The following is a 57,671-nucleotide window of genomic DNA, read 5'->3' on the forward strand; positions in this document are numbered from 1 at the left end:
TAGTCCAGCGCTTGATGAATAATCCGAGTCGAAGCCTGCTTGTCGGCCCGCTTGCCGAACGCATTTGTTCCTAATCCAAGCACAGACACCTTCAATCCACTATTGCCAAGACGACGATATTGCATGACGATCAACTCCTTGCTTTCCTTATTTAGCAGTAATTATATCACAAGCTATCCCCTTGATCTGAATCCGATCAAATATGTGTCTGCCTTATGATTCCACTTCCGCGCACAAAAAGAAAAACTCATGCAAGCATGAGTTCTCAACAACAATAAAGAATCCAGAATCTCTATGGATTACATGACATTTATACGAATGGAAAAATCGTCGGACATTGCAATGGAAGGCTGATGCTGCATGACTCCGGTATCGGGATTAATGCCCTAGGTTGACAGAATGTCGCTTCAACCATCAGCGGTATTGTAAATTTCACAATAAGCTCCAAACACCAATCCAATTGCAACTCAATCGTTAAGCTCTCAGTAATTCGTGCAGCACAATGGATATCGAATATTTGAGAAGTAATGTTGGATTCATCTAATGGGAGCGGTAAGCAGAGTGATACTTTCTCGTTATTCTTGACTAGTAGTGTAAACGTGCATGTTTCTCCTGTTCCACTATCTGTTAACGTAATCGTTACCTCTGCAGAGCACGTGGTCAGTACAATAGCTGCTTGCGATCCGATAATGGGCAGCGGCAGCCGCTTTACAACCGTGATGCTGCATTCTCCCGTAGCTGGCACTGCATTGCAGCTTACAAGCACTTGCCGACCGCCAGCAATTGCTTGTTCTACAAAAGCCCTGCAGGTTTCGGGAATAGTCTCTTCCACGATGAAATCACTCCGAGTAACAACCCAATCGAACAGTTTGCTGACAGAAATGCACTCTAAAGGACGAACAACTAGCGTCGTAATCGTAGCTGTAACAGGAGGCGTATTATCCGCCTGAGCGGTAGCCGTGTTGGTAACCACCCCTTCTAACAAAGGAATGACTGTGATGATAATCGTCTGTTCTTGTTGACCCTCCAATGTGCCCAAGAGACAAGTAACGGTCTGCCCGGATACAGAGCAAGTGCCTCCTTCAGATTGAACACTGACAAATTCAACCGTTGGAGGAATGACATCACGCACGATTACATTCGTTAGAGGAAGTTCTCCGAGATTTGCAACACTAATCGTATATTGCAACAGGCTGCCGACAAGCACAGGGTTGCTTGAAGCTTGCTTCGAAATGGCGAGCGGCTGTAATACCGTAATGCTTGCGGTTGCTGTTTCAGGGTCTTCAACATTATCAGCGGTCACCACTGCTGTGTTCGTTAATATTCCTGTTACAGTCGTAATTGCTTCGATCGTAATCGTAGCGCACGTTCCAGGGGCAATGACACCGAAAGATGCTGTGATCGTGTGCCCAACCTGCGTGAATGTGCCTTCAGAAACTTGGATACCAGTGACTTCAACGCCTGCAGGTAATGTGTCCACCGCAACCACATTTGTGGCCGCCGTTTCTCCCATGTTGCACACCGTCACTTGAAAGATGACTTCATTCCCAAGGGTTACAAGATCCGGCTCGGCAAGCTTCTCAATGGTTAAAAAAGCAGGAGGAAGCGCATTGACGGTTGTATCAATCGTGGATGATACAGGTTCTGTTTGATTAGATGTCGCTGTAGCTGTGTTCGTTACGATGCCTGGAGCTGTAGGAATAACGGTAATCGTGATAATTTCAGACTGACCAGGATCAAGATCGCCAATCAATGCTGTCACGGTGCCAGCCGCTTCGGTTACGGTTCCTTGCGTAGTTTCGGCAGATACGAAGACGAGACCAGGTGGCAGCACATCCACCACTTCCACGCCGGTTAATAATTCCGTCGTCTCGTTGGAGACAACGATCGTATAGATGAGTTCTTCTCCAACAGTTGCAGGATCCGGCCCTGCAAACTTCGATATCATTAACTCAAGTATCGGCTCTTCGATAACTAGAGTTTCGGTAGTAGAGGATTGTGGCGCAGTCTCATCTGAAAAAGTCGTTGCCGTGTTCAAGACTGTACCTGTGACCGTTGGGATGACGACGATAAAAATGACCACAGTCTCTCCCGGAGCAAGTGAACCAATGTCATTCGTAATTGTCGTGCCATCGAACGAAATCGTCCCTTGATCCGATTCAGCGGATACAAAGGTGGTTCCTGCCGGCAGCGGATCATTCATAACAACATTGGTCGCTGTGCTCCCTCCAATATTGGAGACAAAGATAATATAAACGAGTTCTGAATTTACGGCGACGATTGGGGGAAAGTCCAGCTTCTCAATTTCTAGAATTGGAGGCGGCAGAGGATTTACGGTATTGACTGCGGTTGAGGAGATGATGCCGGTCTGATTGGCTTGGGCTGAAGCAGTATTGGATATGAGACCAGCCGCTGTTGCCAGCACGGTAATATTGACGGTAACACTTTGACCAACCGGGATCGTCCCGATATCTACGGTAACCGTTCCAGCAGCAAACGATGCCGAACCTTGCGTAGTTTGAACCGATTGAAACGTAACACCAGCTGGTAGCGGGTCAGTAAGTACAGTGTTCACAAGCGGGGAGTCTCCATCGTTGCTGACGACAATGGTGTATACGATCTCTTCTCCAACGGTGACTGTATCAGGAAAAGAGGTCTTCTCCAGCAGCAGCGTCGGTGGAATATTGTCAATTTGAATCGCCAGCAGATTGACAGTATATCCGTCGCCATTCGTTCCAAATTGAATCGCTGCTGAAGTTTGCCCGTTCACGAGACTGTTGGAGATGCTTACGTTGGAAATATCCCATCCTTGGCGATTCCCCTCAATGATGTTGGATCCCGGCTGCCCAGGTATCGGATTGCGATCCCCAAACGTAGCAGTCGGGTTGATATTCCCGTTATCATCGTAAATTAGTGATTGGAAAAAGTTATTCGTAAATCCTGCGGGCTGCGGAAGTGTTGTAAGATTAGCCAGATTGGGTCCAAATCGTACGAAGTCACCCGTAATCCCAGCATCTCCTTCTTGTGCGCTAACAAGCAGTCGCCCGTTAATAGGCCCGAACGAAGGGGTTTGGAAGTTCCCAATCATTTCATTGACTGGCGGAGATGCGGCTTTGATCGGGACGTTCCCGACATATAAATTCATGCTGCGGAAAGGTAATGCAGGATTCACGTATACAACCCCGAGTGACCACCCGGCAAAGCTAGTCGTATTCGGATCCGGAACTAGTGTTCCAACGATTTTGCCAGCCCCATAAGTGCCCGCACCGCCTCCGGCAACAAGGGCTGTTACGTTCGCAGAGCGCACATAACCTAAATCGCCTTGAATATTAACGGCATAATTGAAGAACGTCTCTGGCTGAATATTGAACATCCCTGCTGGGGTACTGAATCTGACCGGGTCATTCAAACGGGCCGATAAATCCTCGCCGCCCGGTGTATTGATCAAATAAGTCCCGCCCCATACTAATTCAGCATACACAACTTTACTTCCAGGAGTGAGGACGAGCGAATTTGTTGAAAAATTTATCATATACATATTCGTCGTTCCGCCGCCAGTCGCAGGACTGGACGGAACCGTTCCGCACACCGAGTTCGGATCATTGATAATAAAGGAACCGATCGCATCAGCCGTACCCGGTGTACAAGCAGGAGAAAATCTAGAGGCGCGGCTAATACCGAGAGAATTCCCAGTGAACGTAATCGCACCTCTTGTTATCGTACTGAAGCGCAATATAAATGGCATTGTCTACACATCCTTACAGCATACATGATAGTGTGATCATTATATTCTGTACGTATGCTGATAGTTCATTGACCATATGTAGGCTTATCCACCCATCCAAGTCCTTAAATGAGAGGCAATCATTGATTGCAACGGCAAAATTGTTTACAAATGCAAATACATTTCATATTGCTCAAGCTCATTTCGATTGAAACCATGTTTAGCTACAAAACCTTCCAGATGATGATTATTCGCAAAAGAAACCGAAATCCGCTCAGGCTGCTTCTCCCTTATCATTGTCATCAGCATATCGGTTGCAATCCCCTTGTTCCGATATTCAACATCTACATAGAGAAAACTAACCTTCCCACCATCATTCATACATAAACTTCCAACGACCTTGTCGTCTTTATAAGCAGCAACATAGGTATTATTGTCAGACAGCCTCATGTAGTCCAAATCATTCTGCCAATTGATATGCGAAATGCGCCAATTGTGCACATGCCGCTCAAAACTTTCGAACGGAACTGGCTTTATGTCATACCCCTCAACATTTCTGCCCAACATATTTGCTGGATGATGCAATGTAAAATAGCTAAGATCGTATACTTTGGAGTAGCCTTTCTTTTTATAAAATTGGATCGCTCTATCATTCCCAACAATGACTTCAAGGAACAGCTGCCCACAACCGCACTCCACTGCTCTAGCCTTGTGCAGCTCGAACAATTTAGCGCTCACTCCGATTCCACGATAATCAGGATGGATTGCAAGAGCTCCACAGCGCATTGTTAGTATGCCTTCATATCTCTTCAATCCGCCTAGCATCAGCCCGACTGGTCGTTCCCCATCCATCGCAATATAGGAATTCTCTAACTGGTTGCCTTCAACGCCAAAGAAACGAGTCTTGAACATCTCTTCGGAGATGTCCATCTTCATGATATAATCAGAAAAGCCAACTGCAAACGCTTCATAAATGTTTGAAATATCGTCGACTTCTGAACATGCCAGATACTTTACCATTTGCCATCATCCTCCAGTTCATTCCTCTCGGGACATATCTTACTCCACTCTAAGAAAAGAAATCAACCAAAAGGTTGATTTGCAAGGTAGGTCAATCTAACTTACATGTAGGTTCAATGTAAAGTTGCCGGGGCAGACCTCTGCTGCTTCGCAGAGATGGAGGCAGGATTGGTATGCTTAAGTATGAAGGCAATTTGTCCGGCATGCAGACTGGTATGATACAACAGACGTCCCACCGCTTGCAGAGGTGTGATCGTTCCCATTGGCGACTTCACCGGAACATGCCATTCTTGTTCGGCCAACGCGCACATCGCTTGACGAATATGATGTTGCGAATGTTGAATCAACTCCAGCATGTCAAGTATGCTTGTATATCGATTCGGGTCGCCTGACGGCCCTCGACTCGTTCGAATTTCCACATCCGCAGGCAACTCTTGGCCAAAGTACCATTCTGCGAATAAATATTCCACCTCTGCATTGTGTCTGATCATGTAGCCAATTGTGGCACTGCCCACTCCATAACTCAATTCATCATCAGTCAGTTCCTGAATCATATTATAGAACCGTTCCTGGATGGTATCCCATATGACCGATACCGTATCGTATGTCATTTCTTCATCCCCCTCCTACGTTGTGCGAAATCGTTCAGACGGTTGATGTCCATCTCTGGCAACATGATCGAAGCGCAATGCTTCCAAATCAATATCGTAGGCTTGGCCAAACCCAGCAACATATCGTCCTTCTGTAGGTGTCAGTTCAAACAATGAGAAATCAAGTCCTCTTAGCATCTGAATTAGACTTGATCCAAACGACACTTCAAACTGAGCAAATATGTCCTCATTCGCCTCATTGTCCAGCTTCGCCGCTTGACATGCGAAGCGAGCACGTTGTCTAGCGAACATGTTTCCGGTCTTGGACTCATCTTCAATCATGAGAACATCTACACACGGATTATGCTCAAGATACCGATAATGCTGGGCAATTTTACTCAAATAAATATACAGCTTGCCATCCATCCGCACATAGGGAGCGTATGAGCCAAACGGAGAGCCATCTTCGGCAATTGTGCTGAGCACTACAGATTGAACACTATCAATAAAATTCATATATTTTTGTTTCATTTTGTCATTATCCTGTTGCTTCATTCCTATTCCTCGCTTCCTTATTCCATTTATTCAACACATGTATTCGTGGATGTTCTCGATCCGGTAAATACTGAATATCTGTATCTACTCCATATACACTGCGAATCAGCTCTGATGTAAATACCGTACCCGGGGTCCCACATATGCGGATTCCCCCGCTCTGGATGACACATACTCGGTCACTGTAGGCACTGGCATGGTTCAAGTCATGCAGCACCATAATAACGGTTAGATTCAGATCACGATTTAGTTTGCGAACCAATTCCAAAACCTCAAGCTGATGCGCGATATCGAGAAAAGTCGTTGGTTCATCCAACAACAGCACTTTTGGCCGCTGGGCCAGCGCCATTGCAATCCATGCGCGCTGAGCCTCTCCACCTGACAAGGATACAACCGTTCTCTCCTTATAGGAGGTCATCCCCGTTAGCTCCATTGCCCAGCAGATAATCTCCTTGTCCTCATCATTCATCCGTTCATACCATTTCTTATGGGGCATTCGCCCATATCCAACCAGTTCTTCTACGGTCATATCGGAAGGGCTTGAATTGGATTGGCGCAACATGCACATGATCTGCGACAACTGTTTCGAACTGAACTGCTGCAACTCCTCATTCGCAATACAAATTCGCCCACTATCACATGGAATTAATCGAGTGATTGCCTTCAGAACAGTAGATTTGCCCGATCCGTTAGGGCCGATGATCGTAAGCACCTCGCCTTCATTCACATGAAGCGAGAAGTCGTGCACAATCTGTTTGTTCCCATAACGAATGTTCAGTGATGACAGATGCAGCATCGATCAGGCATCCCCTTTCCGCATCAAATATAAGAAGTATGGCCCTCCTACCATGGCCATGACAATTCCTGCGGGAATCTCTACAGGACTAAAGATTGTCCGACCAATGGTATCAGCGATGAGGAGCACCATTGAACCAAGAACAAGACTAAGAGGAAGACGATAACGATAGTCAGAGCCGATTAGTATTCTCGCAATGTGCGGCACAAGCAGGCCTACAAACCCAACAAGTCCGACCGTGGACACGGATATCGCTGCTAGATAGACCGCAATAAAAGAAAGCAGGATTCGAATATGTGTCAGATTAAGGCCTAAATTGTGTGCCACCTGCTCGCCCAATCGCAAAATATTCGCATGTCGTATACATAGCAGTGCTGCTGTCCATCCTATCAACGAATACGGAAGGATGACAAGTACATCCGCCATGCTGGTACTGGATAAACTCCCGTTCAACCATTGCAGAGCAGCAGGAAGCCTGTCGCTATACAAGATGGAGAGCAGTCCAATCATTCCTCCAAATACTGCATTAACAGCTACCCCAGACAAAATGATGCGCACAGGTGTTAAACCGAAGTGCTTTTTCCATGCGAGTCCATAAACCATAAGCGCTGCAATACTGCCCCCCACAATTGCCGCGAGCGGAACCATCGAATAATACCCAGGAATAACAAGCATAATGAACAGTACCGTTACTGCCGCACCGCTCGATACTCCAGTGAGTCCTGGATCTGCAAGCGGATTGAGCACCACTGCCTGCATGAGTGCGCCTGAAGCGGCCAGATTAGCACCAATAAATAAGGCCATCAGCACCCTCGGAATGCGAATATCCCACAATATCGTATTGGAGACATCATTCCCGTATCCGAGTACAGCATCTAGCGTTTCCTTCATACTGAACTGCACGCTCCCAATCCCGATGGAGAGCAGCGTCAGAATGGCAAGCAGAGCAACAGCTAGAAGGAGTAGGATATATTTATGTCGTGACGTACTCTTCTTCACTCCGCAAGAACCCCTTATTCACCAAATAGAATGTATGCCATATCTTTATAGGCTGCAGGCGCCTTGACTATAGACGCAATACCGTACAATTTGGAATCAAGAGCCTTCAATTTTCCATTTTTAAAGGCATTCATTTTCTCCCAAGCGCCATTCTTCTTCACGTCATCCTCAAATTTCTTGGCAACCGCATTCGGATCGCCGTGCGCGACCAGCAAGATGGCATCAGGATTTGCAGCTATCACACTCTCCATATTGAGCGGTACATAGTCCTCTGACTTCTTCATGACGTCAGACAATACATTTGTAGCCCCCAAATTGCGAGCAATACTTCCGGCGAATGTATTGTCATTCATTAGCATCAAGGCTTCAGCTGAACCAAACAGAATCATTACCTTTGGTGCAGGCTTGCCCTTTACGGAATCAAGTACCGTCTGCTCCTCATGCTGAATCTTCTCCAGATAAGCATTTGCCCTGTCTTCTCGGCCGAACACACGTCCTAGTACAGTCATTGATAATTTCAACTGTTCTAACGAATCTGCCGGCAAATAAGCCGTAGGCAATGACGCTGGCTTCAACTTCTTCTCAATGCTGTCTTTAATAGACATTGGGCTTACGATTACATCTGGCTGCAGTTTAGTGATTTGCTCGAGATCAGGCTGGTGTGAAGAACCGACGCGGGGGACGTTATCAAATGCTTCTGGCAGTTTATTGCTTGACTTAGGAACACCGGCTGGCGTTACCCCGATTTCGTTCAAAATCTCCGTAATGGAGACTGATAATGTCACAATCTTCTCTGGCTGCTTCTTACTGAATTGCTTCAAGAGCTTCTCCACTTCAGGGTCTGCTCCCGCCTTCTTGTCAACCTGGCTTGACGGGTCTTGACCCGAAATTGTTGTCGACGTAGCCGCAGGTACCGAACCTGCCTCCTTCGACTCCCCCTTCGCATTCCCGCAAGCTGCAAGCACGACGATCATGAGTGCGATGACCCCATATTTGATAAATTTCATTGATTATGTATGCCTCCTTAATACTTATATATGAGAATAATTATCACTCATATGATAACGATTCTCATTATATAGATATTGATTCTCATTATCAACAATATTTTTAATCTGATTCTCATTTGATTATCATAAAGCTCGATATTTGCTGTAGTGGTGCGGGATATACGGATCGATGGGAGATTATGGAGGCAAAAAGATATGCTATGCTGATTGCGAGTCAACTAGTCGGCTATCACATTTGTTTATCCATAAGGAGGATTACAACATGAACAACATCATGGCAACACGAATTGGTAAAACTCTACTCAGTATCGGAATATGCGCAACGCTCGCCTTGTCGGGTAGCATTGTTAGTGACGCTGCAGTCATGAAGGTGGAAGCAGCCTCCTCTACTTCCGTAGCAAATAAAGTGATCCAAACAGGCAAGAAATTTATGGGGACGCCATATGTATTCGGTGCATCAACAGGAAGAACGAGTGCATTTGATTGCTCTTCCTTTACACAATATATTTTCAAAAAGAATGGCATTAACCTCCCTCGCTCTTCCAGAGAGCAATCGCGAGTGGGTACGAAAGTCTCTAAGAGCCAATTGAAGGCGGGAGACCTTATCTTCTCTGACACGAATCGTGATGGCATCATCAATCACGTATCGGTATACATGGGCAATAACAAAGTCATCCACACGTATAAGAAAGGTGTAGGAGTGACGATTTCCAACTTTAAAGGCAGCGCGTGGGACAAGACCTTTAAAACAGCACGTCGTGTGATTAAATAAGCGTGAAATTAATAGAGGAGCCCATATCATTCGGATATGAGCTCCTCTTCTTTTTATCCTTCCGAGGAATGAAGATGGATAACGAAGAATATATTGTCCCCTCCAACTTCTCCTCATAACCTACTTACGGCAGTTCCCATTCCTCATTATCGGTTCGATATATGTTCATATCCAACCGGCTCACACTGCAGCAGCAGCGCTTATGAACTAGTGGTGATATGTCGGTGCATAGAACGATTATTTATTGTACAATATAAGAAACTCTACCTGACGTATGGGCAAGAATAACGATGAACGAATGCTTCTGGATTTGTTCAATGCGGTTCGAACTCCTAGGCTCATGTGAACGCGTCAAGTTCTGTTTCTATTGTGACCTCATTCTTAGATACGTTGCGTATACAAAGTGTCGAGGTCATCCATCCCACACATAGGAAGGAGAAACATCAATGAACAAGGAACAAGTGGAACGAATTCATACGGGAGCGGGTTTTATTGCAGCATTGGATCAGAGCGGCGGAAGCACACCGAAGGCTCTGCTGCAATATGGGGTTACAGAAGATCGTTACTCCAATGACGAGGAGATGTTCGAGCAAGTTCACGAGATGCGCACACGCATAATTACGAGCTCAGCATTTGATTCGAAGTATATTTTGGGGGCCATCTTATTTGAGAATACGATGGATCGGACGATCGATGGACAATTTACCGCAGATTATTTGTGGGAAAAGAAAGGCATCGTCCCTTTTTTGAAGGTGGACAAAGGATTGGCTGATCTTGAACAGGGTGTTCAACTGATGAAGCCTATGCCTGACCTGAACGACCTACTGAAGCGTGCAGTCGAGAAACATATTTTCGGGACAAAGATGCGCTCAGTCATTAAGGAAGCGAACGCAGAAGGAATACGTAAAGTAGTCGAACAGCAATTCGAAGTCGGCAAGCAGATTTGGTCTATGGGTCTTGTCCCAATTATTGAACCTGAAGTCGACATCTATAGCAAGGACAAGCAGCAATCGGAACAAATATTGAAGGATGAGCTTCTGAAGCAATTGAATGCGCTTGGCGAAGACGTAAGAGTCATGCTGAAGCTGTCCATCCCTACTGTCGATGATTTCTATCGTGAATTGATTGAAGATCCGCATGTGCTCCGCGTTGTCGCCTTGTCAGGCGGATACGATCAAGATGAGGCGAATGAAAGACTGGCTCGCAATCATGGACTCATTGCCAGCTTCTCACGCGCCTTGTCGGTAGGATTAACAGCGCAGCAGACAGCTGAGGAATTCGATGAGACTCTGTCCCGCTCTATTCATTCCATCTACGAAGCTTCCATTAGCTAACATGAATGCTTGCATGACGGACATCTCAATTAGCAGTGGACAGTCATGTGTAAATAGGATAGCAACTCCCGCGAATGCAGCCATTCACGGGAGTTTTTTTGTTTACTGACACTTTAGCATCCGACCGAATTCAGATGTAGATCCGATATTAAGACCACGGATTATTCATATTCCGTTCACCCGCTTGGCTGATTAGAACACTCTCAGGAACGCAGCTGATTACTTGTCAGAAAGGCTTCAATCGTAGGACTCACCGTTCGATAGACCAGACTGATGGGACGACTTGTCGCCTGCTTCAATGGTCTGATCGCGATCTGCTCATTGGATTGAAACAACAGCTTTGGCCCAATGGTAACACCGATCTCTTGGGATACCATGTTCATAATCGTGTTACAATGCAGGACTTCCATCAGCACATTTGGCGTTACCCCATGATCAGACAGACACTCCATCACCTGTGAATGATAGGACGCCATAGGCATGATGAAATCGACACCCTCAAGCTGCGAGATATCGATTGTGTCCAGCTGTGCAAGTGGGTGCTTCGGCGACATACCGATGACAAGCTCATCTTCATGAATGAATACTTGATGCAGATCTTGGTTCTGTCCCGCATTCATCATAAATCCAATATCCACAGTTCCCTTTCGAATCCATTCTTGAACTTCTTCATACGTTCCCTCAAATAAAATCACTTTCACACGCGGATGATGTTTTTTGATTTGTGCAATCATCGGTGGCAGCAATTGTGACGCTGCACTTGTAAAAGCACCGATTCTAAGCAAACCTTCAAGCTGGTTGTTCTCTAGCGATACTTCCTCGCGAATAATTGCTTCGCTGCGCAGAATTTGCATCATATGCGGAATAAGACGATCTGCTAACACTGTCGTACTAATCTTAGCTTGCTTGCCTCGATTCAGCAGCGCATGACCAAGCTCCTTCTCCAAACTCGCAATCGCATGGCTAACCGCAGACTGAGTCATATTCAACTGCTCAGCAGCCTTCGTGAAATTCCCCTGCTCCACTACCTTCATGAACACTTCATAGCGCGCCAATGTCATGAGTTATCCTCATACCTTTCATGCCAAACATTAATTTCACTAATATAAGTATACTCGATACAATACATTCAGAACAGATGCTTGCTCTTACAGCGATCCATGTGTTTCATGCATATTATCATAAGGTTGGTGATCATCTTGAGAAACATTACTCTTCTACTATTCGGCATGTTCGCCCTAGGTGCTGATGCCTATGTGATGGCCGGAATACTCCCCCTTATCGCAGGAGACTTCAACATTTCTATTGGTGCGGCAGGACAATCGGTCAGTACGTTCACCCTCTGCTATGCCATCGCAGCTCCTTTCTTTGCAGCTGTCTTAAGTAGAGCGAATACGAAGCATATTTTACTTGCTGCATTATCGCTCTTTACTTTGGCCAATATCCTGACTGCGATTGCGCATCATTTTGCCGTATTGCTAATATCTAGGGGAATAGCAGGAATCGGAGCGGGATTATATTCGCCATTGGCATCCTCTGCGGCCGTTCATCTTGCTCCTGAAGGGCAGCGAGGTCGAGCCTTAAGTTTAATCTTGTTTGGCATGAGTGCTGGAACGGTAATCGGGGTGCCGTTAGGGATTTATATCTCTTCCTTGCAGAATTGGCGATTGACGATGTGGTTTATTGTATTGGTCAGTCTTCTGGGTATCATCACAATGGCAAGCCGGTTTCCTACAATTCACAGCAATAGCTTGCCTACGTTAAGCGATAGATTGTCGCTGTTTAAAAATAAGCAGATCACGCTCGTTATGCTTGTGACGGCGATTTTAAGCTTTTGCAGCCTAGGACTATATACGTATTTGGATCGAATCATCGCCGCATTCGAATATGAGCAATCAATTTGGTTCATTTGGATGTGGGGGCTAGGAGGAATCGCTGGCAGCTTCTTGATCGGCTCAATTATGGATCGATTTAAGCGCCCGCGTACGATTATGCTTATTCTGATCATCCTGCTAATGATGTCCATGATGCTCATGGGTAGTGTTCATCAAAACGCAGCAAGTCTCGCTTTCTTGCTCATGCTGTGGGGTTCGGCGGGTTGGGCGTCCATAGCTGCCCAGCAGAAAACACTTGTTGAAATCAGTCCAAGCCATGCAACAATCTCTATCGCACTGCTTAGCTCGATGAACTATTTGGCGGGATCTGTCGGTACAATGACCTTCGGTGCCTTGCTTGAGCGGAATGCGGATCCTGCCAATCTCCCCTATCTCGCAGGAATGGTTCTCGTCGCTGGATTCTTGCTTCAATGCTTATTCATGCACAAGGCCCGAACCAGAAGTCGCACATCGGCATAACGTGCCCACTACAAAGAAGGATGGACTTCATAATGAAGCCCATCCTTCTTTCTATCATTCCGATAAATTGCGTACATTCGCTTCGTGATGCGGTTTGTCCACAATACGGCTTTTGCTGTCCTTGTCCTGAACCGGAACAATGCCGAATGCAATCCATGACCATGAAGTAAGACGCGAAATCATATATACGATGAACCAAGAACCAATGAAGGCAAATATCCAGCCGCCTGCAATATACAGTGCATACTCGAGCATATTTCCCTTAATCCCTATTTTCCGATAGATAAAGAGCAGGAACGGATGCAGCAAATATATGCCGAATGAGCATGCTCCGATGGAAGTAACCCAGGAAGATATACGTCTGCCACAGCGGTAAAATAGAACAAATGCAATCTGGATCAAAATAATGCACGACAATAAGGAATGAATATACCAGACAAGCTCATACCACAAGGTGTTGACGAATATCTTGCCAACATTCGCACGATAAAACATGTATGCATGATAGATTCCAAGCCCAATCCACACACTCCATAAGACGACCCAGCCTACAATTTGCTTATATCCCTTCGACAAGTGAACAAGCCAATTCCGGATCGATTCATAATGCATAGCGATCCATGCCCCGAATATGAAGTATGACAGATAGGAGATTGCCAGATTCCCTCTTGGGATTTGCCAACCATACTTATTGACAATGATAAATCCCCATTGCAGCAGTGCAGCTGCCAGGAACATGAGCGGCACAGTCCGACGCATCTTTTGGAATACAGCCAGCAATAACGGAAACAATATATAAAACTGAACCATAATAATTATGTAATAGAGGTGCGTATACGCCCTGCCGCCGAACAGAGCTTTTATAAAGTCATATGCCACCGCCCACGATAGATCGAATAACATGTCGCTGCGATAGAGCTTCAATAAATAATAGAAGGCGGAAAAAACAAGGTATGGTACTAATATGTACAGTAATCGTTTCCGGTAAAACTGTCGTATCGTTCCTCCGCTTAACGGCTTGTCCGCATAATTATAAAACAATACGAACCCACTTAAAAAAATAAAAACGGGTACGGCAAATTTACTAAAGGTATTTATCAATAAGTAAAGCGGGTATGCCCGACTGCCGATTGTCGCTGCCAGCGCTTCCGATGTCGCATGGATCGCCAGCACCGCCATGATAGCAAGTGCCCGATAAGCATCGAGCTCTTGTATTCGTTCTCTCTTTGTCACGTATTTACAACTCCTCATTTGAGTTTTCTTATCATACGAAAAGTGCTCTTCACCATATCTAACAATCGAAAAGCCAAAAATGTGACATTGACAAAAAATTTTTTTATATAAAAATTGTAGCACAAAAAAAGACCGAGTGCGGGAACATTTCGTCCCTGCTCTCGATCTTCTTCTGAACATTTACTTTTGCTGCTTGGTTTCCCGCGACCTATCCAATATCTCTTGCCCCTTGATTTGAAGTTCAGCAACCGCCTCATCCAGTGTTTTCTCTTTTTCAATCACAGAATTCAATGCATCCGACAGTAAAGCATCAAATTCGGAATGGAATCCTGCCGGAATACTCTTTTTATCAGACACTCCACTGACTTGCATTGGCTTTAACAGATAGAACGCATCCGTTTCCCGCCCTCTAAAATCCTTGAAATAGTCTGACCGCGTGGGGAGTGTATCGTTCATTGCCTTGCCAGCAACCTGTGCCATTTCCGACCCGTTCACGAACTTGACGAATTCCCAAGCTGCCCGCTTGTTTGGAGAATCCGCAGATATGGCATAGATTTCCGACAATTTCACGTAAGCCGATTCATCGGGCATAGCAGGATTAACGGGCGCGGCCGCGATGCCCCAGTCGATCTCCGGTGTCTTCGAGTAGTATGGAATATCCCGCAAGAAGGAAGCAAACCACGGCGCTTGAATCGTCATTGCGGCATGACCCATGTAGAACATCTCGTTAGATCGGCTGTACTGCTTCAAGTAGTCTCTATGTTTCTCATAGTCGGCGTCATCGTATCCATCAAGCTGTTCGCCTTCCTTCATTGGAGGAGGAGCATAAGCCGCATGATTGCGGACGGCATCTGCCGTCATCTTCATCGCTTCTTTCCAGCCATCCGAATCGATCAACAGCTTGCCTGATTTCGCGTCAACTAGCTTAAGTGCCGATGCAGCAGCGATATCATACATCAAACTTGCTGGCCCTTTCGTTTGATACAAACCAAACACTTGCTTCTTTCCTGATTCAACGCTCGCAAATCTCTCTGCCAGATCAAGAAGCTCCTTCCACGTCATTTTCCCGTTTGGCAGCTCAATTTGATACTTCTTGAACAAATTGCGATTATAATAGATGACGTTTGTCTCAAAGGATGGAGTAAGCCCGTATAGCTTTCCGTTCCCTTTTGCCCGCAGCCTATCAATAAGTCCAGGCATGAATCCGTCCAGCTTGTATTGATCCTGGCTAATAGCCGGCTCAATGTCATACAGCTTTCCTTCTTAAGCGAAGGCCTCAAACATGCTTTCATTCAAAAACAGCACGTCCGGCTTGTATTTATCGAGCAGCTTTTTCTTTTCTTCTGTCAAATTGAATGCCTCGTTTTTTTCGGCTTCGTCAAATAGTTCTGCTTCACTGATAACCTCAATGTCGATATCAGGGTTCATCATTTTGAAGAAGTTCCCATAATCACTATAAAATCGATCTTCATCTTGATAGACGACCCTGATCTTCCCCTTGCCGTCCTTTAATGGCGCAAGCTCTGATCGTTCTCCGAAGCAGCCGCTTAAGAGTGATATCATTGTCAGCAGTACTATACAAATCTTCCACTTTTTTAGCACGTATTTCACACTCTCCCTATTTTGCTTTGTCCTTGTTTGCAGCTTCTCGTACTTTCATTAGCAATTCCTGTGCCTTCTCCTCAAGAGCAGCTGCTGCCTCATCAACTGTTTTCTCGTTCGCGACGACGGCATCCAGCTCCACACGCAGCGGCTTATCGAATAATACGAAGAACTTGAACGGGATACGCGCATCTCTCTGAATGTTGTTCTCCGTCCTGATCTTCGGCACATAGAACGGATCCGTACTTCTGCCCTTTATGTCCTTCAAATAACCGTTGCGTGAAGGAAGCCCGTCCCACAGTGCACGAGAACGGGCCTGCGCCATTTCCGGGCCGTTCACGAACTTGACGAATTCCCAGGCTGCACGCTTGTTGGCGGAGTCGGCTGCAACTGCATAGATGTATCCAAATTCGATACTTGAAGAATCCATTGCAGGATCGATTGGCGCTGTAACTACACCCCAATCTTTCTTACTATTTCTAAGCTCCTGAGCTGTGTTAGCATTGCTTATCATCATCGCAGCTTGATCATTACGAAAATAACTTTTTTGCGTATGAATTTGGCCTTCCGGATGGAAGAACACCGTTTTGCTGCGCATCGCATCTGTTGTCTGCTTGATCGCTCTTTTCCAGCCCTCTGTGTTCAGAAGCACCTTCTCTCCCTTCGGATCGAACAGTCTCAATCCAGAGGTATCGGCGATTTCGAACAAGAAGTAGCGTAAACTTCCTACCCATTCGTAGTATCCGTGCACCTTATTCTCGCCGCTTCCGATATTGGCAAATCTCGCAGACAAATCCAACACTTCCTGCCAGGTCATATTGTTCTTCGGCGGTTCGATTTGATGCTCCTTGAACAACGCTGCGTTATAGTATAAAACCTGTCTGTCGACAAAAGGAGCAAGCCCGTATAGCTTGCCGTTGCCTAAGCTTTTGATTCTGTCGATCAACCCCGGTAAAAAGCCCTTCATATCATAGTCATCCTGCCGGATTACTTCCTCTAACTCGTACAGCTTGCCATCTTTCGCAAATGATTGAAACGTTTCTCCATACATCCTTAATACGTCAGCACCGGAGTTCTCCAGCAGTTTCTTCTTTTCCGCATCCCAATCTTCCGCGCTAATCGTCTTCCCAAGATTTTTGAGCACCTGAATCTCCGAGATGACTTCGACTTCAATCTGCGGATATTTCATATGAAAATACTTCCCGTAATCGCGGTAGAATGCCTCCTCATCCTGATAGAGCACCTTGATTTTACTTGGCTGCAATGGCTCCAGCGCTTCCTTCTTGCCGAAGCAGCCGCCCATTAGGGAAATGATCGTCAACAGCAGAATTGCAACTTTCCATCTATGATGCATATTTTTCTAGCTCCTTCTTGATTAAACCTGTACGTAGTAGCGAACCCTTTGCTTCTTCTATTGTGGAATGTAATCATAGGCAGCTTGTGAAGCCTTTCAATGCTTCTTCTCCGGTGCTTCACGCACTTTTAGGAGTACCTCTCGCCCCTTGATCTCCAGCTCCGCTAACGCTTCGTCCACTGATTTCTTATTATCAATAACAGCTTGCATCTCTTCCTGCAACGGCTTATCGAACAGTTGGATGAAGCCAGCTGGAACATGTTCATTCATCCATACTGCATCCCTCTGCCTGACCTTCAGCAAATAAAATACTTCCATGCTCTTGCCGTCGATTTCCTTTGCATAGCCGGTACGTGTAGGGAGTGAACCGTTCATTGTTCTTGAACGAGATTGGGCCATTCCCTCTCCATTCGCGAACTTGACAAATTCCCAGGCAGCACGCTTATTCGGCGAATCGGCTGCAATTGCAACGATTTGGTTGAGAGAAATCGACTGTGACGGTTCCGCAGGATCGATTGGCACCGTGACGGCGCCCCAATCTATCGGCTTCCCTCCAAAACTAGTCCGATGCTTCAATTCCAACATCACGAAAGCATTTGCACGCATCATCGCAGCTTTTCCTTCGAAAAAGTAGCTTTTTTGTGTATACATTTGACCCTCTGGATGGAAAAACAACGATTTATTGCGTATCGCATCCCCTGTAAGCTTCATTGCTTGTTTCCATCCATCCGAATTCAGAAGCACCTTCTCTCCCTTTGGATCGAACAGCCTAAAACCGTACGTATCAGCGATTCGATACATCAGCCTGCCTGGATCTCCGAAGTATTCATACAAGCCGTACACCTTACTGTCGCCAGCACCGACATTAGAAAATCTCGCGGCCAAATGAAATAGTTCCTGCCAGGTCATGTTGTTCCTCGGCGGTTCGATTTGATGCTCCTTAAATAAGGCCTTGTTATAATAAAGAACCTCCCTGTCGAAGGATGGCGCCAGTCCGTACAGCTTGCCGTTGCCCATATTTTTGATATTGTCCAGCAATCCCGGCATAAAGCCATCGACATCATATTCATCCTGGCGGATCGCGCCCTCCAAATCATACAGCTTGCCATCTTGAGCAAATAGCTTGAATATATAATCATCCAGTAAAAATACATCCGCCCCCGAGTTCTCCAGCAGCTTCTTTTTTTCTACAAAATAGTCATCCGCATTAATGATTTTCCCAAGCTTTTTCAGCACCTGCGTCTCCGGAATGACCTCGACCTCAATTTGCGGATATTTCATATGAAAATATTTCCCGTAATCGTGGTAGAAGGCTTCCTCATCCTGATAGACCACCTTGATTTTGCTTGGCTGCAGCGGTTCCAGCACTTCCTTCTTGCCGAAGCAGCCGCTTATCAAAGAGAGGATCGTTAGCAGCGGGATTGCTATTTTCCATTTGTTATGCACGTTGTTTCCTCACCGTTCCTTTACTTATGAGCTTCCTTTGAGCTTCCTATTGCCTTCTTTTTCGACTCTTCTTGCAATTTAGACAATATCTCCTGCCCCTTTATCTCCAACGCGGCAGCCGCTTCATCTACTGACTTCTTGTTATCGATAACGGCCTGAAGCTCTCCCTCCAGCGTCTTATTGAAGAGCCTGTAAAATTCGGATTCGGATACATTCCCCCCTATACTGTCTCTGTTCTTGACATTCAACATATAGAATGCTTCCATGCTCTTTCCTTTAAATTCCTTCAAATAGCCCGTACGCGAAGGCATAGCGCCGCTCATCGTCCTTGAACGGGCATGAGCCATCTCCGGACCGCTTGTGAACTTAACGAATTCCCAGGCAGCTCGTTTATTTGGCGAGTTGGCTGAGACTGCAAAGAGCGAATAGAGAGAAACACCTATCGATTCGTACCCGGGTTCAATTGGAAAAGTAACAACTTCCCAATCCACCGGCACGTCGTTATTTCTGACGAATCCCGTTATTGGAGTGGTACCTATCGTCATAGCGGCCTGACCGTTATAGAAGTCGTTTTCTGATGGATAGATCTGCTCTTCTGGAGCGAAATATACCGCTTCGCTGCGCACGGCATCCGTCGCCAGTTTTATTGCTTTTTTCCAACTATCTGAATTGATTAGCACCTTCTCCCCTTTCGGATCGAATAGCTTCAATCCAGAACTATCGGCGATATCGAACATCACCGTGCCCGCATCGCCATAGGAATAGTACATGCCATGTACGGGATCGTTACCTTGTTTGACATTAGTGAATCTCGAAGCTAAATGAAGTACCTCCTGCCAAGTCATCTTGTTCGTAGGCGGGTCGATCTGATTTTCCTTGAACAATTTTGTATTGTAGTACAGCGCACGAACGCTTACTTGGGGAGTCAACCCATACAACTTGCCGTTGCCCAGGTTTTTGATCGAATCGATAAGCCCCGGCATAAACTCCTCGACATTATAGCCGTCCTGCCCGATGACTTCTCCAATATCATAAAGCTTCCCGTCGGCGGCGAATTGCTCGAACATTCCGCTGTCCAGCATATATACATCTACATCCGCCTTCTCGAGCAGCTTCTTTACTTCCGCCTCATATTCATCCGCACGAATCATCTTCCCGAGATTTTTGAGCACTTGAACCTCCGGAATGACTTCAACCTCAATCTGTGGATATTTCATACTGAAGTACTTTCCGTAATCATGGTAGAAGGCCTCCTCATCTTGATAGACCAGCTTGATCTTGCTTGGCTGCAGCGGTTCCAGCACTTCCTTCTTGCCCAAGCAGCCGCCTATGAATGACAAAATCAATACGAGTATCACTGCAAATCTTAATCTTTGTACATATTTCTTCTTCTCCATCTCCATTCTTTTCTCCGGGGAAGGAACCCGTTTTAGATTCACCCTCCCAAGAAGCTTTCCTAATATATAACAATCCGGATTATGTGAAATGTGACGCATTCCGAAATTTACTGAGTCAAAGAACAAGCACTGATTTCGGTTTGAGTCAAAATTGTGCACAAAAAAAGATCGAGAGCAGGAACATTTCGTCGTCCCTGCTCTCGATCTTTTTCTGAACCATTTACTATTACTGCTTGGTTTCCCGCGACCTATCCAATATCTCTTGTCCCTTGATTTGAAGCTCGGCAACTGCATCGTCCAGTGTTTTCTCTTTTTCAATCACAGAATTCAATGCATCCGACAGTAAAGCATCAAATTCGGAATGGAAACCCGCCGGAATACTCTTTTTATCAGACACTCCACTGACTTGCATTGGCTTTAACAGATAGAACGCATCCGTTTCCCGCCCTCTAAAATCCTTGAAATAGTCTGACCGCGTGGGGAGCGTATCGTTCATTGCCTTCCCCGCAACCTGTGCCATTTCCGGACCATTCACGAACTTGACAAATTCCCAAGCCGCCCGCTTATTCGGAGAATCCGCTGATATGGCATAGATTTCCGACAATTTCACGTAAGCCGATTCATCGGGCATAGCAGGATTAACAGGTGCGGCCGCGATGCCCCAGTCGATCTCCGGGGTCTTCGAATAGTAGGGAATATCCCGCAAGAAGGAAGCAAACCACGGCGCTTGAATCGTCATGGCTGCATGACCCATGTAGAACATCTCGTTAGATCGGCTGTACTGCTTCAAGTAGTCTCTATGTTTCTCATAGTCGGCGTCATCGTATCCATCAAGCTGTTCGCCTTCCTTCATTGGAGGAGGAGCATAAGCCGCATGATTGCGGACGGCATCTGCCGTCATCTTCATCGCTTCTTTCCAACCATCCGAATCGATCAACAGCTTGCCTGATTTCGCATCAACTAGCTTAAGTGCCGATGCAGCAGCGATATCATACAACAAACTTGCTGGACCTCTCGTTTGATACAAGCCAAACACTTGCTTCTTTCCCGATTCGACACTCGCAAATCTCTCTGCCAGATCAAGAAGCTCCTTCCACGTCATTTTCCCGTTTGGCGGCTCGATTTGATACTTCTTGAACAAATTGCGATTATAATAGATGACATTTGTCTCGAAGGATGGAGTAAGCCCGTACAACTTTCCGTTCCCTTTTGCCCGCAGCCTATCGATAAGTCCAGGCATGAATCCGTCCAGCTTGTATTGATCCTGGCTAATAGCCGGCTCTATGTCATACAACCTTCCTTCTTGAGCGAAGGCCTCAAACATGCTTTCATTCAAAAACAGTACGTCCGGCTTATATTTGTCGAGCAGCTTTTTCTTCTCCTCGGTCAAATTGAATGCCCCGTTTTTCTCCGCATCATCAAACAATTCCGCTTCACTGATAACCTCAATATCAATGTCAGGGTTCATCATTTTAAAGAAGTTCCCATAATCACTATAAAATCGATCTTCATCTTGATAGACGACCCTGATCTTCCCCTTGCCGTCCTTTAATGGCGCAAGCTCTGATCGTTCTCCGAAGCAGCCGCTTAAAAGAGACATGATCGTCAGCAGCATAATGATGCTCTTCCCATTTTTCAACACGTTCCACACGCTCCCTATTTTGCCTTGTCCTTGTTTGCTGATTCTCGTACTTTCATTAGCAATTCCTGTGCTTTCACCTCAAGAGCAGCTGCCGCCTCATCAACTGTTTTCTCGTTCGCGACGACGGCATCCAACTCCACACGCAGCAGCTTATCGAATGATGGGAAGAACCCGGATGGGATACGCTCATCTCTCTCAATGTTGTTCTCCGCCCTGATCTTTGGCATATAGTACGGGTCCGTACTTCTGCCCTTTATGTCCTTCATATAGCCGTTGCGCGAAGGAAGCTGGCCCTTAAGTGTACGAGAGCGGGCCTGCGCCATTTCCGGGCCATTCACGAACTTGACGAATTCCCAGGCTGCACGCTTGTTGGCTGAGTCGGCTGCAACTGCATAGATGAATTCAAAGTCGATACTTGAAGAATCCATTGCAGGATCTATTGGCGCTGTAACGACACCCCAATCTTTCTTGTTATTGATAAGCTCCAGGGATGTGTAAGCATTGCTAATCATCATCGCAGCTTGATCATTATAAAAATAACTTTTTTGCGAATAAATCTGGCCTTCCGGATGGAAAAATACCGTTTTGCTGCGCATCGCATCTGTTGTCTGCTTGATCGCTTTTTTCCAGCCCTCAGTGTTCAGAATCACCTTCTCTCCCTTCGGATCGAACAGCCTCAATCCAGAGGTATCGGCGATTCTGAACAAGAAGTAGCGTAAGCTTCCTATCCATTCGTAGTACCCGTGCACCTTACTTTCGCCGCTTCCAATATTGGCAAATCTTTCAGACAAATCAAACACTTCCTGCCAGGTCATATTGTTCTTTGGCGGTTCGATGTGATGCTCTTTGAACAATGCTGCGTTATAGTATAAAGCCTGTCGATCCACATAAGGAGCAAGCCCATACAGCTTGCCATTGCCTAAGCTTTTAATTCTGTCGATTACCCCTGGCAAAAAGCCCTGCATATCATAGTCGTCCTGCCGGATTACATCATCTAACTCATACAACATGCCATTTTTCGCAAATGATTGAAACATATTTGTCTCCATCCTTAATACGTCAGCACCGGAGTTTTTCAGCAGTTTCTTCATTTCCGCGTCCCAATCTTCTCCGCTAATCATAGGGCCGAGATTTTTGAGCACCTGAACCTGAGGGATGACTTCAACTTCAATCTGCGGATATTTCATATGAAAATACTTCCCGTAATCGCGGTAGAAGGCGTCCTCATCCTGGTAGACCACCTTGATTTTGCTTGGCTGCAATGGCTCAAGCACTTCCTTCTTGCCGAAGCAACCGCTCATTAGGGAAACGATCGTCAACAGCAGAATTGCAACTTTCCATCTATGATGCATATTTTTCTAGCTCCTTTTTTTGATTAAACCTGTACGAAGTAGCGAACCCTTTGCTTCTTCTATTGTGAAATATAAATACAGATTTCTTATGAAGCCTTTTAAGGCTTCTTCTCCGCTGCTTCGCGCGCTTTTAGGAGTACCTCTTGCCCCTTGATCTCCAGCTCGGCTAACGCTTCGTCCACTGATTTCTTATTATCAATAACAGCTTGCATCTCTTCCTGCAGCGGCTTATCGAACAATCGGAAGAAGACATCTGGAACATGCTCATTCATCCATATCGTGTTCCCCTGCTTGACCTTCAGCAGATAGAAGGCTTCCGTGCTCTTGCCGTCGATTTCCTTTGCATAGCCGGTACGTGAGGGGAGCGAGCCGTTTATTGTTCTTGAACGAGATTGGGCCATTTCCTCTCCATTCACGAACTTGACGAATTCCCAGGCTGCACGTTTATTCGGCGAGTCGGCTGCAATTGCAGCGATTTCGAAAAGAGAAATGGATTGCGATGGCTCCGCAGGATCAATCGGCACCGTGACCGCGCCCCAATCTATCGGCTTCTCCCCCTCCACATAAGTAGGCCGCTGCTTCAATTCCATCATCACGAAGGAATTCGCAATCATCATTGCGGCTTTCCCTTCGAAAAAGTAGCTTTTTTGTGTATACACTTGACTCTCAGGATGGAAATAGACCGATTTATTGCGTACCGCACCCACTGCCAGCTTCATTGCATCTTTCCAGCCCTCTGAATTTAGAAGCACCTTTTCTCCCTTTGGATCGAACAGTCTTAAGCCGGATGTATCAGCGATTTGATACATCAGCCTGCCTGGGTCTCCGAAGTATTCATACAAGCCGTACACCTTATTGTCGCCAGCACCAATATTAGAAAATCTCGCAGCCAAATCAAATAGTTCCTGCCAGGTCATGCTGTTCCTCGGTGGTTCGATTTGATGCTCCTTAAATAAGGCCTTGTTATAATATAGAACCTCCCTGTTGAAGGATGGAGCCAGTCCGTACAGCTTCCCGTTGCCCAAACTTTTGATATTGTCCAGCAATCCCGGCATAAAGCCATCCACATCATACTCATCCTGGCGGATCGCGTCCTCCAAATCATACAGCTTGCCATCTTGGGCAAAGAGCTTGAATATATAATCGTCCAGTAAAAATACATCCGCGCCCGAGCTCTCCAGCAGCTTCTTTTTTTCTACAAAATAGTCATCCGCATTAATGATTTTCCCAAGCTTTTTCAGCAGCTGCATCTCGGGAATAACCTCGACCTCAATTTGCGGATATTTCATTTGAAAATACTTCCCGTAATCGCGGTAGAAGGCGTCCTCATCCCGGTAGACCACCTTGATTTTGCTTGGCTGCAGCGGTTCCAGCACTTCCTTCTTGCCCAAGCAACCGCTCATTAAGAAAACGATCGTTAGCAGCAGGATCGTTATTTTCCATTTGTGATGCACGTTTCCCCACCCTTTACATTCCTTATGTGTTTCCTTATGTGTTTCCTTTTGTCTTCTGTTTTGCTTCTTCTTGCAATTTTGATAATAGCTCCTGCCCCTTTATCTCCAAGGCGGCAGCCGCTTCATCTACTGACTTCTTGTGATCGATAACGGCCTGAAGCTCTTCCTCCAGCGTCTTATAGAACTTCCCGAAGAAAGGAATTGGAACATAGTCATTCATCCAGACGCTGTTGTGCTGAGTCTTCAGCATATAGAACGGTTCCATGCTCTTGCCCTTGAATTCCTTCAAATAACCGGTACGTGAAGGTAAATTACCAGTCATCGTCCGTGATCGGGCATGAGCCATTTCCGATCCGCTTGTAAACTTGACGAATTCCCAAGCAGCGCGCTTGTTGGTCGAATTCGCAGAAACCGCAAAAAGCGGATAAAAGGAAACATTCGTCGATTCCACCCCAGGCTCAATTGGGACAGTGACGACCTCCCAATCTACCGGCTCACCATCGTTAAATCTAACGGCATATGTAGCAGGAGGGCCGGATATAGTCATCGCAGCCACACCATCATCAAAAAAGTCGCTTTTTGACGAATACATCTGATCTTCTGGACGGAAATAAACCGCATTGTTGCGAACGGCATCCACAGCCATTTTCATTGCTTTTTTCCAGCCATCCGAATTGATGAGCACCTTCTTCCCCTTCGGATCGAAAAGCTTTAAGCCTGAAGTATCGGCGATATCGAACATCAAATTGCCTGCATGGCCATTCGAAAAGTACAAGCCATGCACAGGACGGTTTCCATTTTTAACATTAGAAAATCTCGCTGCTAATTGCAGCACCTCTTCCCAGGTCATCTTGTTCGTCGGCGGATCAATTTGATTTTCCTTGAACAATTTTGTGTTATAGTACAGAGCTCCAATGCTTACTTGTGGAGCCAGCCCATACAGCTTCCCGTTGCCCAGATTTTTGATCGAATCGATAAGTCCCGGCATAAACTCCTCGATATTATAGCCGTCCTGCCGGATGGCTTCTTCAATGTCATAGAGTTTGCCGTCGGTGGCGAACTGCTTGAACATTCCGCTGTCCAGCATATATACATCTGCGTCCGTTTTTTCGAGCAGCTTCTTTACTTCCGCCTCGTATTCATCCGCGTGAATCATCTTCCCGAGATTTTTGAGCACCTGAACCTGCGGAATGACTTCAACCTCAATCTGCGGATATTTCATATTGAAGTACTTTCCGTAATCACGGTAAAATGCGTCCTCATCTTGATAGACCAGCTTGATCTTGCTTGGCTTAATCGGTTCCAATACTTCCTTCTTCCCCATGCAGCCGCCTATGAATGACATGACCAATACGAGTAGAACTGCAATTCTCCAACCTTTGTTCATGTTTCTTACTCCCCCTCTCCATCTCCGTTTTTCTCCATTTCTGTTCTTTTCCTCGGGGCAGGAAATCGTCTCAGTTTTACTCTTCCAAGAAGCTTTCCTAATATATAACAATCCGGATCATGTGAAATGTGACGCATTGCGAAATTTATTGGGACAGAGGGCGTCAGCTATCGGTGAACCGTACGCTTGAAGCAAGTCAGTGCAAGTCATTTGATGTCAATCTCAATAGGTCAGCAAATAAAAAAATCCGTCAAAGTGTGGACTTTAACGGATTTCAAGACATTCGGATCAGTCTATTTTATTTGTTATTTTTGCCGTGCATTTGTTTCTCTTGTTGTAGTTCATGCGCGACCCGCAGCGCTTCTTGGCCCTTCGTCTGCAGTTCATTCACCGCCTCATCCACCGATTTCTCATTGTCAATAATGGCCTGCAGCGCCTCATTCAGCATTGGCCGGAAAGAACTGCTATAGTCATCAGGAACGTTATTGTTGCCCCACAGCGCATCAAATACGGACAGTTCCTTCGGTTTCAATGTATAGAATGCTCCCGTGCTTCTGCCGTCCAATTCCTTGAAATATTCCGGCCGTGAAGGGATCGTGGGGATCATGCCAACAGTCGTTCGAGCTGCCACCTTGGCCATGTCCGCGCCGTTTATAAATTTAACGAGTTCCCACGCGGCCTCCTTATTGTCGGAATCAGCTGCAATCGCATAAATTTCGCGAATGATTATATTTCCGGTTTCATCGGGTGTCGCAGGATCGACTGGAGTTGTCACGACATCCCAATTGATTTTCTCAGCTTTCTTATCCCTTAGATGCTCCAAATCCCACGGTGTTCCCAGCTTCATTGCAGCCTGACCTGTGAAGAAGAGCCCTTTCCCCGGTTCAATGGGCTGAGGACCTTTCGTGGCCGGTGGAATATACAGCGCCTTGCTCCGCACTGCATCCGTCGCCTGCTGGATGGCCTCCTTCCAGCCCTCCGAGTTGATCAACAGCTGCTCTCCCTTGGCATCGAACATCCTCAAGCCAGTTGAGGAAGCAATCGAATACATCATGCTGTCTGCTCCGCCATATTCTTGGGCTAACGCATACAAAGGCTTATCTTTACTACTGGCATTCGCTACTCTCGCGGCCAGTTCGAAAAATTCCTTCCAGCTCATTTGATTTCGAGGAGGTTCAATATTGTGCTCCTTGAATAAATCACGATTGTAGTATAATACAGTGGTATCTATAGTGGGGGAGAGTCCGTACAGTGTCCCCTTGCCCATTGCTTTGAGCCTGTCGGTAAGACCTGGCATGAACCCTTCTACATCATAACGATCTCGCTTAATGACTCCATCAATCGCATACAGCTTGCCGCCTTGGGCAAATTCTTTGAACGATGTCTCATCCAGCAGCAATACATCGGGCTTATACTTGTCCAGCAGTTTCTGCGACTCTGTCTCAAAATCGAAATCAGGATCTCCGAACTTGGAGTACAACTCCGATTTACTCACCACTTCAACATCAATATCAGGCTGCTTCAGTTTGAACAGTTGTCCATAATCACGATTGAATGCACTTTCATCCTGATAGACGACTCTAATTGTACCTTTGACCTTATTGACGGACTCTCGTTCCGATTCTCTACCAAAACAACCACTTACCAATGACATCATAATGAGAAGCATTATCCCCATTTTCCAGTTTTTTTGCACTCGCAATTCTCTTCTCTCCCCTGTGAAATTTATGCATTTGGCTCCGCATGCACAGAACCAGATTATAAGATTGCCCTACGATTTCTTCGCTGCCGCTTCACGCGCTTTTATTAATGCTTGCTGCCCCTTCATTTCCAGCTCTGCGAGGGCTTCATCTATCGTTTTCTGTTTATCTATGATCGCTTGCATTGCTTCTGATAATAACGGGTCGAACAGGTCATTAAACCCGTGAGGAATGTTCTTATCTTCCAACAGCCTTACCCCTTCTTTTGGCTTTAGAAGATAGAATGGCTCCGTGCTTCTGCCTTCCAGATCTTTAAAATAGCCTGTGCGCGTCGGCAGCTTCCCGTTATTCCCCAGCGTGGCGACCTGAGCCATGTCCGTTCCATTTATGAATTGGATAAATTCCCATGCTGCCCGCTTATTTTCAGAATTTGCGGATATCGCATAAATTTCTGACAAATGCACATAGGCAGATTCATTCGGGTTGGCCGGATCGACTGGTGTCGTAACAATACCCCAATCGATCTTCGGCGTTTTTTCATACATCGGAACTTCTTTCAAACGAACAGTGAACCAGGACTCTTGAAATGTCATCGCGGCTTTTTCTTGATGAAAAGGCTCGTAAAAACGATCCCTGCGCTCATTGTTGGCGTCTTGCTCCGGAATGTACACGGACTTATTGCGGATCGCATCAGCAGTCATCGTTACAGCTTCCTTCCAGCCCTCGGATTGAATAAGCAGTTTCTCTCCTTTAGCGTCAACCAGTCGAAGCCCAGAGGCAGCCGCAATATTATACAACAGCTTTTCGGGCTTCTCCGTTTGATACAGGCCATATACCCCCTCGTTCCCGAATCGGCCAGCTAAGTTCAACAATTCTTTCCAACTCATTTTGTCTCGCGGCGGTTCGATATTGTATTCTTTGAACAGCCCGCGATTGTAATACAACACAGGAGTTTCGAAATAGGGCGCCAATCCGAATAGCTTTCCGTTCCCCTTCTCTTTCAACCTATCGATAAGCCCAGGCATGAATCCGTCAATATCATATTTATCCTGGTTGATGACCATATCGAGGTCATACAGCCTCCCATCCTGGGCAAAGGCTTCGAACATGCTCTCATTTAACAGCAATACATCAGGCTTATACTTCTCTATTACTCTCTTCTTTTCTTCATTTAATTCAAAGGAAGAATTCTGCTCGGATTGTTCAAATAACTCATCCTGAGCAATCACTTCAACTTCAATATCCGGATATTTCATTAGAAATAAATTCCCATAATCCCGATTGAATGATTCCTCATCCTGATACACGATCTTAAGCTTCCCTTTGCCGTCTTTCAGCGGCGCCATCTCTGAATTTCCGCCAAAGCATCCACCCAATAGTGACGTGATTGTCAGCAATAGAAGTACAAGTTTATATTTTCTATGCATAATTCGCTCGCTTCCCCTTTTATTGTCGTTCGTGACATGATGTATATGTGGAGTACATAGCTCATCGCTTCCTATCAACGATTCCTCTTTTTCCGGTTTCACTGCGTGCTTGCATCAGCACCGCTTGTCCTTTTTCCTCCAACACGGCGGCTGCTTCATCAACCGTTTTTCGATTCTCAATCACTGCCTGCATTTCTGCTCGCATCGGCTCCACGAACATGCGGAAAAAGGGCTCCGGAACATGAGCGTTCCCCCATTTTTTCGCTGTTTCCCTCACTTTTAGCATATAGAAGGCTTCTAGGCTTTTTCCGTCGTATTCCTTCAAAAATCCTGTCCGCGACGGCAATGTCCCGTTATATGTTTTGGAATTGGATTTCGCCATGTCTGCACCGTTTACGAACTTGACCAGCTCCCAAGCTGCCCTCTTATTGGAAGAAGCGGCTGATATGGCGAAGATTTCACGTGAAGATATATTCACGGACTCATCATTTGAATGGACGGGCATGGTTGCGATGCCCCAATTCATTTGGATACCGTTCTGCTTGAGCGACAGCATGAGATCTGGCGAACCAAATATCATGGCCGCTTCTTTGTTCATAAAATGTTTGTTGCTGCCATTCGAATTTAGAATCACCGACCCGCTGCGGACTCCATCCGTGACGAGCTTCATGACGCTTTTCCAGCCGTCCGTATTGATAAGCACATGATCTGCCTTCTCATCAAATAGCCTCAAGCCAGAATCGAAGCCGATATTCAGTACCTCGCGTCCGGGATCGGAATAGGTTTCCTCCAAGCCGTACACGTGCTGGCCGCTACTTCCTGAACCCGCAAATCTTGCTGCCAGTTCCATTAGTTCTTGCCAGGTCATTTTATTTCTCGGCGGTTCAACCTGATATTCCTTGAACAGATCCGCATTGTAGTACAGAGCATGTACGATGACGCGCGGCACAAGACCGTACAGATCACCCTTGCCTAACGCTTTGAGCTTGTCGATAAGTCCAGGCATAAACCCATCCACATCGAAGTTATCTTGATGAATGGCTGTCTCCAAGTTATATAGCTTACCCTCCTCAACGAAGGCTTTGAACATCTCCTCATCTAACAGCAATACATCAGGACTGTATGTATTCAGGAACTTCCTTGTCGCTTCCTTATAATCAGTAACATGATTGAATTCGGTGATGAGCTTCGATTTGCTGATCACTTCCACGTCGATTTGTGGAAATTGTAATTTGAAGTACTTCCCGTAATCCTCATAGAATGATTCCTCATCGAGATAGACGACCTTGATTGTTCCTGCCTGAAGTGGCTCGAGTTCTTCTTTTTGTTCAGCGCAACTGCTCAACAGGGATAAAATCGTCAGCATGAAAATTCCCGTTCTCCATACCCTTTTCATAGATATCCTCCTACTCTCCTTCTCACCTATTTATCGCAACAGACCCGACGCTTACCAATACGGGTGCTCATGTGTTTACTTAGCAGTTGGATCACTCGGATGCGTTTTGTTCTGTAATTGGCGTAATGCAGCTTGCCCCTTCTCCTTTAGTTCGGCAGCGGCTTGGTCTACTGTTTTCTTCCCGTCAATGACCGCTTGCAGTTCTTCCGACAAGATTGGTTCGAAAACGAGAAAGAAATCACGAGGTACATTCCGGTTGTCCCATATGCCGTCTTTCATCTGCGGTTTCAATTGATAGAACGGCTCTGTTACTGTTGAATCAAAATCATTCAGATTGCCCATGCGCGTCGGCGCGTAGTCATAAACAAAGCGTTGGAAGTATGTCCCCATTGTTTCCTTGCCATTGATGAATTTGACGAATTCCATCGCAGCCTGCTTGTTATCAGAATCTGCTGCTACTGCATACACATAGGGCAGCTTCATATTCGCCTCTGCCAACTTCGGATTGCCAGGCGGCGACAGGACGCCCCATTTTTTGTGTAATTTTCTCTTATCGTCCGGCTGCATCACATCTTTATGAATAAAGGATGGATCACCGATTAACATGGCAGAATCCCCATCTAAAAAAATCCCATCATGGGTCATGTTGCGCTCTTTGGGATGAACGAGCAGCGCACGGCTTCTCACTGCTTCTGTCATTTTCTTTATGACATGCTTCCATCCGTCTGTATCGATCAGCAGCTTCTCCCCCTTCTCGTCGAACAAGCTCAGTCCGGAAGAAGAACCGATCTGGTACATCATCGCCGGGGCGGCGGAGTACGTATGATAAATGCCGTGAAAATCCCGCTTCCCCGAACCGGGATCGGAGATTTGTCCAGCCAGCTCCAGCACCTCATCCCATGTCATATTGCTTCGTGGAGGAGATATATGATGCTTCTCGAACAGATCCTTATTGTAAAATAAGACTTGTCTGTAGAAAAAGGGCGCTATTCCATACAGCTTCCCGTCTCCTCTGCTCTTCATTCGGTCGATCAGTCCAGGCATAAATTCGTTTAGATGAAAGCTTTCATCTTGCAGATCGGCCTCCATGTCATAGAGTTTCCCTTCCCGGGCGGTATCCGCGAACAGGTTCTCATCAACAACAATGACATCCGCCTTGTGCTTGTCTAGGAACTTTTTCTGCCCCTCGTAAAACTCATCGAGAGATTTTCCATCCTTGAACTTGGCGAACTCGTTCGTCTGGACAATAAATTCGATTTGATCCACTGGATAGTTCATCATTTTTATTTTGCCGATATCGACATAGTACGCATCTTCATCCTGATACAGCACCTTGATTTTGCTTGTCTGTATGGACTCGTCATGCTCTAGCGTCTTGCCGGCACATCCACTTATCAATGCGATTATCATAAGGAGTGTGATTGTGACTCTCGATTTCCCCATACTTGCTGCCTCTCCTTCCTCGCTCCTAAGACGCTATTCCTTTTCTAGCTCTATGGTGAACTCTAGCTCTTTCATATAATGTTTTTCGATTTCCCGGGCTTCTAAAGACTCATAATCATACAAAAAAGGCTTGATCGTAATCGACTTCGGTTTTTGCCGGAATGGCTCGAACATCAAATCCAATCCATAATCATTCGACTCTTCGTACTTATTAGCTAATCCTCCAAGTCCCGCATCTATCAGTCCTTTCGCCTTGTTCCCCTGATCATCGAACACGTCTGCACTGAACAGCAGGTTATCGCGCAGTCCAAAGTCTTTTTTCGGACCTATAAATTTATCGGGAACATGCTGCATTTCTCCTCTTCCTCTCAGCATCACTCGTGTCGTGATTGGGGTTAACTCCAATTTCTCAAGCGACAGGCTAAGACCGTCATAGGATCTCGTGATATTCTCTGTAAAATTAATATTTTTCGTATTCTTCTTCACCGGAATATTGAACATGAACACCTCCCGAACTCCCGATAATGATACATTCATGCGGATATTGAACTCATCGGGTAGTGATTTCGGCTCGCTGCTGAGATTTCCATTTCTCGTTACGGAAGGTTCACTCCTACTTACTGAGAAACCAGAATCTGGGTCTCCAGGAGTTTGGTACATGCTTAAACTTAAGTCGTATGTTATCTCCTCAAGTGAAGAGTCTAAGAAACGAATTCGACGAATTACTCCCTTATCGTCCGTTAAAGAGGGACTGAATAGATAGGAAGATATGTTGTCTCCTTCACGCTCCCATGTAAAAGCCAAGCGGATGCCATCATAAACCATGTTTTTAATCCGAAGCGTTACCCCGTCATGGGTGATGGATTGATTGATTTTCGTAACCAGATTGTTATCAACCGCATAAGAAAGGCCAAAATCGCCGGTTTGCTGGAACACGACGCCAATAAAGGGCAGCTTGCTTAAAGCATGCGCCATCGTTGATGAGACGAACCCGCTTCCAACTACACCACCGCTAATAACGGCTGCTAAGGAGGTAGCGATCAATGCTGGCTTCCAGATTGATTTCTTCTTCGCTGCTTTTTCTTCCCGAATCCGATTCATGATCCGATGACTGTATGTATAGACCGGCATTTCGGTATCGTGAATGATTTGTTCAAGCTGATTTATTTCTTGATCGGTCAGCTTAGTTCGGTTGGACCATTTCGCCATTCGCAAAGACCTCCTTATCGTTATTTCGAAGCTTCGTACGCAGCCGCTCATATTTCTTGCGAATCGCAGCTGGATTACTGCCCATAATGTCCGCTATGTCAGTAAAGCTATATTGCTCAACTGCTCGAAGCAGCAGAATATGCCTTTCCTCCACTGTCAATAGTTCGAGCATATTCTCAATGATTGCTGCATGATTGATAGGAACAGGATTAGGTGCAATCTCTCTACTGCGCAAGAGCAGCCGATACCAGCGTTTTCTCTTCTTCAGTACATTCATGCTGTGGTTATATGCAATCTTATACAGCCAAGCCGAAAAGTTCGTGTTCTGTATGTATTGATTCAGATTGCGGTAGGCCTGTAGGAAAATCTCCTGCAAAGCATCTTCTGCTTCTTCTCGATTCGTTAATAGATAATAGCAATAGCTGTACATTTGCCTCTCGAAATGATGAATAAGGATTGCAAAAGCTTCATCATCTCCTTCCTGCACCTTCACAACAATTGCCTCAATAAATTGCTGCTTCTGTTGTCGTTCACCCGGGCTGGATAGTTCCACAGGTTCACCTCCCTTGATGCTCTCCAACCTCTATAACAACCGTAATCTCCGATTTGTGACACGTGGCCAAAAATAAAAAAACAGATAGCGCCAACCGAATAGTTGTTCTATCCGATTGGCGCATACTGCTTATCCATTCCGGTATTCAATTCAAAAGATTTGTTCATTAATAAGGTTAGTATGTAATCAGTTTCTTGCCTGCCTTGAAACTAAATGGAATGCTGGCCATTATGACAACACCAGCAATGATCGTACTGATAATAAGCTCACTTACTGAAATAACATTTGCAGTAAGCCCTGTCTTCATAATGAGGCTATCAATCGGAACGATGACCAATAGGCCCGTAAATAAACCTGGCGAATAGCAGCGTTCGATAATCGTCGATATCAAATGCGGGAAGATGATGTTAAAGATCATTCCACCCACATAGCCGAAATACGCATATTTGAACAATGCAACGTCTGGATAGATGATATATAGGGCTGTAATCAAATAAGCAAATCCGGTTACCCAAAATAAGCCAAACAAAAACTGATCCTGAGTAACGGCTTTATGCATCTTCACCTTCCCAGCTGCGGAAGATTGTCTGGTCAGCCATACCGCTTCTTCTAAGTTATGTATCGTAAATGCGAACAAAAACAAGATAATAATAGAACTATTCATATTGTATTCCTCCTTATTGGAACATTCAAGCAATACCAAGTATTCTTACAAAGAACATCTTATGTTTACTTCAACCCATTCAAGAGAAAATGAACGGTGCATTCAGCAATCTCGTCAACACTCTCTGCATTCTCTTCTTTGACTGTTGTCTCGAACAAGTCATCTAGCGCAGGTACATTTCGAGTGAAAATGAGTGCTCCTATGATAAAGTGCAGCGTCTGCTTCAAGGAAGTGAATTGGAAGCATCCCTTCGCTCTACCCGCCTCCAGTATGTCGCGAAGCTGCTTCCACAATGTATAGACATAGGCTTGCAATTTCTCCATACGCGGACTTTGCATAATGATCTCCTGCTGCAGCAAGTTAATGAGCTCAGGCTCTGTCTGACGCAGGCGAACAAATTCACGTATAAAATTCGCAAAGTCTGCCTCCGGATCTTGCAACGCATAGGTTGCCATTGCATAATTGGGAATCGACGACTCAAATAGCGCATAAAACACCTTTTCCTTGCCGCCAAAATGGTACGAGACAAGCGCAAGCGCTACTCCCGCCTCTTCGCAAATTTGCCTTACCGTTGTTCCTTCGAACCCATTGCGTGCAAACAGCTTCTTCGCCGCGCCAAGAATCTTTGCCTTCACGTCATTTGTGTCTTGAACCATCTTTGTTCTCCTCTCATGTTGTTATAGAAATAAGTTCTAGGTTGATATTGACACTAGCAGTGAACAAAAAATTGAACATTGAAATTGAGTATTGGAACTGCGAATATGCTGGCCCCATTTATTGAACATTTGTTTTGAACGATCGTTTTGAACAAGTGTTCAAATCTCTATATACCCATCCTACTCCTCTATAACAGCAGTGTCAACCCTAATATGTAATATGGAGTATCTAAGAATCTGAGCCTCGGAAATCGGACACGATAACGGTATATGCCAATTCAACAAATAGAAGGAGGTACTTCCGTGAGTGATGGTATCAGTATATGGGCACTCAAGAAAATGCCCCTGCAGCAAGTGATTCAATATATAACGCAGCATAGTTCGCCTGAATTTCAAGCGCGAATGATAAGTATGCAGGTAGCAGACTTTGAAGCTCTATCTCCTGAGCAAGCTGAGGATAGACTTCGTGATGCCATATCGGGAATGAGCGAGGAAAAGTATACGGATTATTTGCTGGAGTTAATTGACGAGTAATACCGGATGAAGCACAAGTGACGGCGCTTCAAACACAAAGAAGCATGCCCTCTATAACGAGAGACATGCTTCTTCTATTCATGATGCTAAGACATAGCCTGAACAACAACATGACTGTCAACGTATTGCTTGAATGCTGTAATTTTGCCATCATCAAGCTTCCATACATGTACGAAATCTGCACGAATGGATTTCCCTGTAGCCTTGTATGTTCCGGTATAAACGCCTTCTGTAATTACGATATTTTTCTTCGTAACCTCATGGAAGGTGTGCACAGTGGCGACAAAGCCGTCCCAGTCCGTTCCTAAGCGTTCAAAAACATTGCTCTTAATGCTAGCGGCTCCATGGAACGTGCCACCGTACGGATATCCTGCCGCTTCCGTCCATACCGTGCTGTCAGTTAATGCTGCAAGCAGAAATTCAGGCCCTTCATAGGTGCGGCGGATGATGTCTACATTTGCTTGCTGACTTTCCATATTCAGCCCCCCACTGTAACAATAGGATGCATAATCTTATTTATGGAACGTTACAACTTCTTCAAACGGCAGGAAGCTGCGCTCACCTGGTTGTTCATTCGGCTCACCGAATGGCATTTGCGCGATCAACGTCCACTCTTGCGGGATATCCCATGTACGCTTCACTTCTTCATCTACAATTGGGTTGTAGTGCTGAAGGGAAGCTCCGATACCCTCTGCTTCCAGTGCTGTCCATACTGCATATTGCAGCATTGCACTGCCTTGATGGGACCAGAACGGGAATTGCTCTTTATAGCTAGGAGCATTTTCTTGCATGCTCTGAATCGTTGCTTGGTTCTCGAAGAACAAGACTGTTCCTACACCGTCGCGGAAGCCTGCCAGTCTTTGAACGGTTGCATCAAAGTTCTCTGCCGGAACGCGAGCACGCAGCGTTTCTTTCACGATGTCCCAGAACTTCTCATGTTCACCGTCCAGCAATACGACCACACGGCCGCTTTGCATATTGAATGATGTTGGAGCATGCAAGGATGTTTTCAAAATTTCACGGATGCGATCTTCTGTAATCGCTGGATTTTTCGTTACTTTGCGAATGGAACGGCGGTTGATGATTGCGTCTTTGAATGTTGTCATTGAGGTTTCCTCCATTTATAAATAATGTGATTGATATACAAGAAAAACTTAGCAATTTCCATCGAGATCGCACTGCATACCTTCAATCGAGTCAAATGACTGCTTGGAAGCTGCGCGATCAATAGCTTGAGCCAAACGCTCCTTGCTAGCCAGACCTTGAATCACCTGATCACCGATAATGAATGTCGGTACAGCTGAGATGCGAGCCTCTTCATAAGCATGCTTGATCGCAGCTTGATGAGCTTCCCGATATGTGCGGGATTCAAGCGCCCCGCGGAACGCTGCTGCATCCAAGCCAAGCTCCTCTGCAACCTTCGTCAATACTTCAATCTCCCCGATATTCTGCTCTTCTTGGAAAAAGGCTGTAAACACGCGCTGAATATATTCGTTGCCCTTCCCTTGTTCCTTCGCATATTGATACCCTTCAAATGCCAGGTTGGTATATGGATGAGGAGATACATGCGGCAGACGCATATCGATGCCGAGCTTCTCTGCTGTTGGCTTAATAAATGCATCCCACGATGCAAGCTTATCAGGTTCATTCCATGGATCGATCTTCGGATATGGTTCGGGACGAAGCTCGAATGGCATCCATTCCACTTCAACGTCCTTCTCCTTTACGATTTCATCCAACGGGCCTTTGCCCAGAAAACAAAACGGACATACAAAATCAGAATAGGCTTTAATCTTCACAGTCATATTCAAGTCCTCGCCTTCCATATCTCAATATGATGTAACAACTGTAGTTACACCGATAACAAAAAAAATAATTCGTTCGATGTAACTATTATAGTTACAACCATAAAGAAAGTCAACTCTTCCTATTTATCTTCCTTCTCTATTTCGAAATAAAAGACAAAATTGTCTCTGAAAATGTTAATAAATTGAAACTTTACATGATAATTGCTTCCATACAAACAAACATTTTCATAGATTTCGTATATCTGCTCAATCAAATCAGCTTGGAAACGTATAAAATGTATCATATTTTATCGAAAAATGAAGAAATCAGGTGAGACGCTTATGTGGTTCAGAGCAAATGAGAAAGAGCTGCAAGCACTGCTCGAAGGAATTAGCAATATTGTCAAACAAGCAGTGCATGATTCACTGCTTAGCAATCCAAATGAGGATAATCCCATCATCAAAAGACTCAAAGTTGAAGTCAAACAGGAAATGGAAAAACTGAACACGCCACATCCTCCCTCCTCTCCACTTCAGGAAATGATTGAGAGGTATGTGAATCGGAATGTGTCCATAAATACACCGGCTGGAATCGTAGAAGGGATAATCACAGAAGTCGGAAACGATTATGTCGAAATTATGGAGTCTGAAGATTTGGTCGTTATTGTGCAGCTGGCCAATGCGATTTCTCTGCAAGCTGGTTAATCTCATGAGAGGAGGTGATGACCATGATGGACAAGCTTAGACCCCTAATCGGTTCTAATCTGCAAGTTGCTACTTCGCTGGAGACTACAACCGGTACGCTCATTTCTGTCGATGATACCAAGCTAACGCTGCGCACATCAAGCATATCTGGGTATGAGAATGGCCAATATGCTGTTTTCCCATTAAAATCTATCTCTTACATTCGTATTATTTAATTTCATATTGAATTCTGATATTGGAGTGGTATAAATATGACTTATTCTCGAATTAAAGGACTTGTCAGTGTGGTAATTCCCAATTACAACCGTGCAGCTTATTTGCAGGAATGCCTGAACGGCATCCTACAGCAGACGTATACAAATTGGGAGATCATCCTGATTGATGATGGCTCGACCGATGATTCCATCCAACAGACACAAGCTTGGCTTCTCGATAATCGTATAAACTTACCCAATCATAATTCGATATTTACAATGGCACTTCCCCGGAATATCGGGTATGCAGGAGCAATGACAATTGGATTCTATATGGCCAAGGGAGAGTACATTGCAATTCAAGACTCCGACGATATCTCCCATTTGCAGCGGCTGGAAAAGCAAATCAACTATCTTGACGCTCATCAAAATATTGAATTGCTAGGCACAAACTATCACGTGTTCGAACATGACCCGAACGAGGTCGTTACAATCCCGAAGTGGCTTCGCTATGGAGAGCATATCCGTACAACCTATCGCAAGGGAGGGCATTGTGTATGTCATGGCACAATCATGATGCGCGGCGCTCTGTTCGATCGTATAGGCGGTCACACAAGACGTGTAAAAGGCGCGGAAGATTATGATTTTATTGCCCGTTCTCTGGATCCTAACCATTTGAATATTGAAAACATCCCTGACGTTCTCTATTACTACCGCAGTCACCCAAAACAACGCTCTCGAAAATATTTTTCAAAAAAGCAGGATCCAACGAATGAATCCTAATCGTATTCGTGTGATGATGGTGATGGACAGCTTAGCCGTCGGGGGTACAGAGACGCATGTGCTTAGCATTGTTAAAGCCCTTAAAAAGCGTGGAATTCACTCGATATACGCCGGCGCCAGCGGCAATATGTATGAGGCTTATGCACGAGCAGGATGTCAAATTCACGCTGTTGATTTATCGCCAGGAACACTTCTTCATTTGCAGAACCAAATGCTGCCCAAAATCATCTCCTCATTAAAGCAAATCATGAAAACCCAGAAAATCAACGTCGTTCACGTTCACCAGTCACCGTCTGGCCTATACGCCGCAATGGCGGCAAAAGAGCTAGGAATTCCCGTTGTATTTACCGCTCATGGCACTTATTATCCTGAGGATCAATTGACTAGTATGAATCAATATAGTGACGCTGTTATTAGTGTAAGCCATCCAGTGAAGCAATTCTTGGAGAGCATGAATATTCAATCCGAGCTAATCCCAAATGGAGTAAATCCAGACGAGTTCATCGAAGTGGATTCCTCCTCTTTACGGAGCCGTCTCGGTATATCGGATCATGCAGACACCATCGTGTACGCCAGCAGGTTGTCATGGGACAAGGCTTATGTATGCACAATGCTCATCTGGGCCGCGAGAAGACTGCGCTTGGAAGGACGTTCTCAACTGAATATCGTCATCGTCGGAGATGGGCATCAATATCACGAAATTCGCGAATTGTCCAAAAGCATCGAATCTGAAATTGGACAACCGTTCATTCACATGGTAGGAAGTCAGAAAAAGGTACGCGATTTTCTAAGTCTCGCCGATATAGTCGTCGGCACAGGGAGAGTAGCACTGGAGGCAATGGCCTGCGGCAAGCCGGTAATCGCTATCGGCAACCACGGGTACTTCGGGCTTGTCACGCCATCCACGTATGAACAGGCATGGAAGCAATATTTCGGTGACCATGCTTCCGTATGTAAGCCGTCCGAAGAATTGATCGCGAATGAACTGCGCGAGGCATTGGCTAATAAAGCATCCTTGCGCAAGACCGGGTTACAGGGCCTTAAGTGGACGTTAGAGCATTTCGATATTCACAAAATCGTGATTCAGTTGGAAGATCTCTATCGACATGTCATCCTGCAAGCCGGCCAAGAGGAGGTGCAACACAAATGAGGAAAATACTATATCTGGGGTGGATTGGCTACAATAATTTCGGGGATGAATGGATGTGGACCATGTTCCAGCACATGTCACAGGAATATTTGGAACCGACTAAGTACGAAATTATCCCCTCATTGCCTGGTGTTGATGTGAACGATATCTCCCCTTATGATACCGTAGTGCTTGGCGGAGGCTCACTTCTTATACCAGGGTATGTAGATATTATGTATAACGCTGCCAAGAAGAACAAAACAACAATTATCTGGGGCAGCGGGCATGATCGACTCAGTCGGCTGATGATCAATGATGACCGCTCCTTAAGCCCTGAACCTGCAGCTGATAGTGCCGAATATCGCACAATGCTGCAAGAGGTTATCAGCAATGCGGCATATTGCGGCATTCGAGGTCCATGGACTTACGAATACTTGTCCAACAACGGTGTACAAATGGATCGTGTATCCATTAGCGGGGATCCCGCCATGTTGGCCCCGCTCCCTACTTCAGACCATGCAGGTGTGAGACAAACTGGTGAACGCTGGATCGGTCTGAACTGGGGAACGTCTTATAATCGCATCTATGGACGCAATGAATCCGTTGTAGAAGATGAACTTGCCTATGCGGCACAGCGCTGGATTCGAGAGGGATACAAAATCTACATTTATGTAGTGTGGGGACCAGACCGTGAAGCTGCCAAACGTTTGCAGCAAAAAATCGGATTCCCAGACCATGTCGTATTCGATCAAGAGATTCATTCCCTTGACTCCTATTTAAAACTAGTACAAAGATTCGATTTCACTGTCAACCTGAAACTACACGCCAACGTATTGTCCGCTGCTGCTGGAATCCCATTCATCTGCTTAGGCTACCGATTCAAGTCGTATGACTTTGTCCATTCGATGAGTCTCCCATCTATTATCATACCAACTCATGCCGCTCACATGGAGACAGCATTAATAGAAACAGCAGACTACATTCAAGAAAATCGCGCGTCCCTCGTTAGTCATATGCAGGAGCTTCGAGAACGCGTGAAATTACAGCTTGTTACTCCTTTCGCAGACAAACTGCTGTAAAAGCAAGACGCAACATGTGCATGCAAGAAAGCCCTATGACATCGTCTAGGGCTTTCTTATATGTTCCTGAAATCAGGGGAAACCGTTAGTTTGCAGCATTCCAACTTTCTGCGATCTGAATAAGTTCTTCCTTCGTTAATGGGCTTTGCTTATTCGTAGAAATCCGATATTCAAGCTTCTTCTCTTTAACTTGCCACATCAGTACATTCGAATAAAGTGCATTGCTCCCTGTCGTATAAACCGCATCTAATCCATTTACCTTAACCTTCTCCAGTTTTCCGCCAACAGGAGCCGCGGGTGATTTTTCAATAGTCAGAGGCTGCATTCTAGTCACTGTCAAGAAAATGAAGTCCGAACCCTTCGCATACATGACTCCTGCCTCCCCGGCTTCCTTCCAGTTCAGCTTCTTCTGATACTCTTTTTTCCCTTTTGCTTCCTTTTTCATTTGGTCTACAAGCACCCGATATGCCTCGCTGGAAAAATCGGGGTATGGAGGAGTGATTTCGCTTTTGATAAACTTATAACCTTCAGGCAAGAAAGCTAGTTCCGTAAACTTTGGAGCTTTATACTGAACAACTTGTTTGAGAAACTCCTCGTAAGTTTCACTGGCTATCGTTTTGAATCGAAATGAAATGGAGTTATCTTTGCTTGTATAAGTAGCATAAAGCTCTCCATCCTTGATGGTAAGCTCTCCATTTTGCTTGGCTTCTGCTTTTTTCTGTGACTCCTTTTTCTTCGTGGACGCTCCGTTAGCTGCAGAAGCTTCCTTTGCCGTCACCACTTGACTTATACTCATTGACATCGCAAGAACGGCGCACATGGTAATTAGAAATGATTTTGATTTCATAATTTGTCCATCCCTTTCTTCTCATTATTTTTGAAGCATGTCGTGGAACCAAATGAACTAACTCACCTGAGTCTCATTATGTATAACACTTGGCACACGTAAAAAGGGACGGGAAAGATCAGTTTTTTTTAATGGCTATGTTAAATTCTAATGTTGATTTGTGAACATAAGAAAACCGCCTTTGCGAAAAGGCGGGTAATTGAGCTATCGTTCCCCGACAGCTTAAAAACCAGCAATCTGTAAATCGGGGTAGTTAGCAACATTAATAACATTCCCCGTAGGGTCTGTGACATTGAATTCTGGAAAGCGGTCAATATTCCAAGTATAGGTTATTTCGGTTACTTCTTCACCGGCCTCTACGAATCTTCGGTAACATTCAAAAACATTTGAAGTTTTTATACAAAGAACTGCATAGGGTCTTCCTTGTGACACAATTTGAATCGGTGTCGGTTGTTCTACTCGTTTTAAAAACAAGTAGGGTCCTGGTTCAAGCTTCAAATCTGATTCTTCTTCAGTTTTCCAGCAATGTGCAAACCCGAAATATTTCTCATACCATGCTACGGATTCATCAATATCTCTAGCAGGTAGTCTCACCTGAACTACTGTATGAACAAGTGTTTTTGTTTCTGTTGTGTCATTCATTTTCATGTCCTCCTTCAGAAAAAGTTATTAACACCTATTCATAAGCAGAAAGTCGAAGCTTTGAGTTCGTGTCGGTCACAGTAAACAGGCACGATTTGACCAACATATTTTCTTATTCGATGAGGTGTTCTCATATTCCTAGCTGTCTACATAACGGAACCAAGCCAAATAATGTTGTAGATATTTGGTTGCAACACCATTGAAGCGATCCATCCAATTCTTCAAGCGGCTGTGATAGCTATTTACGTTTTGGATATGGTACACGCCTTTGACACGTTGTTTTCCGTCGGACTTGAATCTGTAATGAGCCAAGCCCTTTGAATTCGCATAGGAGCTGAATGCCCGCCAAGAATCAGTGCAAAGCACGTTTGAGTCCGATAGATGACCGCCAATCTCCTCATCCAATTTCGTTGTCCGAATTCGACCACGCCCAAGAACGCCAGAGTAAGTCATTTTCTGACGGTCACGGGCAACGAGGACACACACTTGGTCCTTGCTTATGCCACGATATTTGGCTTTTCCCCCACGTTTTCGTGGCTTACGTTCGACAATATTCCGCTTGCTCTTTTCCGAGTACAGATAGTAGGTTTCGTCCATTTAACAATTTCTTGAAATGCTTCGGTCTGAATTTGCTTTAAAGCGGACAGAATCTTATGTCGCCAGTAAAACAAGGTGACATGTGTGACTTCACCGGCCGCTTTCAAGCATGACTATTTTCCTACCATACTTCTCGCAAGCTCAATAAACTCGGTTTTAGACAGTTTGCTTTCCGCTTCATCGTACAACATATAATAGGTATTTTCACCCTCCCGCATCCATTCCACTTGATGCTTGAAGCTGGCATTTTTCCCTTTTACATTTTCTTTGTACAGAACTTCCATCCCGTTCAACTTTACTTTCGAAACGGCAATTTCTGAAGTATTCTGTGATACCACCCGTGATTGAGTATGGTAAAACCCGATAAATTTTAGTTGATTTCCATCGTAATTAAAGTTCGCGCGTGAGCTGCCTACTTCTTTCCAAGAAAGTGGTTTAATAAACAACTTTTGATTTTTTCCTTCTTGTATTGCCTGTTTCGCTTCTTTCTCAAATTGTTCTGCTAATCCTTTTATTTCGTTAAATGGATATACACTCGGAAATACCCATCCTGACTCAAACTTTAGCCCAGTTGGAGCATTTGCTATATCGACGGCAGGCACTCCAGCTTTATCCTTGATTTCCTGCTGCAAACGATCATAATTGGTATGAACGATCGGATTATATTCAAAATTCACTCTATTCAATAAAGTCAAATGAGTAAACTGTTTATCTTCAACGTAAAAAGCAGCCCATTCCCCCGGCTTTAATTGTGCTTTCACCATTTCCCCATATTGCTCTAGTGTCTTATGTATGCGAATATCGCCTGGATTGTATTTCATTTCTTTCGTCTCAACAACAACATCCCCTTTGGAATTGATAATTTGAATAATTTTAGATGCCGCATATCCCGAGATAGAGGTTAACGTGACAATGATGGAGGCAAGAACAATGATCGTCTTTCTGCGCAATCTTGCTTTTGAACGATTCATGGATTTCCTAACTCTGTGTAAACTTGCAATGCGCCGCATAACGGGTTCGCGAATATCGATCTTCAGTTCAGTATCAAATTCTCGCTCATATCGTCTTATTTCTTCATCTTCGATAATAGATCTGATTCGCTCCATCGAACCCGCCCCCCTTCTTCAGTCATGAACTGCTGCAATTTGATTCTAGTACGTCCAAACCGTTTCTTCACTGTCTCCGTGCTTTTATTCAGAATCTCACCGATCTCTGCAAAAGACTTTTCCTCAAATACGCGAAGAACTAATAAGTTCCGTTCCTCCACGCTAAGTTGCTTCAATGCGGAATGAAGCGGCTCATCAAATAATGACTTCCCGACGGTGTCTTCAGCACTCTCCGTTGTCGACTCTTGTGTAAACCACCATTTGAATTTTTGTTGGATGTTGCGCTTGCGAATTAGATTGAGGCAATAATGGTAAGCAATCTTATATAGCCAAGAAGAGAACAATACATTTGGCTTATACAAGTGAATTTTCTCGTAGGCTCTCACGAAGATGTCCTGAACAGCATCTTCTGCTTCATGCTTGTTTCCTAGCAGACGTGAGCAGTATCGAAATAACGGGTTTTGGTAGGTATTAATGATATGGATATACTCTTCGATTTGGCCTGCCTGCACCCGTTCAACAAACCCTTCAACAGACTCCATTCCAACTTTCCCCTCCTTCCCTCACCTATACAACACTTAAACTCACACAAAAAGGACATTGCCTAATAAAAAAGTTGCACCGCCTTCTGATCAGCAGTACAACTTTGATGGTAATATTATGAAGCTGTGTTCCTGTTATTTGCGAAGCAGTCCCTCCGTCACACATTCAAGCAGCAGTTCCTTGACCTGATCGAACTTACCTCCAATTTCCTCTCTGTGCAATGACAGCAGCATAACCGAGCGCAGTAAACCGATAATGACTTCTGGGTCTTTATCAATAATGACCTGCTTCTCCTGCCATTGCTTAATCAGCTCGGCACCAGCTCGATTGTCAGCTTGAATATGTTCTTCCAACTTATCTTTAGGCAATTTTCTGATCAGCAATTCGTATTCGTCTCGTTGTTGAACTCGTTTCAGGAACGGATTTGTCTCCAGCATCTCAAATGACAAGTCGAACAGGCCCTTCAGCAGTTCCTTCGGAGATCGTTCACTGTTCAGCATTTCTCGAATTTTCTGATCCTTAAACGATTCTTCTGCTTGCATGATGGTATAATACAGTTCTTCCTTCGACTGGAAAAAGGCATAAAATGATCCCTTCGCGATGCCGCATGCCTTTACAATTTCATCAACACTCGTTTTTTTCAGTCCATATTGAGTGAACAGTTCCTTGCCTGTGGACATTAGGCATGTACGAACCGCTTCTCTTTCCATCTCACTAAACTTCGGAATAATGACTCTCTCCTTTACTTCAGGCAGCGATATACCGCCTGGCGCACCGCATTCTCACGCGGATTATTGTCCATATACCCGCCTATCTCATTTAACCCGTAGGCATAACCCAGCTCATAGTCTGGGTCTGCATAGCAGAAGGAACCTCCGGCTCCCGGATGTCCGTATGCCCGGTGGCTGCTGCCGAACGTATGCCCTTCAATGGGCTTCCAGAATCCGACGGAATAAGCCAGCTTGGTCCGATTCACATGGTCATAAGTCCCTGATAATGGCAGCTCCGGTGGAGCCTCTAGCGTTCGAAGTACCGATTTGGACAACTTCAGCTTCTTGCCACCCGCAGCAAATTCACCATATATGGCAGCCATTGCGCGTACCTCGCCAATTCCATTGCCGGATGGAAATTCGATCGCCAGCATCTCACGACGGTTGAAGTTCTCATTCGCAACTAGCCGCTTCGGATCAACCATGCTCCGCGCTGTTAACGAGCGTGGGTTGAGGAAGCCGAGCAGCATGGAGAATGGAATCTCATGAATATGCTTTAATATCTGAGCTGGACTGTTAATTCCTCTTACCTGAGCGAGCCTTGCATTCGGTACTGATTTAGGCAATCCAATATAGAATTCCGCATCAAGCGAACTCGCAATCTCCTCGTGAAAAAAACGGCCCAAGCTTCTTCCTCTTGGGTCTACTCGGCGTATAAGCTCACCGATATACCACCCAACTGTCCAAGCATGGTAGCCCTGCTTCACGCCTGGTGTCCATTCCGGCCTTGCGTTCGCAAGCTTATTGGCGACTTGTGCAGTATCTAAATCTGCAAACTTCTCCAATTGTAATGTATCTACCGTGCACAGTCCAGCTTGATGCGACAACAGTTGCCTAACTGTGATGCGATCTTTGCCATGAACGGCGAATTCGGGCCAATAGGCACCGACTTGCTCATCATAATCGAGCAGCCCCCGAGATACCGCAAGTGCCCCTGCCAGAGCTGCAAAGCCCTTCGTGCTTGAAAATACCGGTACCATCGTATGCTCTTGCCATAATGTTCCGCTATAAGGATCTGATACTCCGCCCCATAAATCTACAACCTTCTTGCCCTGTATATATACAGCACATGCTGCACCCGTTTCTTTGCGCCTCGTAAAGTTCCGTACGAACTCTTCTTCCACTTCTTCAAATCCTGCTGCCACCCAACCTTGTACATGAACCTGTGTCATCTGCTTCACGCTCCTATGTATGCTAGCACTTCGTCAACAATTTATATGACTATTTTAGTGCAATTAGTCATATAAACAATAACGCATCTTACTCCATTTGTATATAGACAAAAAAATAGACAGCTATCAGAGTCGGCGAACTGCCCAACTTCCTACGCTGTCTATCCTTTTGTTCATCTGATATCCATAAGTCCAAACGTAAATGTTGTCTGTATTTGCTGGCATAACCGTCTTTACCGTTTTGCCAATCCAACCTTACTAGCTTTACTATCTTTAAAGCTTTCCTGTCCTTGCTGTCCGTCTGTATTATCGATGTCTATGTTGGGGCAAATCCCTTCCGGCTTATATGAAGTTGATCGGGAGCAAACACGCGGCTGAACCGATCATACACGAGCTGATATGCATCTGGCTCGTACCATTCCTGTAAACCGAGCTCCTCGTACAATCTGAATATTCCCAATTGTCTCGTTCTAGCTCCCCCGCTGCCATCACCCATAACGAAATCATCGATACATATTCGATTCGTCAGCCCTACCAGCTTCTGTGGAAACGATTCACTGCTTGGAAGAACAGGGGCAATCGTTGCCTGGGTCGGAACACCTGCCAGACGCAATTGTTCCAATGCTCTCAGTCTAGCTGCAATTGGCGGTGCTCCAGGCGAGAAATGCTTGCGAATCTCTTCCCTATCGGTCTCGACGGTCATACTTACGCGCACCTTGTCCTTCATCTGTTGCAGCAGATCGATATCCCGCTGAACAAGTGGGCTGCGTGTTTGTACCAATAGGAAATCAGGCTGCTCATCAGCCATAACCTCCAGCAGCGAGCGCGTTACCTGTTCCTTATATTCGATCGGCTGATAGGGATCAGTACTCGATGACATGAAGATGGTGACATTGCCCTTCGTCTTCGCTCTCCGCAGTTCTTTGCGCAGAACCTCTGCCGCCTGCTGTTTTATATCGATCCAGCTGCCCCATTCCGCCTTGCGGAACTTAGCCACTGGCATTTGTCGCACATAACAATAAGAGCAGGCGAATGAGCACCCGGTATATGGGTTCAGTGTATGGGAATAGTCGGCTAGGAATCCGGAACCTTTGTTCAGCAGCGTTTTCGGTGTAGTAAATTGCAAGTCAATCATTCGCCTCACTCCTCCCTTCGCCAGCGCTCAATCTTTATCAACCTTCTACGTCATGACTTGATCGCAGGCCGTTGTTCAACGTGCAGAAGACGCCTCTTCATCTCTAGACCGCCTCGATAACCAGTAATAGAGCCATCCTTCCCAATGACACGATGGCAGGGCACCGTAATCAGAATAGGATTCGCCCCGATAGCACTGCCAACGGCTCGCGCGGCCTTCGGTTTCTTAACCTGTTCCGCGATTTCGGAATAAGTTCGAGTTTCACCGTAGGGTATTGCACACAGTGCTTCCCATACTTCACATTGGAACCGAGTGCCTTGTATATCCAGCGGCACATCGAATTCCGTACGATGCCCTGTCAAATATTCCGCTACTTCCGTAACATATGGCTGCATACGTTCATCATCACGTACTAGACCAGCAGCAGGATAGTGCCGCTCAGCCCATTGACTAAGCTGTTCAAATGATTCATTCTGACCGCTAATATAACATAAACCGCGTTCAGAAGCAGCAATATGCAGATGCCATGCATTATGTTGCAACAATGCCCAATATATATTGAGGTTCTCAGTTCCCATGATTGTTCTCTCCTCCGCTTATCTCATCCTGATCGATATTCCATTCGCGCATCCGATAGGCTGCCGGTGTATGTCCGGTCATTTTTTTGAACAAGGTGATAAAATACGGGGTATTCGAAAGCCCTACTGTCTGTGCTATGTTCGCAACAGGATACTTGGAATGAATGAGTAGATGCTTGGCATGATGCATGCGCGTACGCTGAACATATTCCATCGGAGATACCCCCATTATCCGCTTAAATGTACGTTGTAAGTGATAAGGACTGCCGTGACAAAATTCAGCGAGTGCTTGAAGCGTCAATGACTCCGCGTAACGGCTGTGAATGCATTGAACGATCTGCTGGACCCATTCCTGATCCGGCATGCGCTCTCCTGATGGTTTGCACCGTTTGCACGGGCGAAATCCAGCCTTCTGTGCATGTTCCGCATTCTGAAATATACATATGTTCGCTCTAATTGGAGGTCTTGACTTGCATGAGGGTCTGCAGAAGATCCCTGTTGTCTTCACTGCATAGATGAAGTGGTGATCGTAGGATGAATCATTTCCTAAGATGGCCTGCCACTGTTCATCTGTCGCTATACCTAGCATGATGGTTTGCTTCCCCCCATCTTCAGACAAAACTGTGAACCGAATAGGTTCGTTCCTCTCTGGCATAGAACTTCACCTCCTCTTCCAGTATAACCTGATAGACGGGGCTATGTACGCGAATAGGAATGGAAACGCAATATTTCGAAATCCATGTGATTCGGAAGTATGATACAACTATAATAGGAGATATTTCTCGTGCAGGGAGGGATAACATGACGATGGAACACAAGGAAAATCGGACGCGGTTGGAGGTTCCTAAGGAATTCAATTTCAACGAGAATCTGAACTACTTATCTCGTACGACCAATGAATGTCTATATGAGATACAACAACACAAGGTATGTAAGGCAATTCCTCTTGAACATAGTTCGCCAATCGTAGAAATTAGCGCCAATGAAGATCAATCTCTGAACATTGTCTATCTTGGAAATACGGTTCCTCGTAATCCGGAGGAACATCGTGCTGTCGAACATTACGTTCGAGATTGGTTCGACCTAGACACTGACTTGGCACCCTTTTACGCTCTGGCCCAAAACGATCCCTTGCTTCAACATGCTGTCCAGTCATTCTCTGGATTGCGAATCATTGGCATCCCTGACCTATTTGAAGCGTTGAGCTGGGGAATTATTGGGCAACAGATTAATCTTGCGTTTGCGTATACGTTGAAGCGGAGACTAGTCGAACATTTTGGCAAGCCGATTACATGTGATGGGAACACCTACTGGATCTATCCTACTGCCCACGATATCGCTTCTCTAACCGTCCAAGATCTGCAGCAATTGCGCATGACCGAACGAAAATGCGAGTACCTGATCCATACTGCACAGCTAATTGCCGATAAGCGATTGTCAAAAGAAATGCTGCTCGCGGCCGGCGACTTCAAGCAAGCCGAACTGATGTTGACGCAAATACGTGGAATCGGACCATGGACGGCCAATTACGTACTCATGCGCTGCTTGCGAATGCCGTCTGCATTTCCGATTGATGATGTCGGACTTCATAATGCCATTCGCCATCGCCTCGGCTCCGACAGAAAGCCGACAAAGAGCGAATTGCGAGAGATGTCCGAGAAGTGGAGCGGCTGGGAAGCTTATGCGACATTTTACCTCTGGAGATATCTCTACTAATCCACAAACGATCTATACAGCGGCATGGATTATGGCATTAACACCAAATAGACCCGCCTTGCGTTCGAAGCAGGGCGGGTCTACCATTCCTTATTTCTTATATACAATTTTCTTGATGCTATCTGCAGATAGGCAATATTGTTCAGATAACTGATCAATCGATGCCCCTTCACGGAAATAGTGCCGAATCTTCTCATTTCTAACTTGGAGCTCTCTTCGAATCCCAGAGTTTTCGCCCCATTTTTTACGAGATCCTTGCGGTGCTGGAATGTATATGAATTCACCACAGACGTATTTCTGTATTTCTAATAGCAGATGTTCTGGCAAGCATTCATTCGCCTTCATATATTTCATGATCCCTTCGCTCCTTAAAAAATTGGTCTCTTTTAAGGGAGCAAAGCCTACATTATAAACGTATTTTCACCATGAAAGTCAAAATGAAAGTGAACGGTTAAGCGATGTAACTCCACACAAGCTACCGTTCATGTCCATAATATAGACTTTGCATGGAGTAGTTCTAAGTCGATACGCATGTATAACAAACGATCCCCTCATTTCGTTATCTAGTAAAGTTTGAATATAACCAATTGTACCAGTATATCCCTTTACAATCAATGGAATGGCATCGTTTCCCCCTTTCTTACCTCTAAAGTGTATGAGCTGATGAAATGAAATTTAAATTTTGAAATTTACATAGTATTACATTGACATTTCAAACCTTCTATCCTATTATTCATACTAATCCTATCAGATTTAATATTTAACAACCGGTTGATTACGATTTCGTTAGGAGATTTTATTTAATTTTAATTCCGATTTATTCAATGTGTATTATGTGATTTTAAATGAACAGGAGACAACAGAATAATGGCTGTGCTGAAACGCTTATTCGCCATGCTGGTCACACTATGGATCATTGTTACGCTGACCTTCGTGATCATGCACATGATCCCAGGTGATCCATTCGCTTCAGATTCGAAGACGCTGCCAGAGTCCGTATTGGATAACATGAGGGCAAGGTATAACCTGGATAAGCCTTTGCCTACACAGTACTTATTGTATTTGAAGAGTCTGCTCACCTTGGACTTAGGGCCATCGATCCAATCCAAGACAACGGATGTTAACACCTTGATAGCCCGCGGTTTTCTACCATCAGCGATTCTCGGCATTCAATCTATGCTGCTTGCAATCGTGGTCGGAATCGGATTAGGCACGGTTGCCGCCCTTCATCATAACCGCGCGCTGGATTTTGCAGCGATGATGATTGCGATGCTCGGTATCTCGATTCCCAGCTTCATCTTGGCACCATTGCTTATTAAGTACATGTCGGTGAAATGGGGGCTTCTACCCGTCGCTGCATGGGGAACTTGGAAGCATACGGTTCTTCCCTCACTCGCGCTTGCAGTTGCGCCGATCGCGATCATTGCCCGCTTCGTGCGAACGAGCATGTTGGAAGTACTGCAACAGGAATACATACATACAGCAGAAGCCAAGGGTCTGCCTACTTGGAAAATTGTGATTCGTCATGGATTGCGAAATTCCTTAATTCCTGTACTTTCCTTCATGGGCCCCCTGTTCGCATCCGTCCTCACAGGCACGTTTGTGGTGGAGAAGATCTTTGCGATCCCTGGTATCGGAAAATACTTCGTCGATAGTATTTTCAATCGGGACTATCCCGTCATTATGGGCACAACGATTTTTTACAGCGTCGTATTGGTCGTTACGTTATTTTTAATCGACATGTCTTACCGGATCGTTGATCCGCGAATTAAACTTGCTAGCAAAGGAGATTAGCATGAAAGCTTCATCAGCCGAATTGGATCATCTGTTCCATCCCATCGAACGCAGCCACCAAGCAGAGCATCAGCTCGCAACTCGCAGCGTTCCATTGTGGCAGGACAGATTGCGCAAGCTATCGCGCAACAAGCTCGCCGTACTCGGACTCGTGCTGCTGCTGGTCATTATTTTCCTCGCCGCTATTGGTCCATCGCTCGTTCCCTATTCTTCGAGCGCTCAATCGTTAACAGCTACGAACCTCCCTCCCTCCGGAGAACATTGGTTCGGAACAGATGATTTGGGACGCGATGTGTGGGCGCGAACTTGGGCAGGAGCACGCATCTCGCTTACGATCGGATTCGCAGCAGCGGCAATTGATCTTGTCGTCGGCATTGTAGTAGGTGGCATTTCAGGATATATGGCAGGTCGCGGCAGGCTCGGTGATCGCGTTGATAATGTGTTGATGCGCATTGTTGAAATTTTATACAGCATCCCTTACCTGCTCGTGATCATTTTGCTTCTTGTCGTTATGAAGCCAGGAATTTTCACCATGATTATCGCCCTATCAATAACAGGCTGGGTTGGAATGGCCCGTGTTGTACGTGGACAGATTCTACAGCTTAAGCAGCAAGAGTATGTACTTGCAGCGCATAAGCTTGGCACATCTCATGCTGGCATAATCATTAAGCATCTGCTCCCGAATGCTGCGGGCATCATTATCGTCAACTTAACGTTTACGATTCCGGCGGCAATTTTCTCTGAATCATTTCTAAGTTTTCTCGGTCTAGGTGTACAAGCACCTGATGCCAGCTGGGGCACAATGGCCAACGATTCACTTGGCGTCATATTAAGCGGCCAATGGTGGCGACTGTTCTTCCCAGGATTGATGATTTCGCTCACCATGTTCGCATTCAACGCATTTGGAGATGGATTGCAGGATGCCCTAGATCCACGATCACAACAATAAGGAGGTGCACTCATGAAGCATTTGCTCGAAGTTCAACAATTGCATGTAGTATTCCACTCAAGAAATAGAGAGCTTCAAGCCGTGCGAGACGTGTCCTTCCATATTGATGAACGGGAAACACTCGCAATCGTCGGCGAGAGCGGCAGCGGCAAAAGCATAACCGCTCGAACCATTATGGGAATGCTCCCTGCTCCACATGCGAAGTTGAAGGGTGGAGACATTCATTTTCAAGGCCAAGACATCACTTCACTCTCTCGCTCTCAAATGAGGAAACTGCGTGGTTCTGAGATTGGTATGGTCTTTCAAGATCCGATGTCCTCCTTGAATCCAACGATGAAGATCGGTACGCAGATCAGTGAAGGTTTGCGACAGCATCAGAAGCTTACCAGAACCGATGCACGAACGAGAACGATACAATTGCTGCAGCTCGTAGGCATTCCAGATGCGGAACGAAGATACAGTCAATACCCACATGAATTTAGTGGAGGAATGCGGCAGCGTGTAGCCATCGCTATTGCACTCGCCTGCAATCCCAAGCTGCTGATAGCGGACGAGCCTACGACCGCACTGGATGTCACGATTCAAGCCCAAATTCTTGACATGCTGACAACGCTGCAAGAACAGATGGGAAGCTCGATTCTGCTCATTACCCATGATCTCGGTGTCGTGGCTGAGGTCGCGCATCGCGTTGCAGTCATGTATGCCGGAATGATTGTGGAAACAGGCACAGTCGAAGATATCTTCGAGCGTCCGAAGCATCCATATACATGGGGCTTGCTTCAGTCCACGCCGAAGCTGGATACCTCCGAGGATGAACGGCTGACACCGATTGAAGGTTCTCCTCCAGAGTTATCCGAACCGATCACTGGCTGTCCCTTCGCGAAGAGATGTCCTTATACCATGCAGGTCTGCCTGCAGCATCTGCCTGACACCCATTCGTTCTCAGATCAGCATAGCGCTCGCTGCTGGCTGAATGACCCCCGAACACCAATCGGTCACGGGACAGGTCCTGCAAGGAGGAATGAACATGTCGAAGCCTATTCTTGAGCTCCATCAACTGCATAAGCATTTTCGGACAGGTTCGAATCACAGCGTGAAATCAGTTGACGGAATCAGCTTATCCATCCTTCCCGGCGAGACGGTTGGCCTTGTTGGTGAGAGCGGCAGCGGCAAGTCAACATTAGGCAGAGTCGCTGTAGGCCTGCTGGAGCCTACAGCTGGAAAGGTGGTGTTCAATGGCAAGGAATTGGCTAGCGCACGCGGCCTGGAACGTCGTGAGCTAAATCGGAGCATGCAAATGATCTTTCAAGACCCGCATGCATCACTTAACCCTCGACTGCGTGTTGGCGACATTATTGCCGAAGGAATCGACGCACATCGCTTGGCAAGGGGCAAGGCCCGCAAAGAGCGCATTGCTGAGCTGCTTGAGAAAGTTGGGCTTCACCCGGATCATGCACTTCGCTTCCCGCACGAATTCAGCGGCGGGCAAAGACAGCGTATCGGCATCGCCCGCGCATTGGCCGTGAATCCGCAATTTATTGTCGCCGATGAACCAATCTCAGCACTCGATGTGTCGATACAGGCGCAAATTGTAAATCTGATGAAGGATTTGCAAATCGAACAAGGCTTAAGTTATTTATTCATTGCCCATGACCTGGCGATGGTCAAACATATTAGTGATCGAATCGGCGTTATGTATTTAGGCAAAATGATGGAGCTGGCAGATCGAAGCTCATTGTTCGCCAACCCGCTTCATCCTTATACGCAGGCCTTATTGTCAGCAATTCCAACAACGGACCCTTCAAATAAGAGGCTTCGTGAACGAATTGTACTGCATGGCGATCTGCCAAGCCCGCTATCTCCACCTACCGGATGTCCATTCCATAGCAGATGTCCAGCGGCAACGGAGCTATGCGCCAAGCAAATGCCGGAAGGCAAGCAAGTGTACAGCAATCACTGGGTTGCCTGCCATTTGTATTAAGAATGATCTATTACATATGAAGATATTATTGGAGGAACGAGCATGAAAAAATGGAACCTGATGTTAGCAATTCTTATCTTAGCCGCAACTGCCTTAACCGGATGCTCTGGAAGCAATAACGGGACAGCGAAGGAATCATCTGCTGCCGGTACAGAATCCAGCGACAAGATTCCGCAAGTGATCACAACGAATCTATCGGGCGGCGAACCGTACACCCTAGATCCAGCTCTCGCTTCAGATACAACATCTTATTTTATTATCGATAACCTATATGAAGGCCTCTACACGTATGACAAAGCCGGCAAAATCGTAGAAGGTGCTGCGAGCAAAGTCGATGTATCTGCTGACGCCAAGACGTATACATTCACGATTCGCAATAATGCGAAGTGGTCGAACGGTGATCCTGTTACAGCACAAGATTTTGAATACGCTTGGAAACGGGTACTGAATCCGAAGACAGCAGCGTACGACCCTTCCTCACTGTACTACATTAAAGGTGCAGAAGAGTACAACACAGGCAAAGGAAGCGCGGATGACGTTGGCGTTAAAGCCAAAGATGATCATACGTTGATCGTTGAATTGAAGGCACCGCTCGGTATCTTCCCGATTATCTCGATGGGACATGCGTATTTGCCGGTTCGTTCTACGGTCGTAGACAAAGACGAGAAATGGGCAGCTGAAGCGAGTACAATCGTAGGCAATGGTCCTTACACTTCGAAGGAATGGAAGCATAACGAAGAGATTACACTTGCAAAGAGCGATCATTACTGGAACAAAGACGCCATTTCGATGGATACCATCCATTTCAAAATGGTGCAAGATGCAACAACCTATTATCAAATGTACAAAACCGGCGACCTTGATTTGATTACGGCACTGCCAATCGATACACTGGATCAAGAGAAAGAAAATAAAGAATACTTGGCTCACCCTACGTTCAGTGTCTATACGTATTCGTTCAATGTAAATGAAAAACCATTCACAAATCCAAAAATTCGCCAAGCATTCGCCTATGCAATCGATCGCGAGACGCTGACGAAGAATGTAACCAAGGCAGGCGAACAACCTGCATACGGCTATGTGCCATACGGCATCAAGAACCCGTCCGGCAACGACTTCCGTGATGATGCAGCTAAGTATTACGAGTTCAATCCTCAAAAAGCAAAAGAATTGCTCGCTGCGGGCTTGAAGGAAGAAGGGTTGTCTACTCTTCCGCCTGTTACATTCAAACTGAATTCTGCTGATAAGCACAAAAAAGTGGCTGAAGCGTTGCAAGCGATGTTCAAAGAAAATCTCGGCGTTGAAGTGAAGCTCGAAACACAAGAATGGAAAACGTATATTGATACGTTCAAGCAGAAGAACTTCCAAGTTGCACGAATGGGATGGGAAGGAATCTTCCTTGATCCGCTTGGCGTACTTGTTCACTATCAATCTACAAACTCGAACAATTTCACAAATTGGAACAATAAACAGTATGATGACCTGATTGCAAAATCTACGTACGAGTTGGATCCTAACAAACGGGTTGAAATCCTCCAGCAAGCTGAAAAAGTATTGATGGAAGACTTGCCAATCATGCCGATCTTGTTCTCCGTGGATACAGCACTTGTAAGTCCAAAAGTAACAGGCATCGTGTTCGATGTTCGTTCTAATCCAGATCTGCGCTTCGCAAAGCGTGTTGAGCAATAATCATGTTGGCACGATACGCGGTATCGTCGATTATCGTCGTGGCCATCGTGTACATCATTAGTGCTCCCCCATTCGGGCTTATGAGTGATCGAATTGATGTAGGCAGTGTGAACAGATGCTTTCTGTATGGACTGATTCTATTGATTATTGGTGCATTCGCTTATGTTATGCGTACTGGATTTTTGAATCCAATTGTACGTGGAGCTTCTTCACTAGGCTCCATGTTCACAGCGACATCGAATGCACTGCGCGAGGAAGATAGACGTCTTCAAGCCGATACTTCACTTCAGCAATGGAAGTTGACAGTTAGCCGCAAGCTGAGCGCATATGCGCTTGGCTGTGGCAGCGGCATGTTAATCGGTGCGATTATCCTACAAATTCAACATTTCTAACCATGCGGCGCTATCAGGCTATCCCCTATTCTCAATAGGAGATAGCCTGTGCTTTACTATATCATAAGCATTGGATGATTCCCGTCTGTACGGCTGATGCGATACGATTCTCTTAATCCTACTATTTTTCTAGTGATTACGCATAATAATGTGATATCCGTTATATTCATTCTGAAAATGCAAGCTTTTAGTCAAAAAATAGCTCTAATGGGGCTTGCAAATTAGCGTCCTGCACTATAAAGTGTTTATGCATCCTATATATGGGAATCACACGAATATTAAGGAGGATTGGTTAATGATCGATTTTTTACGGAAAAATGTGTGGGCAGCAGCACTATTGTTGGCCCTCCGGCTTTATGTAGGCTACACCTGGGTTTCAGCCGGATTGCACAAAATGACTGGTGGAGGCTTTGATGCAAGCGGATTTTTGAAAGGTGCTCTAGCAAAGGCTTCTGGCGAGAATCCTATTGTTCAGGGTTG

Annotated in this window: 57 protein-coding genes and 1 pseudogene (2 of these 58 cut by a window edge); 17 read left to right on the top strand and 41 right to left on the bottom strand. The window is 45.6% G+C overall.

Annotated elements, in window-relative coordinates:
* From RQP50_RS21865 to RQP50_RS21900, 8 genes are all read right to left on the bottom strand, one after another.
* Positions 1–125, bottom strand: the 5' end (the start) of a protein-coding gene (locus tag RQP50_RS21865; protein ID WP_072731742.1) for an aldo/keto reductase. Its footprint begins 853 nt before the window's first position; only the first 125 of its 978 coding nucleotides appear in the window; it begins with the start codon at positions 123–125; the stop codon falls past the left edge of the window.
* A 185-nt stretch (positions 126–310) separates the two neighbouring features.
* A complete protein-coding gene (locus tag RQP50_RS21870) occupies positions 311–3,745 on the bottom strand; it encodes a BMQ_0737 family morphogenetic spore coat protein (protein ID WP_315746740.1) in 3,435 nt (1,144 codons plus the stop codon).
* A gap of 144 nt (positions 3,746–3,889) precedes the next feature.
* The gene (locus tag RQP50_RS21875; RefSeq protein ID WP_315746741.1) at positions 3,890–4,744 is read right to left on the bottom strand and encodes a GNAT family N-acetyltransferase; all 855 of its coding nucleotides are present in this window, start codon (positions 4,742–4,744) and stop codon (positions 3,890–3,892) included.
* A gap of 113 nt (positions 4,745–4,857) precedes the next feature.
* Positions 4,858–5,355, bottom strand: a complete 498-nt coding sequence (locus RQP50_RS21880) for a DinB family protein (RefSeq protein ID WP_315746742.1) — start codon at positions 5,353–5,355, stop codon at positions 4,858–4,860.
* A gap of 15 nt (positions 5,356–5,370) precedes the next feature.
* Positions 5,371–5,865 (bottom strand): HugZ family pyridoxamine 5'-phosphate oxidase, encoded by a 495-nt coding sequence (locus RQP50_RS21885; RefSeq protein WP_315746743.1) that lies wholly within the window; start codon positions 5,863–5,865, stop codon positions 5,371–5,373.
* A gap of 7 nt (positions 5,866–5,872) precedes the next feature.
* On the bottom strand, positions 5,873–6,685 hold the full coding sequence (locus tag RQP50_RS21890) for an ABC transporter ATP-binding protein (RefSeq protein ID WP_315746744.1): 813 nt from the start codon (positions 6,683–6,685) through the stop codon (positions 5,873–5,875).
* Between the two features lie 3 nt (positions 6,686–6,688).
* A complete protein-coding gene (locus RQP50_RS21895) occupies positions 6,689–7,684 on the bottom strand; it encodes a FecCD family ABC transporter permease (RefSeq protein WP_315746745.1) in 996 nt (331 codons plus the stop codon).
* Positions 7,685–7,698: 14 nt separating this feature from the next.
* The gene (locus RQP50_RS21900) at positions 7,699–8,691 is read right to left on the bottom strand and encodes a helical backbone metal receptor (RefSeq protein ID WP_315746746.1); all 993 of its coding nucleotides are present in this window, start codon (positions 8,689–8,691) and stop codon (positions 7,699–7,701) included.
* 265 nt (positions 8,692–8,956) lie between these two features.
* Between RQP50_RS21900 and RQP50_RS21905 the strand changes: the two genes are divergently transcribed.
* Entirely contained in the window at positions 8,957–9,466 is a 510-nt protein-coding gene (locus tag RQP50_RS21905) for a C40 family peptidase (protein ID WP_315746747.1), read from the top strand.
* Positions 9,467–9,912: 446 nt separating this feature from the next.
* On the top strand, positions 9,913–10,800 hold the full coding sequence (locus RQP50_RS21910; RefSeq protein ID WP_315746748.1) for a fructose bisphosphate aldolase: 888 nt from the start codon (positions 9,913–9,915) through the stop codon (positions 10,798–10,800).
* Positions 10,801–11,003: 203 nt separating this feature from the next.
* Here the strand turns inward: RQP50_RS21910 and RQP50_RS21915 are convergent, their stop codons facing one another.
* The gene (locus RQP50_RS21915; RefSeq protein ID WP_072731755.1) at positions 11,004–11,861 is read right to left on the bottom strand and encodes a LysR family transcriptional regulator; all 858 of its coding nucleotides are present in this window, start codon (positions 11,859–11,861) and stop codon (positions 11,004–11,006) included.
* A 138-nt stretch (positions 11,862–11,999) separates the two neighbouring features.
* On the opposite strand from RQP50_RS21915, the gene RQP50_RS21920 reads away from it, so the two are divergent.
* The gene (locus RQP50_RS21920) at positions 12,000–13,154 is read left to right on the top strand and encodes an MFS transporter (RefSeq protein WP_315746749.1); all 1,155 of its coding nucleotides are present in this window, start codon (positions 12,000–12,002) and stop codon (positions 13,152–13,154) included.
* Positions 13,155–13,208: 54 nt separating this feature from the next.
* On the opposite strand, the gene RQP50_RS21925 is transcribed toward RQP50_RS21920, so the two are convergent.
* From RQP50_RS21925 to RQP50_RS22010, 18 genes are all read right to left on the bottom strand, one after another.
* Positions 13,209–14,387, bottom strand: coding sequence for an acyltransferase (locus tag RQP50_RS21925; RefSeq protein ID WP_072731758.1), 1,179 nt, complete (start codon positions 14,385–14,387; stop codon positions 13,209–13,211).
* A gap of 180 nt (positions 14,388–14,567) precedes the next feature.
* A complete protein-coding gene (locus tag RQP50_RS21930) occupies positions 14,568–15,641 on the bottom strand; it encodes an extracellular solute-binding protein (RefSeq protein WP_315746880.1) in 1,074 nt (357 codons plus the stop codon).
* A 9-nt stretch (positions 15,642–15,650) separates the two neighbouring features.
* Positions 15,651–15,989, bottom strand: a complete 339-nt coding sequence (locus RQP50_RS21935; protein WP_315746750.1) for a hypothetical protein — start codon at positions 15,987–15,989, stop codon at positions 15,651–15,653.
* A 16-nt stretch (positions 15,990–16,005) separates the two neighbouring features.
* Positions 16,006–17,343 (bottom strand): ABC transporter substrate-binding protein, encoded by a 1,338-nt coding sequence (locus RQP50_RS21940; RefSeq protein WP_315746751.1) that lies wholly within the window; start codon positions 17,341–17,343, stop codon positions 16,006–16,008.
* Between the two features lie 96 nt (positions 17,344–17,439).
* Positions 17,440–18,789 carry an ABC transporter substrate-binding protein gene (locus tag RQP50_RS21945; protein WP_315746752.1) on the bottom strand — a complete coding sequence of 450 codons (1,350 nt, stop codon included), beginning with the start codon at positions 18,787–18,789 and terminating at the stop codon, positions 17,440–17,442.
* Positions 18,790–18,809: 20 nt separating this feature from the next.
* Positions 18,810–20,228: an ABC transporter substrate-binding protein gene (locus RQP50_RS21950; protein WP_315746753.1), complete on the bottom strand. Its 1,419-nt coding sequence runs from the start codon at positions 20,226–20,228 to the stop codon at positions 18,810–18,812.
* A 184-nt stretch (positions 20,229–20,412) separates the two neighbouring features.
* Complete coding sequence (locus RQP50_RS21955; RefSeq protein WP_227775141.1) at positions 20,413–21,828, bottom strand: ABC transporter substrate-binding protein; 1,416 nt, start codon at positions 21,826–21,828, stop codon at positions 20,413–20,415.
* Between the two features lie 14 nt (positions 21,829–21,842).
* The gene (locus RQP50_RS21960; protein WP_315746754.1) at positions 21,843–23,180 is read right to left on the bottom strand and encodes an ABC transporter substrate-binding protein; all 1,338 of its coding nucleotides are present in this window, start codon (positions 23,178–23,180) and stop codon (positions 21,843–21,845) included.
* A 98-nt stretch (positions 23,181–23,278) separates the two neighbouring features.
* Positions 23,279–24,634: an ABC transporter substrate-binding protein gene (locus RQP50_RS21965; RefSeq protein WP_315746755.1), complete on the bottom strand. Its 1,356-nt coding sequence runs from the start codon at positions 24,632–24,634 to the stop codon at positions 23,279–23,281.
* A gap of 34 nt (positions 24,635–24,668) precedes the next feature.
* Positions 24,669–26,021 carry an ABC transporter substrate-binding protein gene (locus tag RQP50_RS21970; protein ID WP_315746756.1) on the bottom strand — a complete coding sequence of 451 codons (1,353 nt, stop codon included), beginning with the start codon at positions 26,019–26,021 and terminating at the stop codon, positions 24,669–24,671.
* Positions 26,022–26,319: 298 nt separating this feature from the next.
* Positions 26,320–27,717, bottom strand: a complete 1,398-nt coding sequence (locus RQP50_RS21975; RefSeq protein WP_315746881.1) for an ABC transporter substrate-binding protein — start codon at positions 27,715–27,717, stop codon at positions 26,320–26,322.
* A gap of 75 nt (positions 27,718–27,792) precedes the next feature.
* The gene (locus RQP50_RS21980; RefSeq protein ID WP_315746757.1) at positions 27,793–29,148 is read right to left on the bottom strand and encodes an ABC transporter substrate-binding protein; all 1,356 of its coding nucleotides are present in this window, start codon (positions 29,146–29,148) and stop codon (positions 27,793–27,795) included.
* 61 nt (positions 29,149–29,209) lie between these two features.
* Positions 29,210–30,544, bottom strand: coding sequence for an extracellular solute-binding protein (locus RQP50_RS21985; protein WP_315746758.1), 1,335 nt, complete (start codon positions 30,542–30,544; stop codon positions 29,210–29,212).
* A 75-nt stretch (positions 30,545–30,619) separates the two neighbouring features.
* Positions 30,620–31,987, bottom strand: coding sequence for an ABC transporter substrate-binding protein (locus tag RQP50_RS21990; protein ID WP_315746759.1), 1,368 nt, complete (start codon positions 31,985–31,987; stop codon positions 30,620–30,622).
* 33 nt (positions 31,988–32,020) lie between these two features.
* On the bottom strand, positions 32,021–33,196 hold the full coding sequence (locus tag RQP50_RS21995; RefSeq protein WP_315746760.1) for a DUF4179 domain-containing protein: 1,176 nt from the start codon (positions 33,194–33,196) through the stop codon (positions 32,021–32,023).
* Positions 33,171–33,749 carry an RNA polymerase sigma factor gene (locus tag RQP50_RS22000; RefSeq protein ID WP_315746761.1) on the bottom strand — a complete coding sequence of 193 codons (579 nt, stop codon included), beginning with the start codon at positions 33,747–33,749 and terminating at the stop codon, positions 33,171–33,173. Before RQP50_RS22000 ends, RQP50_RS21995 begins: the two co-directional genes overlap by 26 nt.
* A gap of 175 nt (positions 33,750–33,924) precedes the next feature.
* A complete protein-coding gene (locus RQP50_RS22005; RefSeq protein ID WP_174810179.1) occupies positions 33,925–34,413 on the bottom strand; it encodes an HXXEE domain-containing protein in 489 nt (162 codons plus the stop codon).
* 65 nt (positions 34,414–34,478) lie between these two features.
* Complete coding sequence (locus tag RQP50_RS22010) at positions 34,479–35,069, bottom strand: TetR/AcrR family transcriptional regulator (protein WP_315746762.1); 591 nt, start codon at positions 35,067–35,069, stop codon at positions 34,479–34,481.
* A gap of 303 nt (positions 35,070–35,372) precedes the next feature.
* Between RQP50_RS22010 and RQP50_RS22015 the strand changes: the two genes are divergently transcribed.
* Positions 35,373–35,603 (top strand): hypothetical protein, encoded by a 231-nt coding sequence (locus RQP50_RS22015; protein ID WP_315746763.1) that lies wholly within the window; start codon positions 35,373–35,375, stop codon positions 35,601–35,603.
* Positions 35,604–35,689: 86 nt separating this feature from the next.
* On the opposite strand, the gene RQP50_RS22020 is transcribed toward RQP50_RS22015, so the two are convergent.
* Genes RQP50_RS22020 through RQP50_RS22030 form a run of 3 tightly spaced genes read right to left on the bottom strand, consistent with a single transcriptional unit; the run spans position 35,690 to position 37,408 of the window.
* Complete coding sequence (locus RQP50_RS22020; protein ID WP_315746764.1) at positions 35,690–36,079, bottom strand: nuclear transport factor 2 family protein; 390 nt, start codon at positions 36,077–36,079, stop codon at positions 35,690–35,692.
* 36 nt (positions 36,080–36,115) lie between these two features.
* Entirely contained in the window at positions 36,116–36,709 is a 594-nt protein-coding gene (locus RQP50_RS22025) for a nitroreductase family protein (protein ID WP_315746765.1), read from the bottom strand.
* A 48-nt stretch (positions 36,710–36,757) separates the two neighbouring features.
* Positions 36,758–37,408, bottom strand: a complete 651-nt coding sequence (locus tag RQP50_RS22030; protein WP_021253588.1) for a DsbA family oxidoreductase — start codon at positions 37,406–37,408, stop codon at positions 36,758–36,760.
* A 324-nt stretch (positions 37,409–37,732) separates the two neighbouring features.
* Here RQP50_RS22030 and RQP50_RS22035 point away from each other — a divergent pair, with 324 nt between their 5' ends.
* Genes RQP50_RS22035 through RQP50_RS22055 form a run of 5 tightly spaced genes read left to right on the top strand, consistent with a single transcriptional unit; the run spans position 37,733 to position 41,280 of the window.
* Entirely contained in the window at positions 37,733–38,095 is a 363-nt protein-coding gene (locus tag RQP50_RS22035; protein ID WP_021253589.1) for a DUF2642 domain-containing protein, read from the top strand.
* A gap of 23 nt (positions 38,096–38,118) precedes the next feature.
* The gene (locus RQP50_RS22040; RefSeq protein WP_021253590.1) at positions 38,119–38,310 is read left to right on the top strand and encodes a hypothetical protein; all 192 of its coding nucleotides are present in this window, start codon (positions 38,119–38,121) and stop codon (positions 38,308–38,310) included.
* A gap of 36 nt (positions 38,311–38,346) precedes the next feature.
* Positions 38,347–39,072, top strand: coding sequence for a glycosyltransferase family 2 protein (locus RQP50_RS22045; RefSeq protein ID WP_315746766.1), 726 nt, complete (start codon positions 38,347–38,349; stop codon positions 39,070–39,072).
* Entirely contained in the window at positions 39,062–40,222 is a 1,161-nt protein-coding gene (locus tag RQP50_RS22050; RefSeq protein ID WP_315746767.1) for a glycosyltransferase, read from the top strand. The genes RQP50_RS22045 and RQP50_RS22050 overlap by 11 nt, the downstream gene beginning before the upstream one ends.
* Complete coding sequence (locus tag RQP50_RS22055; protein ID WP_315746768.1) at positions 40,219–41,280, top strand: polysaccharide pyruvyl transferase family protein; 1,062 nt, start codon at positions 40,219–40,221, stop codon at positions 41,278–41,280. The genes RQP50_RS22050 and RQP50_RS22055 overlap by 4 nt, the downstream gene beginning before the upstream one ends.
* 85 nt (positions 41,281–41,365) lie before the next feature.
* Here RQP50_RS22055 and RQP50_RS22060 read toward each other — a convergent pair whose 3' ends face one another.
* The 10 genes and pseudogenes from RQP50_RS22060 to RQP50_RS22105 all read right to left on the bottom strand — a co-directional run bounded on the left by RQP50_RS22060 (position 41,366) and on the right by RQP50_RS22105 (position 49,259).
* Positions 41,366–42,127, bottom strand: coding sequence for a DUF4367 domain-containing protein (locus RQP50_RS22060; protein ID WP_315746769.1), 762 nt, complete (start codon positions 42,125–42,127; stop codon positions 41,366–41,368).
* Positions 42,128–42,349: 222 nt separating this feature from the next.
* A complete protein-coding gene (locus tag RQP50_RS22065; RefSeq protein ID WP_315746770.1) occupies positions 42,350–42,769 on the bottom strand; it encodes a VOC family protein in 420 nt (139 codons plus the stop codon).
* 34 nt (positions 42,770–42,803) lie between these two features.
* Positions 42,804–43,461, bottom strand: a pseudogene (locus tag RQP50_RS22070) (IS1595 family transposase); the annotation flags it as partial.
* A gap of 18 nt (positions 43,462–43,479) precedes the next feature.
* Positions 43,480–44,472 (bottom strand): DUF4367 domain-containing protein, encoded by a 993-nt coding sequence (locus RQP50_RS22075; protein WP_315746771.1) that lies wholly within the window; start codon positions 44,470–44,472, stop codon positions 43,480–43,482.
* Positions 44,433–45,014: an RNA polymerase sigma factor gene (locus RQP50_RS22080; RefSeq protein ID WP_315746772.1), complete on the bottom strand. Its 582-nt coding sequence runs from the start codon at positions 45,012–45,014 to the stop codon at positions 44,433–44,435. The genes RQP50_RS22075 and RQP50_RS22080 overlap by 40 nt, the downstream gene beginning before the upstream one ends.
* Positions 45,015–45,149: 135 nt before the next feature.
* Positions 45,150–45,725: a TetR/AcrR family transcriptional regulator gene (locus RQP50_RS22085; protein ID WP_315746773.1), complete on the bottom strand. Its 576-nt coding sequence runs from the start codon at positions 45,723–45,725 to the stop codon at positions 45,150–45,152.
* A 32-nt stretch (positions 45,726–45,757) separates the two neighbouring features.
* A complete protein-coding gene (locus tag RQP50_RS22090; RefSeq protein ID WP_072729981.1) occupies positions 45,758–46,957 on the bottom strand; it encodes a serine hydrolase domain-containing protein in 1,200 nt (399 codons plus the stop codon).
* 316 nt (positions 46,958–47,273) lie between these two features.
* On the bottom strand, positions 47,274–48,092 hold the full coding sequence (locus RQP50_RS22095; RefSeq protein ID WP_072729980.1) for an SPL family radical SAM protein: 819 nt from the start codon (positions 48,090–48,092) through the stop codon (positions 47,274–47,276).
* 50 nt (positions 48,093–48,142) lie between these two features.
* Complete coding sequence (locus RQP50_RS22100) at positions 48,143–48,670, bottom strand: methylated-DNA--[protein]-cysteine S-methyltransferase (protein ID WP_072729979.1); 528 nt, start codon at positions 48,668–48,670, stop codon at positions 48,143–48,145.
* A complete protein-coding gene (locus RQP50_RS22105) occupies positions 48,660–49,259 on the bottom strand; it encodes a bifunctional transcriptional activator/DNA repair enzyme AdaA (protein ID WP_072730023.1) in 600 nt (199 codons plus the stop codon). The genes RQP50_RS22100 and RQP50_RS22105 overlap by 11 nt, the downstream gene beginning before the upstream one ends.
* Positions 49,260–49,471: 212 nt before the next feature.
* Between RQP50_RS22105 and RQP50_RS22110 the strand changes: the two genes are divergently transcribed.
* Positions 49,472–50,386 (top strand): DNA-3-methyladenine glycosylase family protein, encoded by a 915-nt coding sequence (locus RQP50_RS22110; protein ID WP_315746774.1) that lies wholly within the window; start codon positions 49,472–49,474, stop codon positions 50,384–50,386.
* A 90-nt stretch (positions 50,387–50,476) separates the two neighbouring features.
* On the opposite strand, the gene RQP50_RS22115 is transcribed toward RQP50_RS22110, so the two are convergent.
* Positions 50,477–50,740, bottom strand: coding sequence for a CD3324 family protein (locus RQP50_RS22115; protein WP_315746775.1), 264 nt, complete (start codon positions 50,738–50,740; stop codon positions 50,477–50,479).
* Between the two features lie 513 nt (positions 50,741–51,253).
* On the opposite strand from RQP50_RS22115, the gene RQP50_RS22120 reads away from it, so the two are divergent.
* From RQP50_RS22120 to RQP50_RS22150, 7 genes are all read left to right on the top strand, one after another.
* Positions 51,254–52,180 carry an ABC transporter permease gene (locus RQP50_RS22120; RefSeq protein WP_072729977.1) on the top strand — a complete coding sequence of 309 codons (927 nt, stop codon included), beginning with the start codon at positions 51,254–51,256 and terminating at the stop codon, positions 52,178–52,180.
* A gap of 1 nt (position 52,181) precedes the next feature.
* Positions 52,182–53,129, top strand: a complete 948-nt coding sequence (locus RQP50_RS22125) for an ABC transporter permease (protein ID WP_315746776.1) — start codon at positions 52,182–52,184, stop codon at positions 53,127–53,129.
* A 12-nt stretch (positions 53,130–53,141) separates the two neighbouring features.
* The gene (locus RQP50_RS22130) at positions 53,142–54,176 is read left to right on the top strand and encodes an ABC transporter ATP-binding protein (protein WP_315746777.1); all 1,035 of its coding nucleotides are present in this window, start codon (positions 53,142–53,144) and stop codon (positions 54,174–54,176) included.
* Positions 54,157–55,110: an ABC transporter ATP-binding protein gene (locus RQP50_RS22135; protein ID WP_315746778.1), complete on the top strand. Its 954-nt coding sequence runs from the start codon at positions 54,157–54,159 to the stop codon at positions 55,108–55,110. Before RQP50_RS22130 ends, RQP50_RS22135 begins: the two co-directional genes overlap by 20 nt.
* A gap of 42 nt (positions 55,111–55,152) precedes the next feature.
* A complete protein-coding gene (locus RQP50_RS22140) occupies positions 55,153–56,799 on the top strand; it encodes a peptide ABC transporter substrate-binding protein (protein WP_315746779.1) in 1,647 nt (548 codons plus the stop codon).
* A 2-nt stretch (positions 56,800–56,801) separates the two neighbouring features.
* Positions 56,802–57,191 carry a DUF3899 domain-containing protein gene (locus RQP50_RS22145; RefSeq protein ID WP_315746780.1) on the top strand — a complete coding sequence of 130 codons (390 nt, stop codon included), beginning with the start codon at positions 56,802–56,804 and terminating at the stop codon, positions 57,189–57,191.
* A 295-nt stretch (positions 57,192–57,486) separates the two neighbouring features.
* Positions 57,487–57,671, top strand: the start of a protein-coding gene (locus RQP50_RS22150; protein ID WP_021260279.1) for a DoxX family protein. 328 nt of this gene lie beyond the right edge of the window; only the first 185 of its 513 coding nucleotides appear in the window; its start codon is at positions 57,487–57,489; its stop codon lies off the right edge, out of view.

This window comes from Paenibacillus suaedae, assembly GCF_032337355.1.
GTDB classification, from domain to species: domain Bacteria; phylum Bacillota; class Bacilli; order Paenibacillales; family Paenibacillaceae; genus Paenibacillus_B; species Paenibacillus_B suaedae.

Bases quoted from the DNA above. Each gene is read 5' to 3' on its own strand.
- RQP50_RS21870 (WP_315746740.1), bottom strand. From the start codon at position 3,745: ATGCCATTTATATTGCGCTTCAGTACGATAACAAGAGGTGCGATTACG.
- RQP50_RS21875 (WP_315746741.1), bottom strand. From the start codon at position 4,744: ATGGTAAAGTATCTGGCATGTTCAGAAGTCGACGATATTTCAAACATT.
- RQP50_RS21880 (WP_315746742.1), bottom strand. From the start codon at position 5,355: ATGACATACGATACGGTATCGGTCATATGGGATACCATCCAGGAACGG.
- RQP50_RS21885 (WP_315746743.1), bottom strand. From the start codon at position 5,865: ATGAAACAAAAATATATGAATTTTATTGATAGTGTTCAATCTGTAGTG.
- RQP50_RS21890 (WP_315746744.1), bottom strand. From the start codon at position 6,685: ATGCTGCATCTGTCATCACTGAACATTCGTTATGGGAACAAACAGATT.
- RQP50_RS21900 (WP_315746746.1), bottom strand. From the start codon at position 8,691: ATGAAATTTATCAAATATGGGGTCATCGCACTCATGATCGTCGTGCTT.
- RQP50_RS21905 (WP_315746747.1), top strand. From the start codon at position 8,957: ATGAACAACATCATGGCAACACGAATTGGTAAAACTCTACTCAGTATC.
- RQP50_RS21910 (WP_315746748.1), top strand. From the start codon at position 9,913: ATGAACAAGGAACAAGTGGAACGAATTCATACGGGAGCGGGTTTTATT.
- RQP50_RS21915 (WP_072731755.1), bottom strand. From the start codon at position 11,861: ATGACATTGGCGCGCTATGAAGTGTTCATGAAGGTAGTGGAGCAGGGG.
- RQP50_RS21940 (WP_315746751.1), bottom strand. From the start codon at position 17,343: ATGCATCATAGATGGAAAGTTGCAATTCTGCTGTTGACGATCATTTCC.
- RQP50_RS21960 (WP_315746754.1), bottom strand. From the start codon at position 23,180: ATGCATCATAGATGGAAAGTTGCAATTCTGCTGTTGACGATCGTTTCC.
- RQP50_RS21970 (WP_315746756.1), bottom strand. From the start codon at position 26,021: ATGAACAAAGGTTGGAGAATTGCAGTTCTACTCGTATTGGTCATGTCA.
- RQP50_RS21980 (WP_315746757.1), bottom strand. From the start codon at position 29,148: ATGCATAGAAAATATAAACTTGTACTTCTATTGCTGACAATCACGTCA.
- RQP50_RS21985 (WP_315746758.1), bottom strand. From the start codon at position 30,544: ATGAAAAGGGTATGGAGAACGGGAATTTTCATGCTGACGATTTTATCC.
- RQP50_RS21990 (WP_315746759.1), bottom strand. From the start codon at position 31,987: ATGGGGAAATCGAGAGTCACAATCACACTCCTTATGATAATCGCATTG.
- RQP50_RS21995 (WP_315746760.1), bottom strand. From the start codon at position 33,196: ATGGCGAAATGGTCCAACCGAACTAAGCTGACCGATCAAGAAATAAAT.
- RQP50_RS22005 (WP_174810179.1), bottom strand. From the start codon at position 34,413: ATGAATAGTTCTATTATTATCTTGTTTTTGTTCGCATTTACGATACAT.
- RQP50_RS22010 (WP_315746762.1), bottom strand. From the start codon at position 35,069: ATGGTTCAAGACACAAATGACGTGAAGGCAAAGATTCTTGGCGCGGCG.
- RQP50_RS22020 (WP_315746764.1), bottom strand. From the start codon at position 36,079: ATGGAAAGTCAGCAAGCAAATGTAGACATCATCCGCCGCACCTATGAA.
- RQP50_RS22025 (WP_315746765.1), bottom strand. From the start codon at position 36,709: ATGACAACATTCAAAGACGCAATCATCAACCGCCGTTCCATTCGCAAA.
- RQP50_RS22030 (WP_021253588.1), bottom strand. From the start codon at position 37,408: ATGACTGTGAAGATTAAAGCCTATTCTGATTTTGTATGTCCGTTTTGT.
- RQP50_RS22035 (WP_021253589.1), top strand. From the start codon at position 37,733: ATGTGGTTCAGAGCAAATGAGAAAGAGCTGCAAGCACTGCTCGAAGGA.
- RQP50_RS22040 (WP_021253590.1), top strand. From the start codon at position 38,119: ATGATGGACAAGCTTAGACCCCTAATCGGTTCTAATCTGCAAGTTGCT.
- RQP50_RS22045 (WP_315746766.1), top strand. From the start codon at position 38,347: ATGACTTATTCTCGAATTAAAGGACTTGTCAGTGTGGTAATTCCCAAT.
- RQP50_RS22050 (WP_315746767.1), top strand. From the start codon at position 39,062: ATGAATCCTAATCGTATTCGTGTGATGATGGTGATGGACAGCTTAGCC.
- RQP50_RS22055 (WP_315746768.1), top strand. From the start codon at position 40,219: ATGAGGAAAATACTATATCTGGGGTGGATTGGCTACAATAATTTCGGG.
- RQP50_RS22060 (WP_315746769.1), bottom strand. From the start codon at position 42,127: ATGAAATCAAAATCATTTCTAATTACCATGTGCGCCGTTCTTGCGATG.
- RQP50_RS22065 (WP_315746770.1), bottom strand. From the start codon at position 42,769: ATGAATGACACAACAGAAACAAAAACACTTGTTCATACAGTAGTTCAG.
- RQP50_RS22075 (WP_315746771.1), bottom strand. From the start codon at position 44,472: ATGGAGCGAATCAGATCTATTATCGAAGATGAAGAAATAAGACGATAT.
- RQP50_RS22080 (WP_315746772.1), bottom strand. From the start codon at position 45,014: ATGGAGTCTGTTGAAGGGTTTGTTGAACGGGTGCAGGCAGGCCAAATC.
- RQP50_RS22085 (WP_315746773.1), bottom strand. From the start codon at position 45,725: ATGGAAAGAGAAGCGGTTCGTACATGCCTAATGTCCACAGGCAAGGAA.
- RQP50_RS22090 (WP_072729981.1), bottom strand. From the start codon at position 46,957: ATGACACAGGTTCATGTACAAGGTTGGGTGGCAGCAGGATTTGAAGAA.
- RQP50_RS22095 (WP_072729980.1), bottom strand. From the start codon at position 48,092: ATGATTGACTTGCAATTTACTACACCGAAAACGCTGCTGAACAAAGGT.
- RQP50_RS22100 (WP_072729979.1), bottom strand. From the start codon at position 48,670: ATGGGAACTGAGAACCTCAATATATATTGGGCATTGTTGCAACATAAT.
- RQP50_RS22105 (WP_072730023.1), bottom strand. From the start codon at position 49,259: ATGCTAGGTATAGCGACAGATGAACAGTGGCAGGCCATCTTAGGAAAT.
- RQP50_RS22110 (WP_315746774.1), top strand. From the start codon at position 49,472: ATGACGATGGAACACAAGGAAAATCGGACGCGGTTGGAGGTTCCTAAG.
- RQP50_RS22115 (WP_315746775.1), bottom strand. From the start codon at position 50,740: ATGAAATATATGAAGGCGAATGAATGCTTGCCAGAACATCTGCTATTA.
- RQP50_RS22120 (WP_072729977.1), top strand. From the start codon at position 51,254: ATGGCTGTGCTGAAACGCTTATTCGCCATGCTGGTCACACTATGGATC.
- RQP50_RS22125 (WP_315746776.1), top strand. From the start codon at position 52,182: ATGAAAGCTTCATCAGCCGAATTGGATCATCTGTTCCATCCCATCGAA.
- RQP50_RS22130 (WP_315746777.1), top strand. From the start codon at position 53,142: ATGAAGCATTTGCTCGAAGTTCAACAATTGCATGTAGTATTCCACTCA.
- RQP50_RS22135 (WP_315746778.1), top strand. From the start codon at position 54,157: ATGTCGAAGCCTATTCTTGAGCTCCATCAACTGCATAAGCATTTTCGG.
- RQP50_RS22140 (WP_315746779.1), top strand. From the start codon at position 55,153: ATGAAAAAATGGAACCTGATGTTAGCAATTCTTATCTTAGCCGCAACT.
- RQP50_RS22145 (WP_315746780.1), top strand. From the start codon at position 56,802: ATGTTGGCACGATACGCGGTATCGTCGATTATCGTCGTGGCCATCGTG.